This is a genomic window from Streptomyces sp. NPDC046197, from assembly GCF_040646295.1.
Classification (GTDB): domain Bacteria; phylum Actinomycetota; class Actinomycetes; order Streptomycetales; family Streptomycetaceae; genus Streptomyces.
The window spans coordinates 112,577-167,744 of sequence record NZ_JBEYZY010000006.1 but is presented as its reverse complement, the minus strand read 5'-3'; the positions used below and the strand labels follow the sequence as shown (position 1 = coordinate 167,744).

Sequence of the window (55,168 nt, the reverse complement as noted above, 5' to 3'; positions counted from 1 at the left end):
GCCGCGGACCGTGGAGACGAGGTGGACCAGGCCGGGGTGCTTCTCCACCGCGCACAGGTCGGGGACGGTGATGCTGCCGGTGGTGCAGACGCGTCCCAGGTCGTTGCGGACCAGGTCAACGATCATCACGTTCTCGGCGTAGTCCTTCTCCAGCAGCTCCGCCTCGGTGCGGGCCGTACCCTTGATCGGCCCGGACTCGGCCGTCCGTCCGTCACGGCGCAGGAAGAGTTCGGGGGACGCGGTGGCGATCTCCACGCCGTGCTCCGGCAGGCGGATCGTTCCTGCGTACGGTGCCGGATTGCCGCGCGCGAGCACGGAGGTCAGCGCGTCCACGTCCGCGTCGTCCGCGATCGGCGCGGAGAGCACCCGGCAGAGGTTCACCTGGTAGACCTCGCCGGTCGCGATGTGCTCGCGGATGCGCCGCACACCCGCCGTGTACGCAGCGCGGTCGAGGGACGACGTCCAGTCACCGGCGGACGGTGCCCGCCACCGGCCCGGCGCGGGAGCGGGCACCGGCTCCTTTCGTACGTCCCGGAAGCGGGCGCAGGTCAGGCGGCCCTCGTAGTCCGCGGCGACGGCCCAGAAGCCGGTGGAGTCGAGGGCCCCGGGGTCGCTCGTGACGTCGAGAAGGCCGGTGGCGACACGGTCGCCGAAGCGGGCGAGGGGAGGGTGGTGCAGCACGCAGTCGAGTCTATGGCGGGTGTCCTCGGGGTGGCCCGGGCGTGTCCTTCCGGGTGCCTGACCAGGTCGCCGACCGGACGCAGCGCAGCACGCTGCACAAACGCGTTTTTGTACTGGCCCCGGAATCCGCTAGAGTTCAACACGTCGCCGGGACGCGGAAGCGGAACCGAAACGACAAGCGGACGTAGCTCAGTTGGTAGAGCGCAACCTTGCCAAGGTTGAGGTCGCGAGTTCGAGCCTCGTCGTCCGCTCGAAGGATTCAGGGGACTCCCGGTCCCCGACACTCCTGGTGGAGTGGCCGAGAGGCGAGGCAACGGCCTGCAAAGCCGTCTACACGGGTTCAAATCCCGTCTCCACCTCCAAGGACGATTAGCTCAGCGGGAGAGCGCTTCCCTGACACGGAAGAGGTCACTGGTTCAATCCCAGTATCGTCCACTGGGCCTTCGGGTCCTCACGGATCTCCGGATCCTCCGCGCGATTAGCTCAGCGGGAGAGCGCTTCCCTGACACGGAAGAGGTCACTGGTTCAATCCCAGTATCGCGCACGCAGTGCCCGCGATCTTCGGATCCCGGTCCCGAGGACGATTAGCTCAGCGGGAGAGCGCTTCCCTGACACGGAAGAGGTCACTGGTTCAATCCCAGTATCGTCCACACAGCACAAGCCCCCGGCCGTCCCGCACGGCCGGGGGCTTCGTCGTTCCCGTAAGGCGCCGAGGGGGTCCCGGGCGCCCCGGCGGGTCCCGGGGCGTCCGCGGTCGTGCCCTCAGGACGAGAACAGCATGTGGCCGAAGCTCTTGTGCTTGTGGTGGCCGTAGTGGCCGTGGCCCCCGTGGTGGCCGCCGTGCGGCGCGCCCCACGCGGGGGCGGGCGGCGCCGGGTAGGCCTGCGGGGCGGGCGGGGGCGGCGGGGCCGGCTGCGTCCACTGGGCCTCCAGGCGGGTCAGCGCCTCCAGCTCGCCGTAGTCGAGGAAGATACCGCGGCAGCCGCTGCACTGCTCGATCTGGACGCCGTTGCGGTTGTAGGTGTGCATCGGCGCATGGCACTTCGGACACTGCATGGTCGGCTCAACTCCTCGCCGGTGGGTCCTGCTTCGGGTTCCGCCAGGACAGACTCTTTCCTGCCGTGGTCGGTTGCACCCTACTTCGCCGGCCCGTGGGTCAACTGCGGCGGGAGAAGGCTCATTCGGTCACAGGCGTCGACCAGGGCCTGCTCGACCTCGTCCAGCGGCCGGCCCGCGACGTTCGCCTTGGCGACCGCGAGCGCGGCCGTCTGCACGGTGAGGGCACGGGCCGGGACGTCCAGCGCGGGCCACGGGTCGCCCTGCGCGGGAACGGCCGGGCCCCCGGCCACGCGGTAGGCGGTCAGGAACCGGGTCCACTCCTCGGGCGGCAGCAGTCCGCAGGCGAACCAGGCCGCGGGGCGGGCGAGGTCCCAGGCCGGGACGCCGGTGCCGAGGTCGTCGACGTCGATCAGCAGCCACGGGCCTTCGGGAGCCGGATGACGAACGAGCTGGCCCAGATGGAGGTCCCCGTGGCACAGGGTGGCGGATCCGGGCATGGGTCCCTCGGCTCGGGCCCAGACGGGCAGGGTGGCCCAGGCGCGCAGGACCGGATGCGCGGCGCGGTGGCCGGGGGCCTGGGCGCGCAGGCGGGTGACGGCACGGGCGGCCTTGGCGGGACCGCGCATGGGAGGCAGGGCCGCGGGTCCGGCGGGGACGGGCGCGCGGTGAAGGCGGGCCACGAGGGTGGCCACGGCTTCCCAGGGGGCGGCGTCCGGGGTGTCGGGGTCGACGGGGGCGCCGTACGGCCAGAAGGTGACCAGGCGGCCGTGGAGCGCGACGGGCGCCGGGCGCAACGGGGGCAGCAGCACACCGGGCAGGTGAACGGCCGCCCTCAGGCGCACGGTCAGCGCGGCGGGGTCGGTGTCCGGGGCGTGTGCCTTGGCGACGGTGCCGGCGTGACGGACGACGGTGGCGTCGGCGCGGTCGGCGAGGGTGACGCTTGCTCCGCAGGGGCAGCCGTCGGCGTACCGGTGAGCCACGGTTCTGGCCTGACCGGCCAGAACGGGCAGCAGGTCGTCGGTCGTGGTCACGGGGCTCCCTGGGTACGGCGCTCAGGGGAGCGTACGCGGGAGGGCGGACGGGGGTTGAGGCGGTGCGGGTGCTCGGCCGCGGGGCAAAAGCAATGCCGGCGCAGCTCCCCAGCTGCGCCGGCATTTGTGCCGTCCGCCGCACCCCCGTCCCCACGGGGTTTCATGGGTGGATGTCCCCGCCCGGACCGCTCTTCCGGGCCTGGGGCGCCGCTCAGCGCCCCAGCATCACACCCACGGACGACGCCTGTGTGGCCACCGTGTCCCACCCGTCGAAGACGAGCAGGAGCAGGGCCGCCAGGGGGAGGGCCATCAGCGTCGCCACCAGGGGGTGGCGGCGGCCCTGACGGCGGGAGTGCAACGCGGCGTACGCCTTGCGTCCCTCGGCACGGAACAGTGTCCGCGGTGCCGTGTGGGCCATGGTCCCTCTCCTGACCGTGCTCAGTTGTCGTTGGCAGCGGCGGGTGTCTGACCTCGGGGGACGAGTGCTGCACCCGCCGCTTGACCTCAAATCTAGGCGCCGCGGGGGTGCCGGGCGTCATGCCCTCGTACCGATTGCCGGGCCTCCCCCAGGATGAGCCGTGAGCTGCGAACTACTCCCCAGGGTGGAGACGAAGTCCTAGGTCTCGGGGTCTTCCCGGAGGGGACGCCCGGTGTGCCCCGGCTTCTCCGAACCGTCCCCCCGGGGAACCGGCTGCTCCACCAGGGCCAGGACCCGGTTCGCCATGAAGCGGGCCGTTCGTACGACAGTGCCGTTTCGCGTGACTTCGCTCACTTCGACGACGCCACGACGTACCGCCGTCTCCACTCGGCGGCCCGCCCTGCCGGCCACCACCTCGTACGTACGTGTGGTGTCCCCTGCGTCCACGACTATCTCCACGCGGTCACCCTTCACGCGTCCAATCCCCCTTCTGCGACGGGTGGTTGAGATCACGAGCAGCCCAAGGCCGGGCTGTGCACAAGCTCCCTGACCTTCTTTCAAGTCTCCCATCCGGCACTGACAATCGATCGGGTCGAGAGGGCGCGGCCTCTGCGCGCGAACGGCCCCGGAAACGTAAGCTGTGGCTCGTCACAGGGACCGGGCAGCGGGGATGAACATGGCGATGATGCGCCTGAGGCGCGAGGACCCGCGCGTCGTCGGCTCGTTCAGGCTTCACCGACGGCTCGGCGCGGGCGGGATGGGTGTGGTCTACCTGGGCTCCGACCGGAAGGGCCAACGCGTCGCGCTGAAGGTCATCAGGCCCGATCTGGCGGAGGATCAGGAGTTCCGCTCGCGGTTCGCGCGCGAGGTCTCGGCGGCCCGGCGGATCCGGGGCGGCTGCACGGCACGGCTGGTCGCGGCGGACCTGGAGGCGGACCGGCCGTGGTTCGCCACGCAGTACGTGCCCGGACCCTCCCTGCACGACAAGGTGGCCGAGGAGGGTGCGCTCGGTGCGGCGGACGTCGCGGCGATCGGTGCCGCGCTGTCCGAGGGGCTGGTCGCGGTGCACGAGGCCGGGGTGGTGCACCGGGACCTGAAACCGTCCAACATCCTGCTGTCCCCCAAGGGCCCCCGGATCATCGACTTCGGCATCGCCTGGGCGACCGGCGCCTCGACGCTCACGCATGTCGGCACCGCGGTCGGCTCGCCCGGCTTCCTCGCCCCGGAGCAGGTGCGCGGCGCCGTCGTCACCCCGGCCACCGACGTGTTCTCGCTGGGCGCGACCCTGGCCTACGCGTCGACCGGCGACTCTCCCTTCGGGCACGGCAGCTCCGAGGTGATGCTGTACCGCGTGGTGCACGAGGAGCCGCACCTGCACGGCGTACCGGACGCGCTCGCTCCGCTGGTCCGGGCCTGTCTGGCGAAGGACCCCGAGGAGCGGCCCAGCACGCTCCAGTTGTCGCTGCGGCTCAAGGAGATCGCCGCGCGGGAGGCGCAGGGTCTGGGTGACGTGCGTCCGCCCGCGCCACGCGGGGCCGAGGCGGACCGGCCGACCGGACGGCTCGTCGACACCTATCCGGGCGAGCAGCAGCGGGACCGGCGGCGTCCGCAGGGCTCGCCGGGCACGCCCGCCCCGCGCAACGCGACTCCGTCCGGGCGGGGCGACATGCCCCCACGCATGGGGGGCGCGGCCCGTGGCGGCGCGTCGCGCGGCGGTGGAGGACCGTCCCGGACGGGTGGTGGGCGGCCGACGCCGACCTCGCGCAACGGTGCCCGGCCGGGCAGCGGCGGCCGCCCCGCCCCGCGCAGCGGTGCCGGACGGCCGGGGCAGCGCACCACCGCGACCGGGCGGCGGCCCGCCAACCCGCGGCTGCTGCGGCAGCGGCTGTTCGTGTTCGTCGTGGTGACCCTGCTGGTCGCGCTCGGCATCGCGGCGGCACAGGGCTGCCAGGGGCCGACGCGCGGACTCGGCGGCGACGGGGGCCGCACCGGGGCGCGGCAGGAGCACGTACGGGTGGGGCCCCCGGCGGCGTTGTCGTCGGTTGCCGACTCACTCACGCTCTGACGAGCTCGCGCGGGGGCACCCGTCGCCTCGATGCCCTCCCCCGCCGTGCTGCTGGAAACGACACCCCCTAGCGCTGGGGCCGGCCGGTGGCCACCGCGTAGAAGGCGACGGCGGCCGCGGCGCCCACGTTGAGGGAGTCGACGCCGTGGGCCATGGGGATGCGGACCCACTCGTCGGCGGCCACCAGGGCCTGGGTGGACAGGCCGTCGCCCTCCGCGCCGAGCATCAGGGCGACCCGGTCCATCCGGTGCGGTGCGGCCTCGTCGAGGCTCCTGGCCTTCTCGTCGGGGGTGAGGGCGAGCAGCGTGAAGCCGGCCTCCCGGACCGACTCCAGTCCCCTGGGCCAGGTGTCCAGGCGGGCGTACGGCACGGAGAAGACCGCGCCCATCGACACCTTCACGCTGCGCCGGTAGAGCGGGTCGGCGCAGTCCGGGGAGAGGAGGACCGCGTCCATGCCGAGGGCCGCCGCCGACCGGAAGATCGCGCCGATGTTCGTGTGGTCGTTCACCGATTCCATGACCACGACCCGGCGTGCGGTCTGCAGGAGTTCTGCCGCCGTGGGCAGCGGCTTGCGCTGCATGGAGGCGAGCGCGCCGCGGTGTACGTGGTAGCCGGTGACCTGTTCGGCGAGTTCCGGGCTGACCGCGTAGACGGGCGCGGGGAGTTCGTCGATGACGTCCCGCATGACGTCGACCCACTTGGCGGACAGCAGCATCGAACGCATCTCGTACCCGGCGTCCTTGGCCCGGCGGATGACCTTCTCGCCCTCGGCGATGAACAGGCCCTCGGCCGGTTCGCGCTTGCGGCGCAACTCGACGTCGGTCAGGCCCGTGTAGTCGCGCAGGCGCGGGTCGTCGGGGTCCTCAACGGTGATGAGATCGGCCACAGGGTGATACTGCCTTGTCCGGGGTACGGTGCCAACGGCTGGGAACGGGTCAGGTTACCGGGGGTTACTCGGAGCTCCGCGGGCCCACGGTGACGACCTCGCCGATGACGATGACGGCCGGCGGCCTCACGTCCTCGGCGCGCACCGTTTCGGCGACCGTCGCGAGGGTGGCGTCGACGCGGCGCTGGGCGGCCGTCGTGCCCTCCTGGACCAGGGCGACCGGTGTGTCCGCGGACTTGCCGTGCGCGACGAGGGTTTCGGCGATCTTTCCGATCTTGTCGACGCCCATGAGGATCACCAGCGTGCCGGTGAGCTTGGCCAGCGACGGCCAGTCCACCAGCGAACGCTCGTCGTCGGGGGCGACATGACCGCTGACCACGGTGAACTCGTGCGCTACCCCGCGGTGGGTGACCGGGATGCCGGCCGCGCCGGGCACCGAGATGGAGCTGGAGATGCCGGGGACGACCGTGCACGGGATGCCGGCCTCGGCGAGTGCCTGGACCTCCTCCATGCCGCGGCCGAAGACGAAGGGGTCGCCGCCCTTGAGACGGACGACCGACCTGCCCTGCTTGGCGTGCTCGATCAGGGCGTTGTTGATGGCCTCCTGGGCCATGTAACGGCCATAGGGGATCTTCGCCGCGTCGATCACCTCGACGTGGGGCGGGAGTTCGGCGAGCAGGTCGCGCGGGCCGAGACGGTCGGCGATGACGACGTCGGCCTCGGCGAGCAGGCGGCGGCCGCGGACCGTGATCAGGTCGGGGTCGCCGGGGCCGCCGCCGACGAGGGCGACGCCGGCGCTGCGGGTGCGGTGGTGCGGGGCGACGAGCGTGCCGTCGCGCAGACCCTCGACGACCGCGTCGCGGATGGCCGCGGTGTGGCGGGGGTCGCGGCCCTTGGCGTTGGTGGTGAGGACGGCGACCGTGACGCCCTCGCTGTGGCCGGTGGCCGGGGTCCAGGCGGTCGCCGCGTCGGCGTCGTCGGACCGCACGCACCAGACCCGGTGACGCTCGGCCTCGGCGGAGGCCGCGGTGTTCGTTCCGGGGTCGTCGGTGGCGATCAGGGCGTACCAGGCGTCCGCCAGGTCGCCGTCCTCGTACCGGCGCCGCCGCCAGGTGATCTCGCCCGCGTCCGCCATGGCCTCGACCGAGGGCGTCGCCTCGGGCGACACGAGGACGACGTCGGCGCCCGCCGCGATGAGTGCCGGAAGACGGCGCTGGGCGACCTGACCGCCGCCGAGGACGACCACGCGGCGGCCACTGAGGCGGAGGCCTACGGGGTAGGCGGGGTGTTCGGCCATGTGGGGTGCGGCTCCTCGTCCAGGCGGTACGAATGGGCGCTACGGCACCGGAGCAGCCCTGACGTGGGGATTTTAGACGTGGGTTCAGCGTACGGCGGGGTCGGGGGGCACGCAGGAGCGTGTTCCCGCCGACCCCGGCCGCCCTACTTCTCGGTGACGCCCGCCGAATCGAACGTCGCCACCTCGTGCATCGCGCGCGCCGTGCTCTGCACCAGCGGCAGGGCGAGCAGTGCGCCCGTGCCCTCGCCGAGGCGCAGGTCGAGGTCGACCAGGGGACGCAGACCGAGCTTGTTGAGCGCGGCCACATGGCCGGGTTCCGCGCTGCGGTGGCCCGCAATGCAGGCCGCGAGGACCTCTGGCGCGATCGCACGGGCGACCAGCGCGGCGGCACCGGCGCTGACGCCGTCCAGGATCACCGGTGTGCGCAGGGAGGCGCCGCCGAGGAGGAGGCCGACCATCGCCGCGTGCTCGAAGCCGCCGATCGCGGCGAGCACGCCGATGGGATCGGCCGGATCCGGCTGGTGCAGTTCGATGGCGCGCCGGACCACATCCGTCTTGCGGGCCAGTGTCTCGTCGTTGATGCCGGTGCCGCGACCGGTGACCTCGGCCGGGTCCGCGCCGGTGAACACCGAGATCAGGGCCGCGGACGCCGTGGTGTTCGCGATGCCCATCTCGCCGGTCAGCAATGCCTTGTTGCCGGCGGCCACCAGGTCACGCGCCGTCTCGATGCCCACCTCGATGGCCTGCTTGGCCTCCTCGCGGGTCATCGCGGGGCCGGTGGTCATGTCGGACGTGCCCGCGCGGATCTTGCGCGGCAGCAGGCCAGGAGTCGCGGGCAGGTCGGCGGCCACGCCCACGTCCACCACGCACACTTCGGCGCCCACCTGGCCGGCGAAGGCGTTGCAGACCGCTCCCCCGCCGAGGAAGTTGGCCACCATCTGCGCGGTGACCTCCTGCGGCCAGGGGGTGACGCCCTGGGCGTGCACTCCGTGGTCACCTGCGAAGATCGCGACGGCTGCGGGCTCCGGGATCGGCGGCGGGCACTGCCGGGACAGGCCGGACAGCTGTGCGGAGATGATCTCCAGCATGCCGAGCGCGCCCGCGGGCTTGGTCATGCGCTTCTGCCGCTCCCAGGCCTCGCCGAGCGCCTTGGCGTCCAGGGGGCGGATGCCCGCGACGGTTTCGGCGAGCAGGTCGTGCGGGTCCTCACCGGGCAGGGCACGGCGGCCGTACGTCTCCTCGTGCACGACCCACGACAGCGGGCGGCGCTTGGACCAGCCGGCCTGCATCAGCTCGGGTTCGGCCGGGAATTCGTCGACGTAACCGACGCACAGGTAGGCGACGACCTCCAGGTGCTCGGGCAGGCCGAGGGCGCGGACCATCTCGCGCTCGTCGAAGAAGCTGACCCAGCCGACACCGAGTCCCTCGGCGCGGGCGGCGAGCCAGAGGTTCTCCACGGCGAGCGCGGAGGAGTACGGCGCCATCTGCGGCTGCGTGTGGCGGCCCAGCGTGTGACGGCCGCCGCGGGTCGGGTCCGCGGTGACCACGATGTTCACCGGGGTGTCGAGGATGGCCTCGATCTTCAGTTCCTTGAACTGCTTGGCCCGGCCCTTGGGCAGCGACTTGGCGTACGCCTCCCGCTGGCGCATGGCGAGTTCGTGCATCGCGCGCCGGGTGTCGGCGGAGCGGATGACGACGAAGTCCCAGGGCTGCGAGTGGCCGACCGAGGGCGCGGTGTGGGCCGCCTCCAGGACACGGAGCAGCACCTCGTGGGGGATCGGGTCGCTGCGGAAGCCGTTGCGGATGTCGCGCCGCTCGCGCATCACCTTGAGCACGGCATCGCGTTCGGCCTCGGCGTACCCGGGTGCGGCCGGACCGGTGGACTGAGGTGCTTCTTCCACTGCGGCCGTGCTCTCTTCCTGGTCGGCGACCTGGGTGTCCAGATCGTCCGCGTGCTGTGCGACTACGGTTTCGGGCTCCTCGCCGGCCACGGCGGGAGCGGTGTCGGCCCCGCGGGGGGCGGGCACCGTGGCGACGGGCTCCCCCGGGACCGCGGTGGGCCGGGGCGACTCCTCGGTGTGCTGCTGCTGCCCGGGCAGGACCAGGGGCTGCGGCGGCGTGGGGGCCAGGTGCGGGGTGGTCGGTACGAACCCCTCGACCGGCACGAACCGGCCCAGCGGCTGGCCGGGCTCGGCCTCCAGCGGGACTCCGCCGCCGGTGCGGGGCGCGCCGTGACCCTGCTCGCCTGGTGCCTCGCCGGCCGGGGTGGCCGCTTCGTGCCCCTCGCCGCCCTGGGGTGCCGCTCCGGGCCCGTCGGTTCCGGCCGCGGTGCCCTGCTGCTCGACGGCGCTCGGCTCGGTGAACGGGCCCTCGTCTCCGGCCTGTTCGCCGCTCTGCCGGCCCGCGGGCGCGGAGTCGGGGTGCGCGGGGGCCGTGGGCGGCGCGGTCTGCGGCTGGTCGGCCCCGTCGGCGGACGCCGGGCCCGTGGGCAGGGCGCTCTGCGGCTGGTCGGCCGGCTGCGCGGGCGCGGCCTGAGCCGGGTCCGAGGCCGCTGCGTCGGGGGCGGCGGACGCGTGGGCTGCCTCGGCGGCGGACGGCTGCGTGGGCCGGACCTGCGGGTCGCCGAGCGCAGTCGTCTGAGCCGCCGACGCGGTGTTCGGATCGTGGACCGCGGGGTCCGCGATGTGGGCGGTGGGGGCGGCGGCCGGTGCCGCCTGGGCGCCTCGCGGGTCGGCTTCCGCGACCTGCGGCTGGGCGGGATCCACCGGTGCGTCGGCGACCGGCTGCCGGCCCGCGCCGGGAGCCTGCTCCTGCTCTCCCGCCTGCCCGAGCTGCGGCCCCTGGACGGTGGACGCGGTGTCCGCCGGCCGCCCGTCGGCCTGGGGGTGGCCCGCGACGGAGGCCGTGGCCGGCGCCGTCCCGGACGCGGCCGGAGCGGACCCGGCCTCCGGTGCCTCCGAGGCCGGGGCAGCGGCCTGCGGCCCGTCGGGCGCGGGCGCGGGCCCGTTCGGCTGGGCTGCGGCCTGCGCGGTCGGCGGAAGCTGGGCTTCGGGTGCCTGGACGGCCGCAGGATGCTGGTCCGCCTGCGGAGTGTGGCCACCCGGTACGGCGTGCGCCGGGTCCACGGTTTGACCGGCCTCGGCAGCGTGCGCGGCGTCCGCGACCTGACCGGCTTCGGAGCCCGTGACCCGACCGGCCTCGGGCGCGGGGGCCGTTGCCGCGGCAGGTCCGGTCTCCGGTGCGTTCACACCCGCGGCGCCCGGCTCGTACGCGCCGTCGGGTCCGGCCTCCGGGACATGCTCCGCCCCGGGACTCTGCGCGACCTCGGCGGTCGTCCCGGGAGCGGGCGCCACCTCGACGGAGTCAACGACGCAGGCGGTCGCGGCCCCGTCCTCGGGGGCGTACCCGTCCTCGGGCGTCTGCCCGACCGGCACGGCCGGGCCGCCTCCCGGCTCCTGTCCCTGCCGGTCCCCCGGCTCCTGTCCCTGGTGGCCCTCCTGGGCCGGGCCGGACGCCTGTCCGTCGGCCGGGGTGCCGGCATCCACCGGCCCGCCGTCCGCCGGGGCGGGTGCGCCCTCCGGCCCCCCGGCGGGCGCGAACGTGGCCTCCGGAGCCGGCACGGCGGCCTCGCCACCGTCGGCCCCGTGCTGGGGCTGCGCCCCCTGCTGCCCGTGCGGCGCCTGTCCGGCGTCCGGGGCGTGCACGGCGTCCGGCGCCTGTCCGGCGTCCGGCGCCCGTCCCGCGTCCGGACCGTACGTGGCAGCCGCGCCGCCCACCTGGGCCGCGAGCCGGGCCACGGCGGCCTGGGCCGCGTCACCGGCCTCCGCGACCGGAACAACCGTTTCCGCAGCCGGGTCCCCGGCGCCCACCGGCCCCGGGTGAGGCGCCGCCACGGCCTGCGCCCGGGCACCCCAGGGGGCCGCGCCCTGCGGGGCCATCTCGCGCGGCTGCGGGACGTCGAGGTACTCGGGACCGCTCGTAGGCGCACCCTGCTGCCGCACCGGTGCGCCCGTGGGGCCGCGGTCGGCCAGCGAGCGGACCGGGCTCCCGGAGCCGTCGGGGGTCGGCGGGCCGAGGTGCAGCGGCCGCCGCGGGGGCGTGGGCGCCACCGGCGGCGTGGCCACCGGATCGGGATGCAGGACGCCGCCGAGGTCGACGGAGCCGCTGTCACGACCGGACGTCTCGTGCGGGCCCGGCTCGTGAACGGCCTCGACGACCGGCTCCGGGGCGGGCGGGGGCAGTTCGTTGCCCCACGCGCCCTGGGAGCCCGGCAGCAGCAGGTCTTCGTCCTCGGCGGGGTTCTCGGAGAGGTAGGTGTACGCGCCGTGCGCGGGAACGCCCGGCTGCTCCACCATGCCTGCGCTCTCCGGCAGCCCCTCGCCCGGGACCTGGCCGGTGTCGGTCATGCGTACCCCTCGCCCATCGGTTTTCTCCTACGACCAGCTCACCCGGAACGGCGCACCGACCGCCCCGCTGTGAAGAACGAGCGTCCGTGCCCAGCGGCACGAACGACCCGCCCGGAAAAGGCGACAAAGCCATTCAGTGGCATTGTCGCCGTCGTTCCGCCGTCGCGACAGCGTGATCCGCAACGGTCCGCTGTGGACTGCGCCACGTTGCGCGTCCTCCGGTTCTGCCGTACCACACCCACCCCAAAACGGGCGGGTTTTCCGGACATTGACGAACGAAGTTCCGGGCCGCCCGGTGCGGTACAACGATCGGCCAGCCTACCGCGCGCGGTACGACAACCTGATCACGGGGCGCGGTCGGGCAGTGCCCGCCGGTCGCCCGACCACGGCCGGTCGAGGAGGCACAGCCAGGTGCTCAGCGCCCGGGGGCACCGCCGTCGCGGCGCAGCAGTTCTCCGGTGAGCAGGAACACCACGCTGCGCTCCTTCTCCGTCCAGGCGCGGGTGTCCAGTTCGACGGACTGCAGCAGGGCGCACTCGACCCGGTAGCCGTGCTCCGCGAGGTCGCGGCCGACGAGTTCGGCCTCGTCGCGGGTCGCCGCGTGGGCGACGATGCGCTGCGGGCGCCGGTCGGCGACCGCCAGGACCACGGCCGCTCCGCCACCGCCGACGCGCACGACGTCCGGCTCGGGCAGGCTTTCCAGGATGTGCGGGGCACCGCCTTGCACCACCTGCAGCTGGACGCCGAAGCGCCGGGCGGCCGACGCGGTGCGGGTGCAGGCCTCCGCGTCCCGGTCCACGGCGATGACGGCGGCGCCGCCGAGTGCGGCCTCGGTCGCGAAGGCGCCGCTGCCGCAGCCGATGTCCCACACGAGGTCACCGATCCGCGGGCCGAGGCGGGCGAGTTGGGCGGCCCGGAGCAGATCCGTTTCGCCCTCGCCGAGACGGCCGCCGTAGGCCTCTGCGGGCTGGGTCCAGCCGCGCGGTCCGGCGGCGGGGTCGCGTCCGGCGATCCAGCCGCCGCCCTCGGCGGCGACGGCCGGGCCGCCGATGACGATGACGACGTTCGGGTCCCGCCAGGTGTGGTCGGCGGCCTTGTCGGAGGTGACGACGATGACCTGTTCCCGCTCGGTGCCCAGCTCCTCGCAGATGACGAAGGTGCGGTGGACGCCGTCGAGCAGCAGTCCCAGCTCCGCGGGCCCGGCACCCGGCGCGGTGAGTACGGCGACCTTGGTGTGGGCCCGGCACACGTTCACCGCGCGTCGCAGGGTGCGCGGATGTGCGACGACCACCTGGGCGTCGTCCCAGGGCATCCCGGCACGGGCGAACGCGGCGGCCACGGAGGAGACGGCCGGGACGACCTCGACCTCGAGACCGAACTCGGGTGCGCGCAGGGTCCGTACCACGCCGAAGAACCCGGGGTCGCCGTCCGCGAGCACCACGGCGGTGCCGCGGTGGGCGGCGATGCGGCGGGCGGCGAGGGCGACACTGCCGAGGCGGATGCGCTCTGCGCCGGCGGGCACCTCGGGCAGCGCCAGGTGGTGGGCGGCGCCCGCGACGAGGGTGGCGGCGCCCAGGGCGGAACGCGCCGCGTCGGTCAGTGGCGAACCGTCCCAGCCGATCACCGTGACCCGGTCGGCCATCGTCGTCAGTCTCCAGGGGGTTTGTGCAGGTCGTCAGGGGCCGGCCCGAGGGCGAGGCTCCGTGAGGGTATCTGGTCGAACCGTACGGCGCGGGGCGGGCGATGTCGCGTCGGTACACGTCCACGCGGTTCCCGGCGTCAGTTCCAGTCGGCGAACGACGTGAAACCACCGGTGTCGGCCAGTTGCTCGCCGACGCCCTCGAGATCCTCGGGCAGCAGGCTCCAGACGATGAGGTCGGTGCGGACATCGGTCCACTCGCCGTTCTCACCTCTGGTGCGGGCTATCCAGGCGCCGCGCAGGACGCCCTCGCTGATGCAGCCGATCTTCTGGGCGACCTGCTGGGAGGCGGTGTTGTCGGCGGCGGTGCGCAGCTCCAGACGCTCGAAGCTCTGGTCGTGGAAGATCCACTGGGCGGTGGCGAGAGCCGCCTCGGAGGCATAGCCCTCGCCGCGTGCCCAGGGGGCGATGACGTAGGCGATCTCGGTGGAGCGCACCCGCCAGTTGGTGTTCTGCAGGTGGACCGTGCCGACCAGGCGCTGGGTGAGGAACTCGTCGACGGCGAAGACGATGCCGCGGCCCTCCGCGCGTTCGGCGGGGGCCAGTTCGGTGATCCAGGCCCGGGCGTCGGCCTCGGTGTAGGGCTGGGGCACGGAGGTCCAGGTGGTGACGAGCTCGTCGTTCATCATCTCGGCGAAGGCCTCGATGTCCGAGTCCTCGAAGGGGCGCAGTACCAACCGCTCCGTGCTGATGGAGACGTTGGGAAAGGTGCCAGTCATGCGCCGCTCCGTAACCTTCGGAAAACTTTCAGTGCCTGCTGAGCTGCCCAGCATGCAGCATGAAAGCACTGAACCGCACAACGGGGTCCACACCCGGTGAGGGAGCGGACCCCGTGCGTGGCGATACGCGTTGAACGTGCCGTCAGAAGGACGGGACGACCGAGCCGGCGTACTTGTCCTCGATGAACTTCCTGACCTCCGGGGAGGTGAGGAGCCTGGCGAGCTTCTGCACGCGGGGGTCCTTCTCGTTGCCCTTCTTGACCGCGAGGAAGTTGCCGTACGGGTTGTTCTTCGCGGACTCCAGGACGAGGGCCTGCTTGGCGGGCTTCAGGCCCGCGGAGATGGCGTAGTTCCCGTTGATGACCGCGGCGTCCACGTCGTCCAGGGAGCGCGGGGTCTGGGCCGCCTCGACCTCCTTGAACTTGAGGTTCTTCGGGTTCCTGGCGATGTCCTGCGGGGTCGCCTCGTTGCCGGCGCCGTCCTTCAGGGTGATGAGCCCCTTGGCGGCGAGCAGCTTCAGGGCCCGTGCCTCGTTGACGGAGTCGTTGGGGACGGCGACGGTCGCACCGCTCTTGAGGGCGTCGGCGCTCTTCACCTTGTGGGAGTAGAGGCCGAGCGGCTCCAGGTGCACCGTGACGACGGGCACGATGTGGGTGCCGCGCTTGTTGTTGAAGTCGTCCAGGTACGGCTGGTTCTGGAAGTAGTTGGCGCCGACGGAGCCGTCCTCGGTGGCCGTGTTCGGCGTGATGTAGTCGGTGAACTCCCTGACCTGGAGGTCCAGACCCGCCTTCTTCGCCAGGTGCTCCTTGACGAAGTCGAGGATTTCGGCGTGCGGGGTGGGGCTCGCGGCCACGACCAGCGGTCCGCTGAAGTCGGACGCGGCGGAGGAGCTCTTGCCGGAGCCGCAGGCGCCGAGCCCGAGGGTGAGGGCTCCGGCGGCCAGGACGGCGGTGGTGATCTTGGCGGTGTTACGCACGAAAAGTGCCTTTCCTTATGGGTGGTGCGACCCCGTCTTGGATGTACGGGGAGTTCTGGGGAGGTGCGGGGTCAGGCGGCCCTGCTGACCTCTGCGGCCGCGGGCTGCTTCGCCTTGAGCAGCCGCAGCTTCGGCGCCGGGCCGGAGCGGCCGCCGCGCCGGTGAAGGGAGCGGGCCGCGTAGTCGCCGGCGAACTGGATCATCGAGATGACCACGGCGAGGATCGCGACGGTGATCCACATCAGCTGGGTCTCGAAGCGCTGGTAGCCGTAGCGGATGGCGATGTCGCCGAGGCCGCCGGCGCCGACCGTGCCGGCCATGGCGGAGTAGCCGATGAGGGCGACGACCGTCGTGGTGGTGCTGGAGATCAGCGAGGGCAGGGACTCGGGTACGAGGACCTTGCGGACGATGGTCCAGGTGCTGCCGCCCATCGCCTGCACGGCCTCGACGAGTCCGCCGTCCACTTCGCGGACAGCCGTCTCGACCAGGCGCGCGAAGAACGGGATCGCGCCGATGGCGAGCGGCACGACGGCGGCCTCGCGGCCGATGGTCGTCCCGGTGACCCAGCGGGTGAAGCCCATCAGGGCGACCATGAGGATGATGAACGGCATTGAGCGGGCGATGTTCACGACCTGGCCGATGACCTTGTTGGCGGCGACGTTCTGGAGCAGTCCGCCCCTGTCGGTGAGGACCAGGAGGATGCCGAGCGGAAGCCCGCCGACGACGGCGATCAGCGTGGACCAGCCGACCATGTAGAGCGTGTCCCCACACGCCTGGGACAGCAGAGGCCGCATCGCCGCGAAGTCCGTCCAGGTCACTTGGCACCTTCCTTCACCAGCATGGGCTCCTGGGCCGCGTGGTCGACGACGTCGATCTGCAGCCCCTGTTCACGCAGGAAGCCGATCGGCACGACGTTGTCCTCGTAACGGCCGGGCAGTTCGATGCGCATGCGGCCGATCTGCAGGCCGCCGACGGTGTCGATGGCGGCGCCGAGGATCGATATGTCGATGTTGTAGGTGCGCGAGAGCTGCGAGACGACCGGCTGGGTCGCGGCCTCTCCGTGGAAGGTGACGTCGAGGACGGTGCGGTCGGCGCCGGAGGCCTCGCCGCCCACCGGGAAGAGCGCGGCCGCGAGCTCGGAGCCGGGGGTCGCGAGCAGTTCACTGACGGTGCCCGACTCCACGATCCGGCCCCTTTCCATGAGCGCGGCGGAGTCGCAGACGGACTTCACCACGTCCATCTCGTGCGTGATCAGCAGGACGGTCAGGCCCAGCTGCCGGTTCAGGTCGCGCAGCAGCTGCAGGATGGAGCGGGTGGTCTCGGGGTCGAGGGCGCTGGTGGCCTCGTCGGACAGAAGCACCTTGGGGTCGCCGGCGAGGGCGCGGGCGATGCCGACGCGCTGCTTCTGGCCGCCGGAGAGCTGGGCGGGATAGGCCCCGGCCTGGTCGGCGAGGCCGACGAGGTCGAGGAGTTCGAGCGCCCTGCGGGAACGTTCCTTCCCCGACTTTCCGAGGATCTCCAGCGGCAGCTCGACGTTGTCCTGCACCGTCCGCGAGGACAGCAGGTTGAAGTGCTGGAAGACCATGCCGATCCGGCTGCGCGCCCGCCGCAGCTCCCGGCCGGCCCGCGGGCCGCGCCCGGCGAGGGCCGTGAGGTCCTGTCCGGCGACCGTCACGGTCCCGGAGGTGGGCCGTTCCAGCAGGTTGACGCAGCGGATGAGCGAGGACTTGCCGGCACCGGACTGGCCGATGACGCCGTACACCTCGCCCTCGGGTACGTGGAGATCGACGCCGTCGAGGGCGGTGACCTCGCGGCCGCGCGAGCGGTAGACCTTGGTCAGGCCCGATGTGGTGATCACGTGGGTTTCCGTCACTGTCTAGGGGCGGGCAGGGGTGTGCCCGATGGGTCTCCCCTGATCGACCGAAGTCGAGGGCTCGGGGGAGGGCGCTTTCGTCAGGGGCGCGGCACGGTTCTCGCGGTGGCGATGGGACCGGGGAGAACAGGTGCGCGGAGCGGCTCGGTCACCTACGGCGGACGACGCCGTACGGACATGCCACGGTTCTCGCTTCGGGGCGCGAGGCAGGTGGTGCGGGGGCCCTCTAGAAGGCACACATTCGACACATACAACGAGCACCGGGCGTCATGGTCGCCTCGGTCGCAGAGATGCGGTTGCTCGTCGTGGTCATGCGATCAGTAAACCAGACCCGCGCTGCCGACCCGGCATTCCTGTCCGCATGCTGGACAGTCGTGGACACTCCTCGGTCGCGGCCGGGGTCGCGGAACGGGACTCCGTGACCAGTGGGGACACGGACGACGGAGGCCCGCCGGGCCTTGGGGCGCCGGACGGCCGGTGCGCCGCGCTGTGGTCGACGCCACGGCGGGTGCGCCGCAGGCGAGGACGGCCGTACTGCCCGCGGGCACGCCTTCGGGGGCGCGGGCGGCGGGGCATCCGGGCCGTAATAAGGTCGCAGCATGCTTGATGCCCTGACGCTGGTGACCGGCGTCGCCGCGTTGCTCCTCGCCGCCTGGTGCGGATGGGCGGCACACCGTGACCAGCCGACGAAGGACTGGCACTTCATCGGGATGGCCGTGGTGACGCTGCTGGCCGTGGTCCAGCTGGTGATCGGGATCGTGGCGCTGGCGCGGGGCGAGAAGCCGGAGCAGGGCACGACGATCTTCCTGGCGTATCTGCTGGGTGCCTTCGCGTGCATCCCGGCGGCCGGCTTCATGTCGCTGGCCGAGCGGACCCGCTGGGGTTCGGTGACGGTGGCGGCCGGCGGTGTCGTACTCGCCGTCCTCGAAGTGCGGCTCTACGACATCTGGGGAAGGTGAGATGACCAGCACGCACGAGAAGCCGGCCAGGACGCGGCTCATCAGCGGGCCGGGGATCCTGCTCGTCTGGCTGTACGGCGTGATGGTCGTCGGCGCGGTGTCGCGCTCCGTCTTCCAGATCGCGACCGAGTTCGACCGGGCACCGCTCGCCTACTCCCTGTCGGCGGTGGCGGGCGTGGTGTACGGCTTCATCACGTACTCACTGGTGCGCGGCGGCGAGAGGGCCCGCAGGGCGGCGCTGGTGTGCTGCGCCGCCGAGCTCGCGGGTGTGCTGGTCGTCGGCACCTGGACGCTCGTCGAGCCGTCCGCCTTCCCGGACGCGACCGTGTGGTCGGACTACGGCGTGGGCTACCTCTTCATTCCGGTGCTGCTGCCCGTGTCGGCCCTGTACTGGCTGCGCAAGGCCCGCAGGCAGCAGCCGGAAGCGGCCTGACCCTACGCCGTCGTCGCGTACGTGCCGGCCGGCTTCTCCAGCACGATCATCGGTACGCCGTCCGCGCCCTCGGACGTGCCCACCGTCTCGTAGCCGACGCGCCGGTACAGGCGCAGGTTGCCCTCGCTGCGATGGCCGGTGCGGAGGCGGAACTTGGTGGCACCGCGCTCCCCGGCCAGCGCGGACTCGGCGGCGCGCAGCAGCCGGGCTCCGATGCCATGGCCCTGCAGGCGCGGGTGGACGCAGAGCTTCCCGATGGAGGCGGCGCCGTCCTGCGTCACGGACCCGCGCACCGAGCCGACCACCTCCTCGCCGAGCCGCGCCACGAAGACGCAGTCCTCGACGACCTCCTGGCGGACCGAGTCGAGACTCTGGACGAGCGGGTCGATCCGGTAGTTGCCGTACAGCGCCGCCTCGCTCTGGAAGCACAGGTACTGCAGCCTGAAGATCTGCTCCGCGTCCTGCTCGGCCGCCGCAGAGATGGTCACGCTCATGCCCATGTGCGCACGCCTCCCGCTCACCTGATCGCCTGTCGTCCCTCACACCTATCCCCGCACTTCGCGGGCCGCAACCTCCGACGCGAGCAATCGCCGCAGACATCCCAGGCATCTGGAGCGTTCCGGCCCAAGACTGCCCTGTGAGATACCCAACTCACCTGCGATCTCCCGGTATGTGAGGTCTCTCGGCGACAACAGCGCCTCCATCAGCCGGGGGCAGCGACCCGGCAGACGCCGCACGGCGTCGCGCAGGGCGCGTCGCCCGGCGGCGGCCAGGGCGAGCTGTTCGGGGCCGCGCTCACGGTCGTCGGCGGGATCGAGGCCGCAGGGCCGCTCGTTCCGGACCGTACGGCGGGTGCGCCGCGCCTCCGAGCGGACGGCCCTGCGCAGCCAGCCCTGCGGGTCGTGCGGCGGGCCGCAGGCCTCCAGGCGCTCCAGCAGCCGGAGCCAGACCGCCTGTTCCAGGTCGCCCGGCTCGGTTCCCGTGGCATGGGCCTCCGCCGAGGCCTCGGCGACGAGCAGCGGACGCAGGGCGGTGAGCATGTCGTGCGTCATATGCGACACGACGCGGCCGCCCCGGCGCGGGTTGCCGGGACGGCCGACGGTTCACCCCGAACGGGGGGAGGAAGTTCAGCTGTTGACGAAGTCCGCGCGGGCGAGCAGTGCGGTGTCCGCGTTGTCGGTGAAGACGCCGTCGATGCCGGTCGCGAAGTACGTCCTGAAGGCGCCGAAGGCGTCGCCGTAGGCGTCCGCGCCGGTTCCCCTGCGGTACTCGGCGGGCAGGAAGGGGTTCTCGTTCCGCATGGTGTACGGGTGCAGGACCAGGCCGACCTTGTGCGCGTCGGCGACGAGCGTGGTCGGCTCGGCCAGGCTGCCGTCGGCCTTCTTCGGGATGACCAGGTCGAGGGTCGGCCCGATGCCCTGCGCGTAGCCGGCGATCTCCCGCAGGCCCTTGGGCGTGATCAGGTCGGCGACCGTGCGCGGGTCGCCCGCCTCGACGAAGTCGTAGGGGCGGCTGTCCGCGCTGGACAGGAGCACGACGAGCGGGTTGTCGACCAGCTTGTTCAGCAGCTGGATGCTGCTCGGCTCGAAGGACTGCAGGATCACCGGCGAGTTCCGCTTGTCCTTGCCGTACTTGCGCAGCAGCTTGGCCACCCGCTCCTCCAGGCCGAGGCCCAGCTTGCGGAAGTACGTGGGGTGCTTGGTCTCGGGGTAGATCCACACCTGCCGGCCGCGCCTGCGGGTCTCCTCGTCCTGCCACTTCAGGACCTCTTCGAAGGTGGGGATGTCCCAGCGGCCGTTGTAGAGGGTGTTGTGCGGGCGGTTGGCCGGAATGCGCTCGACCGCGCGCAGCGTCTTGAGTTCGGCGAGGGTGAAGTCCTCGGTGAACCAGCCGGTCGTGGGCACACCGTCCAGGGTCTTGGTGGTCTTGCGGTCGGCGAACTCGGGATGGTGGGCGACGTCCGTGGTGCCGCCTATCTCCGGCTCGTGCCGGCAGACCAGGTGACCGTCCTTGGTGGGCACGAGGTCACCGGCCTCCACGACGTGGGCGCCCAGGTCCAGGGCCAGGTTGTAGGAGCCGAAGGTGTGCTCGGGCCGGTAGCCGCTGGCACCACGGTGGCCGATGACGGTCGGCACCGGCAGGCTCTTCAGACCGCTGTGCCCGGCCGCCGCCCCGCCCTGCGCGGCTCCGGCCGCACCGGGCAGCCCGATGACCGCTCCGCCCGCTCCGAGCACCGCGGCCCCGAGCAGTGCCCGCCGTCCGGTCCCGCGTGCCTGCTCGTCCGGCTCCTGCGTCATGACCCTCTCCTGCCGTCGTGTCGTCCGTGCGCGCCGATCGTAGGTGCGGGCCGGTGACGACCGGGAGACCTCGGCAGGAACACCGGGGTGACGCTGGATGTCGTGAGTGACGGCCGGCCGTCGTGACAGAGGGTCTGACGGTTCGTCGGCATGGCCGCCCCCGGTGCGGGAAGGCGATGTGTCAGCAGCCGGTCCGGCGTCCGGGGCGAGCGTCCCGCCGGTCCGTCCGGGACGCGACGCGACGTCCGTCACATCGTTCCGTCCCGGTTACCGGGCCACTACGGGGCGCCGCCGCAGGTAAACGTATGTCAACAGTGAGTAAGACGTGGTGAGCCCGATGTGCAATCGGCCCCGGGCCGCGAGTATCGTCCTCACCTGCACAGACTCATACCGCTTCCCTCGACACTCTCTCACCGGAGGGCCCGTTGTCCCGCTTCGTGTTCATCAAGGCAGTGCTCGCTCCGATCATGCGCCTGATGTTCCGCCCACGGGTGGAGGGTGCGGAGCACATCCCGGGCGACGGTCCGGTCATCCTGGCCGGCAACCACCTGACGTTCATCGACTCGGTGATCCTGCCGGTCGTCTGCGACCGTCAGGTCTTCTTCATCGGCAAGGACGAGTACGTCACCGGCAAGGGCCTCAAGGGCCGGCTGATGGCGTGGTTCTTCACCGGGGTCGGCATGATCCCGGTCGACCGCGACGGCGGCAAGGGTGGCGTGGCGGCGCTGATGACCGGCCGCCGGATCCTCGAGGAGGGCAAGGTCTTCGGCATCTACCCCGAGGGCACGCGCTCTCCCGACGGGCGCCTGTACCGGGGGCGCACCGGCATCGCGCGGCTGACGCTGATGACCGGGGCGCCGGTGGTTCCCTTCGCCATGATCGGCACGGACAAGATCCAGCCCGGTGGGGCGGGGATGCCGCGGCCCAGCAGGGTGACGGTCCGTTTCGGTGAGCCGCTGGAGTTCTCCCGGTACGAGGGGATGGACCGGGACCGGTATGTGCTGCGGGCCGTGACCGACTCGGTGATGGCCGAGGTCATGCGGCTTTCCGGGCAGGAGTACGTCGACATGTACGCGACGAAGGCGAAGGCGGCGTAGCATCTCGGCGGGCGGCCGTATGGGGGGTCAGAGTTTCTGTCCCCTCAGCAGGAACCACGCCGCCACCGCCGTCGCCAGCAGTACGGCCGCCCCGGCTCCCGAGGCGAGTTGCAGGCCGTGGACGAAGGAGTCGCGGGCCGCGCTCACCAGGGCCTGCGAGGTGTGCGGGGGCAGGCTCGCCGCCGCCTCGACCGCGCCGCCCAGTGACTCGTGGGCCCGGAGCGGGGTGCCCGCCGGGCCGGTGAAGCCGCGGTAGACGCCGGTCACGATCGAGCCGAGCAGGGCGATGCCCAGAGCCGCACCGAGTTCGTACGCCGTCTCGGAGACCGCGGAGGCGGCGCCCGCCTGGTCCTTGGGCACGCTGGAGAGGATCACGTCGGCCGTGACGGTGAAGGAGAAGCCGGCGCCGACACCGACCACCAGCAGGGCGCTGCCCAGTTGCGGATAGCCCGTCGACCGGCCGAGCAGCGTCAGCACGGCCAGGGCCAGGCCGACGGCGGCGAGGCCGCCGGAGACCACCGCTCGTACCGAGAAGCGCCTGGCGGCGCGTCCGGCGACCAGTCCGGCGGCCACCGCGCCCACGGCGGCGGGCAGTTCGGCCAGCCCGGCCTCGAACGGGCGCCTGCCCTGCACGAGTTGCAGGTACTGGGAGAGGAAGAACACCAGGCCGGACATGCCGAGCACGGTCAGCAGGTCGGCGAGGACGGCACCGCTGAAGCCGCGGCTGCGAAACAGCCGCATGTCCAGCAGCGGGGTCGGCAGGGTGAGCTGGCGGCGCACGAACCAGTACAGGGCACTCGCGCCCAGCAGGCCGGTGGCCAGGGTCACCCGGGTGAGGCCGTGCGTGGCGGCCTCCTTCACCGCGTACACGAGGCCGATCATGCCGAGCAGCGACAGTACGACGCTGGTCAGGTCCCACGGGCCCGGGTTCGGGTTGCGGGACTCGGGCAGGGTCCTGATGCCGACGAGCACGAGGACCACCATCACCGGCACGTTGATCAGGAAGACCGAACCCCACCAGAAGTGCTGGAGGAGGAACCCGCCGGTGATCGGGCCTATGGCCGTGCCGGCGGAGGCGGTGGCACCCCAGATGCCGACGGCGAGGCTGCGTTCGCGCGGGTCGTGGAAGAGGTTGCGGATCAGGGCGAGTGTGGCGGGCATCAGGGTCGCGCCCGCGACACCGAGCAGCGCCCGGGCCAGGATCATCATCTCCGGTGTCGTGGCGTAGGCGTTGAGGACGGAGAGCGCACCGAACGCCGTGGCGCCGCCGAGCAGGATGCGCTTGCGGCCGATGCGGTCGCCGAGGCTGCCCATGGAGACGAGCAGTCCGGCGATGACGAACGAGTAGACGTCGCCCATCCACAGCAGCTGCGTCCCGGTGGGGTTGAGGTCCTCGCTGATGTAGGGGGTCGCGAGGCCGAGGACGGTCGCGTCGACGGCCACGAGGAGGACGGCCAGGATCAGCACCCCGAGCGCGGCCCAGCGGTCCGGGCGCTTCTCCACCTCCGCCACGCGCGGCGGCCGCAGGGTGCTGGTCATGATTCCTCTCTTCGCAGTGCGCCGCCGAGCAGCAGCTCGACGATCATGTGGGTGAAGTCCTTGGGGGCCACCCGTCCCTCGGCCACGGCCCAGGCCGCGGAGGCCAGCAGTCCGTACAGCGCCTCCGTGAGCCAGGCCGGGGCGAGGTCGATGCGGAACTCCCCGCTCGCCTGGCCGCGCCGGAACAGGGCCGCGATCCGTTCGTCGATGCGGGCCCAGCCCGCGTTCTGCTCCTCGCCCTCGAACAGCTGGTTCTCGGTGTAGAGGAACGCGAGCAGCCCGGCCGCCGGCTCGATCTCGCGCACCAGACGCCGTACCGCGTCGCTCGCCGGTCCCTCGGCGAGGCGGGCCGCGTCGAGTGCGGCCTCGCACTCCGCGATGCCGAGCGACTCCAGCGCCCGCACGAGCGCGTCACGCCCGGCGAAGTGGCGGTGCAGGGTGGCACGGCTGATGCCGGCCGCTTTGGCGACCTCGTCCATGGTCGCGGTGGACTTCCGGGTGAGCAGGGTGGCTGCGCTGCGCAGCACGTGGTCACGGTCGACAGCCATGAGACAAGAATATCCCATGTGAGACATTGATGTCTCACGCAAGGCACAGACGTCTCATAACTCGCTGCTCAAGGGCGCTGCCCGCAGGGGGCGAGAGGGACTCAGTGCCAGGGCAGCTGCGCGCGCTGCTCCCAGTAGGCGCGCGGGTCCTCCACCAACGCGCCCAGGCGGGACAGCTGGTCCTCGTCGAGGTCGACGGCAGCGGCGTGCAGGTTGGAGGCGAGCTGGCCCACGGTGGCCGCGCCGGACAGGACGACGCCCACCCACGGCTGCCGCAGGATCAGGGCGAGGGCGACCGCGTCACAGCCGAGCCCGGTCTCCTCGGCCACGGCCCGCAGGGCCTCGGGGGCATGCGGCTCGGCGAGCCGCCCGTTGGCCATGCCCTCCTTCACGATCACCGTGAGTCCGGCGTCGTGCGCCTCGGCGAGGGCCGGACCGGCCGAGGTCTCCAGGGCGTTGTACGTCGACTGGACGGTACGGAAGAGGGGCTCGCCGTCGACCGTCACGGCGAGGGCGGTGCGGACGGCGTCGGCCTGGGCCGGGCCGCTGGTGGAGAACCCGATGGTGAGGCCCTGCGCGGCGGCCTCGGCCAGCTTCGCGTGCAGTTCCTTGTCGGTGAGGGCCGGGCTGTCCGGGGTCACCGAGTGGATCTGGTACAGGTCCAGCCGGTCGCCGAGGAGTTCGGCGGTCTCGGCCCGCTGCCGCTCGTAGGCGGCGAGGCTGTGGTCCTTGACCTCGTGCTGTGCGGCGTCGGTGGTCCAGTCGGCCGTGTAGGTGTAGCCCCACTTGCTGCCGACGACGACATCGACGATGTCCGGGCGGGCGCGCAGCCAGTCGGCGAGGAACTCCTCGGAGCGGCCGTAGGAGCGGGCGGCGTCGAAGTACCGGACGCCCTGGGCGTAGGCGGCGTCCAGGAGTTCGTGGGTGCGTTCGCGCAGGGCGTCGACGCCGCGGTGGGCCGGCAGGTCCTGCTCGCGGCCGAGGTTGATGTAGCCCGGGCGCCCCACGGCGGCGAGCCCCAGGCCGATGTGAGAGGTGGGAGTCGTGGCCGAGGCCAGTCGGGCGAAGGGCATTACGGGCTCCGTTCGGTCGGCTCCATACGGCTCCGCACCAACCTAACCCGCGATGCCCCTCGTGCAGGCGACCCGTTACTTCTTCTGCCTGGCGGTGGCCCACGCGTGCTGCGCCGCCAGGTCCGCCTTCACCTCGGCGAGCTGCACGGCCACCGCGCCGGGTGCCGTGCCGCCGCGGCCGTTACGGGAGGCGAGGGCGCCGGGCACGTTGAGGACCGTGCGGACCTCGGGGGTCAGATGGGCGCTGATCTCGGCGAACTGCTCGTCGGTCAGCTCGTCCAGCTCCTTGCCCCCGGCCTCGGCGACCTTCACGCACTCGCCGGCGACCTCGTGCGCCACCCGGAACGGCACGCCCTGCTTGACCAGCCACTCGGCGATGTCCGTGGCGAGTGAGAAGCCGGCCGGGGCCAGCTCCTCCATGCGGGCGCGGTTGACGGTGAGGGTCGCGAGCATGCCGGTGAAGGCGGGGAGCAGCACCTCCAGCTGGTCGCAGGAGTCGAAGACCGGCTCCTTGTCCTCCTGCAGATCGCGGTTGTACGCGAGCGGAAGGGCCTTCAGGGTCGCCAGGAGGCCGGTCAGGTTGCCGATCAGCCGGCCGGACTTGCCGCGGGCGAGCTCCGCGATGTCCGGGTTCTTCTTCTGCGGCATGATCGACGAGCCCGTGGAGAACGCGTCGTGCAGGGTGACGAAGGAGAACTCCTTCGTGTTCCAGATGATGATCTCCTCCGCGATGCGGGAGAGGTTGACCCCGATCATCGCGGTGACGAAGGCGAACTCGGCGACGAAGTCGCGGGAGGCCGTCCCGTCGATGGAGTTGCCGGCACTGCCCCGTTCGAAGCCGAGGTCCTCGGCGACCGCCTCGGGGTCCAGGCCCAGGCTGCTGCCCGCCAGCGCGCCGGAGCCGTACGGCGACACCGCCGTCCGCTCGTCCCACTGGCGCAGCCGCTCGGCGTCCCGCGAAAGGGCCTGTACGTGCGCGAGGACGTGGTGGGCGAAGAGGACCGGCTGGGCGTGCTGGAGGTGGGTGCGGCCGGGCATCGCCACGTCGGGGTGGGCCTCCGCCAGTCCGATCAGCGCGTCCTGCAGGTCGGCGATCAGGCCGCCGATGATCCGCGCGTGGTCGCGCAGGTACATGCGGAACAGGGTCGCCACCTGGTCGTTGCGGGACCGGCCCGCGCGCAGCTTGCCGCCGAGGTCCGGCCCGAGGCGCTCCAGGAGGCCGCGCTCCAGGGCGGTGTGCACGTCCTCGTCGGCGATGGTGCCGGTGAAGTCGCCGGACGCCACGTCGGCCTCCAGCCGGTCGAGCCCGGCCAGCATCCGGGTCAGCTCGTCCTGCGTGAGGAGGCCCGCCTTGTGCAGCACGCGCGCGTGGGCACGCGAGCCGGCGATGTCGTAGGGCGCGAGCCTCCAGTCGAAGTGCACGGACGCGGACAGCTTCGCCAGGGCCTCGGCGGGACCGTCGGCGAAACGGCCGCCCCAGAGCCGTACGTCACCGCTGTTGCTGCTCACTTGCGTTGCTCCTCAAAGATGGCGATGTGCGACCGCCTCCCCACTTGAAGGGAGTGGGGAGGCGGCGGTCAGGCTGGTGCGCGTGAGGTGACCGGCGTGGGTGACGCGAGGTCCACGCCAGGCTATCCCTGCAGATCCCGCCGAGCGGCGATCTTCGACGACAGGCTGTAGATGTCGATGAAGCCCTTGGCCGCGGACTGGTCGAAGGTGTCGCCGGTGTCGTAGGTCGCCAGGTTGAAGTCGTACAGCGACTGCTCCGAGCGCCGGCCGGTGACGACCGCGCGCCCGCCGTGCAGGGTCATGCGGACGTCGCCGCTCACGTGCTGGTTGGCCTCGTTGATGAAGCCGTCCAGGGCGCGCTTGAGCGGGGAGAACCACTGGCCGTCGTAGACCAGTTCGCCCCAGCGCTGCTCGACCTGCCGCTTGTAGCGTGCCAGTTCGCGCTCGACGGTGACGTTCTCCAGCTCCTGGTGGGCGGTGATCAGGGCGATCGCGCCGGGGGCCTCGTACACCTCGCGGGACTTGATGCCGACCAGGCGGTCCTCGACCATGTCGATCCGGCCGATGCCCTGGGCGCCGGCGCGCTCGTTGAGCTGCTGGATCGCCTGCAGGACGGTGACGGGCTTGCCGTCGACGGCGACCGGGACGCCCTCCTTGAAGGTGACGATCACCTCGTCGGGGTCGCGCGGGGTGGCCGGGTTCTGCGTGTACTCGTAGATGTCCTCGATCGGGGCGTTCCAGATGTCCTCCAGGAAGCCCGTCTCGACGGCACGCCCGAAGACGTTCTGGTCGATGGAGTACGGGGACTTCTTGGTGGTGGCGATCGGGAGGTTCTTCTCCTCGCAGAACGCGATGGCCTTGTCCCGGGTCATCGCGTAGTCACGCACCGGGGCGATGCACTTGAGGTCGGGCGCGAGGGCGACGATGCCGGCCTCGAAGCGGACCTGGTCGTTGCCCTTGCCGGTGCAGCCGTGGGCGACGGTGCCGGCGCCGTGCTTCTTGGCGGCCGCGACCAGGTGCTTGACGATGGTCGGCCGGGACAGGGCGGAGACCAGCGGGTAGCGGTCCATGTAGAGGGCGTTGGCCTTGATCGCCGGGAGGCAGTACTCGTCGGCGAACTCGTCCTTGGCGTCGGCGACCTCGGCCTCGACGGCACCGCAGGCGAGCGCGCGCTTGCGGATGACGTCCAGGTCCTCGCCGCCCTGGCCGACGTCGACCGCAACGGCGATGACCTCGGCGCCCGTCTCCTCGGCGATCCAGCCGATGGCGACGGAGGTGTCCAGACCGCCCGAGTAGGCGAGTACGACGCGCTCGGTCACGGGTTTCTCCTCACAGTGCATTCGCTGATATGCATGAGTATGCAGAACAATGCATGATTCGTCAATCTCCCCCGGGTGAGATCCGGCGGCCGGACGGGGCGGGGGCCGACGGAAGGCGGCCGGGAGGTGCCCCGACCGGGGAGACCGAGCCGGCAATTCCTTAGACAGCCGAACGAAATCTCCGGACAATCGCTGGACATGGGAAAGAGCTACGAGCGCATAGACGGCCGGCTGCGCACGTTCATCGAGGAGCAGCCCCTCTTCTTCACCGCGACCGCGCCCCTGTCGGGCGACGGCACGGTCAACCTCTCCCCCAAGGGCCTGAGGGGTTCCTTCGCGGTCATCGACGAGCACACCGTGGCCTACCTGGACTTCGCCGGTTCGAACGCGGAGACCATCGCGCATCTGCGGGAGAACGGCCGGATCACTCTGATGTGGTGCGCCTTCCAGGGACCGCCCAACATCGTCCGCGTACACGGCCGCGGGGAGCCGGTCTTCCGCGACGACCGGCGCTTCGGGGAACTCCTCGCCCACTTCCCGGACATCGACCCGACCCGGCACGGACTGCGCGCGATCATCGTCGTCCGCGCCGAACTCGTGCGGGACACCTGCGGATACGCGGTGCCCTTCATGGCGTACGAGACGGACCGCGATCTGCACGGCAGGCGCTTCGCGCGCGAGGACGACGCCTCACTGAACGACTACTTCACCAAGAAGGAGCACATCGCGACCAGCCTGGACGGACTACCCGGGCTGCCGCTGCCGCTGCCGCCGTCTACGGTCTGAGCCATGCGCCCCGGTGTCGTAGCCACCCTCGTGTCCGTCTCCTTCCTCGCCCTCGGTGCCGCACCCTGCGGAGAGCCGCCACTGCCGGCGCGGATGCGGGACACCGGCGGCGGCACCCAGCTGATCACCGCTCGGGCGCCACGCGCCGACGCGACCTCGGGAACGGTCACCTGGTGGGACCTGCGGGACGGACAGTGGGTGGAGGCCGGCTCGGCCCCGGCCCGGTTCGGCGCCCGGGGACTGGTCGAGGGGGCGGCGCGCACCCAGGGGACGAACACGACACCGACCGGCCTGTACGACCTGCCGTTCGCCTTCGGCACCCAGGCCGCCCCGGCCGGGACGCGCGTCCTGTACCGCCCGGTGCACGAGGACTCCTGGTGGTGCCAGGACAACGGCTCCCTGTCCTACAACCGCTGGACCGAGCCGCGGCCCGCCGACTGCCGGGCCACCGAGTCGGAGCACCTGATCGCCTACGGGCGCCAGTACGCCCACGCGGTCGTCATCGGCTTCAACTACCGGCGTCCGGTGCCCGGGCGCGGCGCCGGGATCTTCCTGCACGTCAACGGGCCCGGCGCCACGGCCGGCTGCGTGTCGGTGCCGCAGGACGCGATGCGGCGGATCCTCACCTGGGCCGATCCCTCGCGCCGGCCGCACATCGCGATCGGGACGGCGAGCGGGTCGACGGCGCTCACCCGTTACTGAGGCCGCCCCGGGGCGACCGGCCACGAGGGGAGCGGTCCAGAGGCAGCCGGACGGTGAACGTGGTGGACCCCGGCCGGCTCTCCAGCTCCACGGTGCCCCCGTGCGCCTCCGTCACCGCGGCCACGATCGACAGGCCCAGGCCCGCCCCGCCGCCGGAGGTCTCCGGGCGGCGGCGGTCGGCCCGGGTGAAGCGCTCGAAGACGCCCGGCTGGACGTCCTCGGGGACGCCGGGGCCGTCGTCGTGCACCTTGAGGAGAACGCCCGTCGGCCCGTCGGCCTCCAGGGACACCCTCACCTTCGTGCCGACGGGCGTGTGCCAACGCGCATTGGCCAGCAGGTTGGCCAGCACCTGCTGGAGCCGGTGGACGTCGCCGCTCACCGTGACCGGCTCCTCCGGCAGCTCCAGTGTCCAGCGGTGCTCGGGGCCCGCGGCCCGGGCGTCGGTCACCGCGTCCAGGACCAGGCGCGTGAGGTCGACCGGTCGGCGTTCCAGGGGGCGGCCCGCGTCCAGGCGGGCCAGGAGCAGCATCTCGTCGACCATCTCCCCCATACGGGCCGACTCCGCGGCGATGCGTTCGAGGGCGCGGGTGACCTCGGGCGGCACCGGCCCCGGATGCAGCAGGGCGAGTTCCGCGTGACCGCGTACCGAGGCGACCGGGGTGCGCAGTTCGTGGCTGGCGTCCGCGGCGAAACTGCGCAGCCGCTCCTCGCTCGCGTGCCGTTTGGTGAGCGCGTCCTCGACGTGGTGGAGCATGCGGTTGAAGGCGGCGGCGACCCGGCCCACCTCGCCGCGCGGATCGGAGTGCGGTGCCCGCGGCGGCAGCGTCACCTCGCCGCTGGCCAGCGGCAGCTCGCTGACCCGGGTGGCGGTCGCCGCGACCCGGCTCAGCGGCCGCAGCGACCAGCGCACCCAGAGGGCCCCGGCGACCCCGGCCGCGGCCAGTGCCAGCCCGAAGACGCCTCCGGCGACCAGTTCCAGCCGGTGGACCGCGGCCCGTACCGGCTCGATCGGCAGCCCGGTGACCAGGACGTCACCGTCCCGGCCGGGCCAGGCCATCAGGCGGTAGCTGCCCAGGGCGGACAGGCGCACGCTGTGGCCCGCGCGGTCCGCGGGGAGGGCGGCCAGCGTCCTGCGGTCGGCGGCGGTCAGGGGCGCGTCGTAGCCCGGATGCCTGTGCGAGGGGACCACCGCGACGTTGGTCACCTCGCCGTTCAGCAGCCGGGCGCCGAAGGTCGCGGCGGCCTGGCGGCGGGTGTCACCGTGTTCGTCGCCGTCGTGGTCCGAGGGTTTGGTGGTGTCCGGACGGCCGTGCTCCAGGCTCTGCGGGAAGCTCGGCCCTGTCTGCTGCAGCTGCTGGTCGAGCCGGCCGGTGAGGAACCCCTTCAGCTCGACGACCGCGGCCACCCCGACGGCGGCGCAGCTGACGGCCAGCAGCACCACCAGGCCGAAGGTGAGCCGGGCCCGTAGTGTGCGCGGGCGGGGCAGGTGCCGAATCGGCCGTGCCGCCCCGCGCAGCACCGCGCCCGTCCGGTCGCCGAGCCGCGACGACGCCCGGCTCACCGGACCGCCGGCTTCAGGACGTACCCCGCCCCACGCACCGTGTGGATCATGGGCTCGCGGCCCGCGTCCACCTTCTTGCGCAGATAGGAGATGTACAGCTCCACGACATGGGCCTGGCCGCCGAAGTCGTAGGACCAGACCCGGTCGAGGATCTGCGCCTTGCTCAGCACGCGCCGCGGGTTGTGCATGAGGAAGCGCAGCAGCTCGAACTCGGTCGGGGACAGATCGATCAGCTCCCCGCCCCGGGTCACCTCGCGGGCGTCCTCGTCCAGGGCGAGGTCACCCACCGTGAGCCGGGGCCCCTCGTCCAGCCGGCGGGCCATGCCCGCGCGGCGCAGCAGTCCGCGCAGCCGGGCGACGACCTCCTCCAGGCTGAACGGCTTGGTGACGTAGTCGTCGCCGCCCGCGGTGATCCCGGTGATACGGTCCTCCACCGCGTCCCGCGCGGTGAGGAAGAGCACACAGACGTCCGGCTGCACGGCATGCAGCTCGCGCAGCACGGCGAAGCCGTCGGTGTCCGGGAGCATCACGTCGAGGACGACCGCGTCGGGCTGCAGGTCGCGTGCCTCGGCGACGGCCGAGGCGCCGTCGCCCGCCGTGCGCACCTCCCAGCCCTGGTAGCGCAGGGCGCCGGAGAGGACCTCGGCGAGGTCGGGGTCGTCGTCGACGACGAGGACCCGGACGGCGGTGCCGTCGGGCCGGGTCAGCGCGGGCAGGCCGGGGCGGGCCGGGACGCGGGACGGGTCGCGGGGTGTGTTCATGGCCCTTCCAGCATCCCCTGTCGCGCAGGCTCTCCGGCACGCCCGCCCCTCTGAGTTTCCTGTGAGCGCGTTCTGTGAGCACCTGGCGGACCCCGCTCTGAGTTCGCTGTGAGGTTGTCCCGAGAGCCCGGGAAGCCCGGGGTTTCAGAGCGTCCTCAGAGGTTCGCCCCGCACAGTTGCGTCCCGGACAGGCGAAAGGACGCGATCGGATGACGACGGCCCACGAGCGGCGGGCGGCACCGCCCGTGCCCCTGACCGCCGGGCGCTCCCCGGCGGGAGCCGTGCTCGCGCTGCTGTGGGCGGGGGCCGCCGCGGTGGTCGCCCTGTGGTGGTACGACACGGCGTCCGTGGTCGGTGCGGCGGGCCGGCTGACCGGTGCCGGGCGGATCGCCGGACTGCTGTGCGGCTACTCCTGCGCGGTGCTGGTGGGCCTGATGAGCCGGGTTCCGCTGCTCGAGCGCCGGATCGGCTCGGACCGCATCGCGCGCTGGCACGCGATGGCCGGCCGGTACACGGTCTGTCTGCTGGTGGCGCACGTGGTGCTGATCCTGGCCGGGTACGCCGCCCAGGACCGCGCCTCGCTCGTGCACGAGGCGGTCACCGTGGTGCTGGACTACCCGGAGATGCTGAAGGCCACCGCGGGCACGGTGATCCTCTTCGCGGTCGGCATCACCTCGGCGCGGGCCGTGCGCCGCCGTACCAGCCACGAGTTCTGGTACTACGTGCACCTGCTGACGTACGCGGCCGTCTTCCTCGCCTTCGGTCACCAGTTGGCGCTGGGCAACGAGTTCAACGGGCACACGGTGGCCACGGCCGCCTGGTACGCGCTGTACCTGGGTGTCGCGGCCCTGGTGCTGTGGTTCCGGATCCTGGCCCCGGTGCGGCTGAACCTGCGGCACCGGATGCGGGTCGACGCGGTGTACCGGGAAGCGCCCGGCGTGTACTCCGTGGTCGTGCGCGGCCGCCGCCTGGACGAGCTCGGGGCGCGGCCGGGGCAGTTCTTCCGCTGGCGGTTCCTCGCCGAGGGCATGGGCTGGACCTCCACGCCGTACTCCCTGTCGGCGCCACCCCGCCCCGATCTGCTGCGTATCACCGTGAAGGCCCTGGGCGACCACAGCGCGGCCGTGCCGCTGCTCAGGCCGGGCACCCGGGTGTGGGCGGAGGGCCCCTACGGGGCGATGACCGCCGACCGGCGCACGTCCCACAAGTCGCTGCTGATCGCGGCCGGCGTCGGCATCACTCCGCTGCGGGCGCTGTTCGAGACGCTGCCCGGCGACGTCACGCTGCTGTACCGGGCGCGCACGGTCGAGGACCTCGCCCTGGGCGGGGAGTTGGAGGCCGTCGCCCGGTGGCGCGGGGCGCGCGTGCTGTACGCGCTCAACGGCCCCCGCGGGGAGCGGCCCCGCTTCACCGTCGAGTCCCTGCGGCAGACCGTCTGCGACCTGTCCGGGCACGACGTGTACATCTGTGGTCCGCACGGCTTCGCCCAGGACCTGTACCAGGTGCTGCACGCCGCCGGAGTGCCGGACCGCCGCATCCACCACGAGTCGTTCGAGCTGTGAGGCCGTCGTGCACGCACTGAGGAAGAACCGTCCCCTGCGCCGCGTCGTGCTGGCGAGCGCCGCCACCGTGTCCGGGCTGGTCATGCTGCTGTCGCTCAAGCCGCACACCCCGCCGGAGATCGCCGCGGCCCCCGCCCCGGCAGCGTCCAGCGGTGCCGGGGCCACGGCCGGCTCCAGCGGATCGAGCGGGTCGTCGTCCGGCGGCACGGCCACCGGCACGAGGACGGTGACCGGCCGGACCGTCCGGACCCGCTGGGGCCCGGTGCAGGTGCGGATCACGCTGAAGAACGGGCGCATCACGGAGGTCACGGCCGTCGCCTACCCGTCGGCGAACCCGCGGGACCAGGAGATCAACAGCTATGCGATCCCCGAGCTGAGGCGGGAGGCGCTCGCCGCGCAGAGCGCCGACATCGACTCCGTGTCCGGAGCCACGTACACCAGCGATGGTTACCGGCAGTCGCTGCAGTCCGCACTGGACTCGGCCGGACGCTGAACGCAGGGCCGCCGTGGCACGTACTTCACAGCCAAGGGACACCGTCACCCCCCTTGCCCCCGTCCACGGAGGAACCGTGACCACCACGCTCGCAGGAGGCCGCGCCGCCCGGCGCCAGACGATGCGCCGCATCCGCCCGCGTCGCTCCCCCGCCGTCCCGCTGCTGCTCGCCGTCGGGGCGGGCGCGGCGGGCGTCGTCTGGCTGTGGTGGATGAACACGCCGTCCATCGCCGACACCAACGGAAAGATCCTCAACGCCGGCCGGATCACCGGCCTGCTCGCCGGCTACCTGATGGCGTTGGTCGTGCTGCAGATGGCACGCGTGCCCGCGCTGGAGCGGCGGGTCGGTTCCGACCGCGTCGCCCGCTGGCACGCCATGAGCGGCCGCTACACGCTCTCCCTGGTCGTGGCGCACGTCTTCCTCACCATGTGGGGCTACGCGCTGCAGGCGGGCAAGTCGCTCGGCGACATCGTCCAGCAGACCATCGACTCCATCAACCAGCTCCCGGACATGGGCAAGGCCGCCATCGGCACCGGTCTGCTGGTGCTCATCGGGCTGACCTCGATCGGCGGCATCCGCCGTCGGCTGCCCTACGACGCCTGGTACCACGTGCACCTGTTCACGTATGCCGCGGTGTTCCTGACGTTCTGGCACCAGATCAGCACCGGCAACGACTTCGCCGTCGAGCCCGTCGCCAAGACCTTCTGGTACGGGCTGTACGGCGCCGTGACCGCGCTGGTCCTCTGGTACCGGATCCTCACCCCGATCCGGCTGAACCTGAAGCACCGCATGCGGGTCGAGGCGGTGATCGAGGAGACCCCGGGGATCGTCTCCGTGCTGATCGGCGGGAACAAGCTGCACCGGATGGGCGCGGAGGCCGGGCAGTTCTTCCGCTGGCGGTTCCTGGCGCCCGGCATGCGCTTCAGCTCGCACCCGTACTCGCTGTCCGCGGCGCCCCGCCCCGACATGCTCCGGATCACGGTGAAGGCGATCGGCGACCACAGCGCCCGGCTGCGCGAGCTGGAGCCCGGCACCCGGGTGTGGGCCGAGGGCCCGTACGGCGCGATGACCGCCCAGCGCCGCAGCCGGGGCAAGGTGCTGCTGGTCGCGGGCGGGGTCGGCATCACCCCGATGCGGGCGCTGTTCGAGACGCTGCCGGGTGCGGCCGGTGACATCACCCTGCTCTACCGGGCCAACACCACCCAGGACCTGGCTCTGTGGGACGAGCTGGCCAAGATCGCCGACGAGCGCGGCGCCCGGCTGATGTACGCGGTCAACAGCCCGGACGGGGAACGCCCCGACATCTCGGCCGAGACCCTGCAGCGGAAGATCGCCGACATCGACCGCCACGACGTCTTCATGTGCGGCCCGCCCGGTTTCGCCCAGTCGGTGTACGAGGCGCTGCGGGGCGCGGGAGTCCCGGCCCGCCGCATCCATCACGAGTCTTTCGAGATGTGACATCAGGAGCTCAGGAACGATGAGGAAGAGCCATCCCATTCGGCGTGTCGTGCTCGCCACCGCGGCCACCGTGTCCGGCGTCGTACTGCTGCTGTCGCTCAAGCCGGCGTCCGACCCGGCCTCCGCGCAGGCGGCGGGCGGTCCGGCGGCGCAGCAGAGCGCGGCGGGGCAGGAGTCGCCGCAGGGCGGCGCCCGGGCCGCCGGGTCCGGCACGGTCACCGGGAACGTGGCCCAGACACAGTACGGCCCCGTCCAGGTGCGCCTCACGGTGAGCAACGGAAAGATCATGAAGGCGGAGGCCGTGCAGGCGCCCAAGGGCGGCCTGAGCGACCAGAAGACCGCCCTCGCCGTTCCCAAGCTCAACCAGGAGGCGGTGGCGGCCGGCAGCGCGCAGATCGACGCGGTCTCCGGGGCCACGTACACCAGCGGCGGCTACAAGCAGTCCCTGCAGTCGGCGCTGGACAAGGCGAAGGCGGGCGGGCCGGCGGCAGGGTCGTCGTCCGGGTCCGGAGCCGGCCCCGGGTCCTCCTCCTCGGGCTCCTCCGGTGCCACCCAGGCCCGAACCGTGACCGGCAAGGTCGCCCAGACCCAGTACGGACCGGTCCAGGTCCGCATCACGGTCAGCAACGGAAAGATCACCAAGGCGGATGCGGTCCAGGCGCCCAAGGGCGGCCTGAGCGACCAGAAGACCGCCCTCGCCGTTCCCAAGCTCAACCAGGAGGCGGTGGCGGCCGGCAGCGCGCAGATCGACGCGGTCTCGGGAGCCACGTACACCAGCGGCGGCTACAAGCAGTCCCTGCAGTCGGCGCTGGACCAGGCCGGTGGCTGAGGCCGTGGCCGAGGAAACTCCCGCCGCGGTACGTCATGCGGAGGAGGTCATGGGGACCGTCTTCTCCTTCGACGTCCGCGGCGGGGAACCCGGTGCGGTGCGGGAGGCGCTGCGCGAGGCGGTCGCGGGGCTGCACCGGGCCGACGAGGTGTTCAGCACCTACCGCGAGGACAGCCAGATCTCCCGTCTGCTGCGCGGTGAACTCACCGTGGAGCAGTGCGATCCCGAGGTCGCCGAGGTGCTCGGGCTGGGAGCGGAGGCCGAGCGGGTCAGCGACGGCTGGTTCAGCCTGCGCTACCAGGGCCGGCTCGATCCGACCGGGATCGTCAAGGGCTGGTCGGCCGAGCGGGCGGCCCGGCGGATCGCGTCGGCCGGAGTGAGCGGGGTCAGCGTCAACGGCGGCGGAGACGTGCAGCTGCTGGGTGCCCCCGAGCCGCACCGTCCGTGGCGGGTGGGCGTGTCCGACCCCTTGCGCCCGGGCGGACTCGCCGCGGTGATCTCCGCGGCCGGCACGGAGGAACTGGCGGTCGCCACCTCGGGCACGGCCGAGCGCGGCGCGCACATCGTCGACCCGCGCACGGGTCGCGCCGCGGTGACCGACCTGGTGGCCGTCACGGTCGTCGCCCCCGGGCTGACGTGGGCGGACTGCTGGGCGACGGCGGCCTTCGCGATGGGGTCACGGGGGGGTCTGGCCTGGCTGGAGTCCCTGCCGGACGTGGAGGCACTGCTGATCACGGCGGGCGACGAGGTGCGGTGCACAGGAGGGCTCGCCGCTCGACTGGGGTGACCGCGCTCCGGTCACCACCCCACTCAGTGACCGTTCTGGGCCAACCGCAGCAGATGGTCGGCCAGCGCCTGCCCGCCGGTCGGGTTCCGGCTGATCAGCAGCAGTGTGTCGTCGCCCGCGATGGTCCCGAGGATGTCGTGCAGCTCGGCCTGGTCGATGGCCGAGGCCAGGAACTGGGCGGCACCCGGCGGGGTGCGCAGGACCACGAGGTTGGCGGACGCCTCCGCGGAGATCAGCAGCTCCTGGGACAGGCGCCGCATCCGCTCCTCCTTCGCCGACTCCCCCAGCGGAGCGCGTGGCGTACGGAAGCCGCCCTCGCTCGGCACCGCGTAGATGAGGTCGCCGTCGAGGTTGCGGATCTTCACCGCGTTCAGCTCGTCCAGGTCCCGGGAGAGCGTCGCCTGGGTGACGCTCAGCCCGTCGTCGGCGAGCAGCTTGGCCAACTGGCTCTGCGAGCGCACCGGCTGCCGGTTCAGGATGTCCACGATCCGGCGGTGCCGTGCGGTGCGAGTCTGCGGCACGGCGGGCCCGGAGGCCCCCGCCTGCTCGTGTTCCTGCGCCTGACTCATCGTCGTCTCACTCCGGATCATCCGTCCCCGTTGGCCACGTCCAGGATGCCGGGCAGCGCACCGAGGAAGGCGTCCACCGCGTCGTCGCCGAGATTCAGCGGCGGCATAAGCCGCACGACGTCGGGGGCGGGCGCGTTCACGAGGAAGCCGGCGTCCTGAGCCGCCTGCTGCACCTGGGGTGCGAGCGGCTCGGTGAGCACGATACCCAGCAGAAGCCCCGCACCCCGGACATGGGCGATCAACGGGTGGTTCAGGCCCTCGATTCCGTCCCGCAACCTCGCGCCCTGCCGCTTGACGTTCTCCAGCGTTCCCTCGTCGGCGAGGGTGTCCAGGACGGCCAGGCCGGCGGCGCAGGCCACCGGGTTCCCGCCGAAGGTCGTACCGTGGTCGCCCGGCCGGAGCAGTCCCGCGGCGCGGCCGAAGGCGACGGTGGCGCCCAGCGGGAGCCCGCCGCCGAGCCCCTTGGCGAGGGTGACGACGTCGGGCAGGACGCCCTCGTGGGCCTGGTACTCGAACCAGTGGCCGGTACGGCCGATTCCGGTCTGCACCTCGTCGAGGACGAGCAGCGAGCCGGTCGCCGCCGTGATCGCGCGGGCCGCCTTGAGATAGCCGGCCGGGGGCACCACGACGCCGTTCTCGCCCTGGATGGGCTCGATGACCACGAGGGCGGTCTCCTCCGTGACCGCGGCGGCCAGCGCCTGCGCGTCGCCGTAGGGGACGTGCGTGACGTCGCCGGGCAGCGGCAGGAAGGGCTCCTGCTTGCCGGGCTGGCCGGTGAGCGCCAGGGCGCCCATCGTGCGGCCGTGGAAGCCGCCGTGGGTCGCCACCATGTGCCTGCGGCCGGTCAGGCGGCCGATCTTGAAGGCGCCCTCTACGGCCTCGGCGCCGGAGTTGCAGAAGAAGACCCTGCCGTCCCGGCCGAAGAGCCGGAGCAGCCGCTCGGCGAGCGCGACGGGCGGTTCGGCGATGAACAGGTTGGAGACGTGACCGAGGGAGGCGATCTGCCGGCTCACGGCCTCGACGACCGCGGGGTGGGCGTGACCGAGCGCGTTGACCGCGATGCCCCCGACGAAGTCGGCGTACTCCTTGCCGTCGGCGTCCCACAGCCGGGCGCCCTCGCCGCGCACCAGCGGCAGCCGCGGGGTGCCGTAGTTGTTCATGAGCGCGCTCTGCCACCGCTGGGTGAGATCCTGGTTGGCCGTGCCGGCGTTCATGCCGTGTCCCCCTTGTTCCCCTGATCGCAGTCGTCGGGCACGACCATCGTGCCGATGCCCTCGTCGGTGAAGATCTCCAGCAGGATGGCGTGCTGGACCCGGCCGTCGATGACGCGGGCGGTGGTGACGCCGTTGCGCACGGCGTGCAGGCAGCCCTCCATCTTCGGCACCATGCCGGAGGACAAATCCGGCAGCAGTTTCTCCAGTTGGGAGGCGGTCAGGCGGCTGATCACCTCGTCGGAGTGGGGCCAGTCCTCGTAGAGGCCCTCGACGTCCGTGAGGACCATGAGGGTTTCGGCACCCAGTGCCGCAGCGAGTGCCGCAGCCGCCGTATCAGCATTGACGTTGTAGACATGTCCGTCGTCCTGGGAGCGGGCGATCGACGAGACGACCGGGATGCGGCCGTCGGCGAGGAGTGCCTCGATCGCGCCCGTGTCGATCGCGGTGATCTCGCCCACCCGCCCGATGTCGACCAGCTCGCCGTCGATCTCGGGCGTGTGCTTGGTGGCGGTGATGGTGTGCGCGTCCTCGCCGGTCAGACCGACGGCGAGCGGACCGTGCTGGTTGAGCAGCCCGACCAGCTCACGCTGCACCTGCCCGGCGAGCACCATGCGTACGACGTCCATGGCGTCCTCGGTGGTGACCCTCAGGCCCGCCTTGAACTCGCTGACGATGCCGTGCCTGTCCAGCGCGGCGCTGATCTGCGGGCCGCCGCCGTGCACGACGACCGGCTTGAGGCCGGCGTGCCGCAGGAAGACCACGTCCTGGGCGAAGGCGGCCTTCAGATCCGCGTTCACCATGGCGTTGCCGCCGAACTTGATGACGACCGTCTTGCCGTGGTGCCGGGTCAGCCAGGGCAGCGCCTCGATGAGGATCTGCGCCTTGGGCAGCGCGGTGTGCTTCCGGGTGGGGCCGCTCTTGTGGGAGTCGCTCATGACGAGTAGGCGCTGTTCTCGTGGACGTAGTCGGCGGTGAGGTCGTTGGTCCAGATGGTGGCGGTCTCGGAGCCGGCGGCGAGGTCGGCGACGATGTGGACCTCGCGATAGCGCATGTCGACGTGCTCGCGGTCCTCCCCGACGGAGCCGTGCTTGCAGACCCAGACGCCGTTGATGGCGACGTTGAGCTGGTCGGGCTCGAAGGCGGCCCGCGTGGTGCCGATCGCGGACAGCACCCGGCCCCAGTTGGGGTCCTCGCCGTGGAGGGCGCACTTGAGGAGGTTGTTGCGGGCGATCGAGCGGCCCACCTCCACTGCGTCCTCCTCGGTCGCGGCGTTGATCACCTCGACCCTGATGTCCTTGCTGGCGCCCTCGGCGTCGCCGATGAGCTGCCGGCCGAGGTCGGCGCACACGGTCCGCACCGCCTCGGCGAACTCCTCGTACCCAGGGGTGACGCCGGACGCCCCGGAGGCGAGCAGGAGCACGGTGTCGTTGGTGGACATGCAGCCGTCGGAGTCCACCCGGTCGAAGGTGACCCGGGTGGCCGCGCGCAGCGCGCGGTCCAGTACGTCGCTGTCCAGGTCGGCGTCGGTGGTGAGGACGACGAGCATGGTGGCGAGTCCGGGAGCGAGCATGCCCGCGCCCTTGGCCATGCCGCCGACGGTCCAGCCGCTGCCGCCGGCGACGGCGGTCTTGTGGACGGTGTCGGTGGTCTTGATCGCCAGGGCGGCCCTCTCGCCGCCGTGCTCGCTCAGGGCCGCGGCCGCGGCCGCCACTCCCGGCAGCAGCTTGTCCATGGGGAGCAGCACACCGATCAGCCCGGTGGAGCACACCGCGACCTCGGCGGCGTTGTGACCGAGGACGTCGGCGGCCTTCTCCGCGGTGGCATGGGTGTCCTGGAAGCCCTTGGGTCCCGTGCAGGCGTTGGCGCCACCGGAGTTGAGGACGACGGCGGAGACCTGGCCGCCCTTGAGGACCTGCTCGGACCACAGCACCGGCGCGGCCTTCACACGGTTGGAGGTGAAGACGCCCGCGGCGGCTCGGCGCGGCCCGTTGTTGACCACCAGGGCCAGGTCCGGGTTGCCGTTCTCCTTGATCCCGGCGGCGATACCGGCCGCCGTGAACCCTTGTGGTGCCGTGACGGTCACGGTGCGACTCCGATCGTGGAAAGTCCGGTGGTCTCGTCCAGTCCGAGGGCGATGTTCATGCTCTGCACGGCCCCGCCCGCGGTGCCCTTGGTCAGGTTGTCGATGGCGCTGATCGCGATGATGCGCTGTACGGCGTCGTCGTATGCGACCTGCACCTGAACAGCGTTGGAACCGTGGACGGACGCGGTGGCGGGCCACTGCCCCTCGGGCAGGAGATGGACGAAGGGCTCGTCGGCGAAGGCCTTGCCGTAGGCGGCGCGGAGGGATTCCCCGGTGACACCGGGCTTCGCCTTGGCGCTGCAGGTGGCGAGGATGCCCCGGGGCATGGGTGCGAGGGTGGGGGTGAAGGAGACGGAGACCCGCTCACCGGCCGCCGCGCTGAGGTTCTGGATCATCTCGGGGGTGTGGCGGTGGAGCCCGCCGACGCCGTAGGGGGACATCGACCCCATGACCTCGCTGCCGAGCAGATGCGGCTTGGGCGTCTTGCCGGCGCCGGAGGTGCCGGAGGCGGCGACGACGACGGCCTCGTTCTCCGCGAGTCCCGCGGCGTACGCCGGGAACAGCGCGAGTGAGACCGCGGTCGGGTAGCAACCGGGCACCGCGATGCGCTTGGACCCCTCCAGCGCGGCGCGGCCACCCGGCAGTTCGGGGAGGCCGTAGGGCCAGGTGCCGGCGTGCGGGGAGGCGTAGAACTTCTCCCAGTCGGCCGGGTTCGTGAGCCGGAAGTCGGCACCCATGTCGATCACGAGCACGTCCGCTCCGAGCTGCTCGGCCACGGCGGCGGACTGGCCGTGCGGCAGGGCGAGGAAGACCACGTCGTGCCCGGCGAGGGCCTCGGGCGTGGTTGCCTGCAGCACCCGGTCGGCGAGCGGCAACAGGTGTGGTTGCAGCGCGCCGAGCCGCTGCCCGGCGTTCGAGTTGCCGGTCAGCGTGCCGATCTCGACCTCGGGGTGCGCCAGCAGCAGACGCAGGGCTTCCCCGCCCGCGTACCCGCTCGCTCCGGCGACCGCCACACGTACAGCCATGAACCCTCCTCATCGATGGCATGACTATACGTTTCGCTGCACGTTTATGCAATACTGGTGGATCAGTATGCGGACATCGCCGACCGGGTGCGATCAACCCGGCCGGCGTTCACTCCCCGCCCACTCCGGTCAGTGTGCGCAGCTCGGCCTCCTCGTCGCGGCGGGCATCCGGCCCGGTGCGGTGCCGGACACTGCCGAACCAGCCCAGCACGAAGCCGAGGGGGATCGTGACGAGCCCGGGCATCCGCAGCGGAAACCAGGCGAAGTCCCGATGCGGGAAAAGCGAGTCGGGTGTGCCCGAGACGAGCGGGGAGAACAGGGTCAGGGCCGTGACGACGGCGACACCGCCGTACAGGCACCACAGCATCCCGCGCACGGTGTAGCGGTTCCAGAACAGGGTCTGGACGAGCACCGGCAGCACCACGGAGGCCGCGAGGGTCAGTGCCAGGTAGATGAGCGACAACAGGTTCCAGTCCCTCGACCACACCGCGAGAAGGATCGCAAGTGCTCCGACCACGGCTGTCGCGCCGCGGGCGAGCACCACTTCATGCTTCGGTGACACGCGTCCGCGCAGCAGCGCTTGGGTGAGGACGTCGTGAGCGACCGAAGACGCCGCGGCCAGGAGCAGACCCGTGACGGCGGCCAGCGCGGTGGCGAAGACCGCGCACCCCATGGCGGCGACCAGCACGCCCGAGCCGTCGCCGAGCGCCCGGGAGAGCAGCAGCACGCTGGTCGTCCCGTTCGGGTCCGAGGCGCCGATCGTCGCCGAGCCGACGACGGCGGCGGCGCCGAGTCCCAGCACCACGGCCGCTGCGCAGAAGACGCCGGTCAGGCTCACGGCCCAGCGCATGGACACGCGGGCCGCCCTGGCGCTGCGGGCTCCGTACAGCCGCATGGTGACGTGCGGCATGGTCGCGGCGCCGAGGACGATGGTGAGCTGGAAGCCGAGGAAGTCGAGTCGACCGGTGGACGAGTCGCCGAACTCGAGGCCGGGACGGAGATAACCGTCGCCCCTGCCGCTGCCGGCCACCGCCGCGTCGAGGAGCCTGCCGGGGTTCCACCCGAATCGGTTCAGGACGATGAAGGTCACCACCGTCACGGTGGCGAACAGCACCACGGTTTTCACCATCTGCACCGCGGCCGTGCCCCTCATCCCGCCGAGCGCCGCGTAGCAGACCATGAGCACGCCGATGATGACGGTGCACAGGGGCTTCGCCTCGTTGCCGGTGAACCCGAGCAGGAACGTCACCATCGCGCCGGCACCGGAGAGCTGCACCGTCAGATAGGGCAGGGTGACCGCGAGGGTGACGACGCCGACCGCGATCCGCACCCGGCGGCCGGTCAGCCGGCCGGCGATGGCGTCGCCCATGGTGTAGCGACCGGAGTTGCGCAGGGGTTCGGCGAGGAGGATCGCCGTCAGCAGCAGTGACATCACGGTGGCGCATGCCACCAGCATGCCGTCGTAGCCGGCCAGCGCGATGACGCCGGTGGTGCTGAGCACCGTGGCCGCGGAAATGTAGTCGCCCGCGATGGCCAGCCCGTTCTGAAAGGACGTCAGTGCGCCGGTGCCGCTGTTGCCGGTGTAGAACTCGGCCGGATCGTCCTTCTCGGGGCCGGCCAGCACGCACAGCAGCAGGCACAGGGCGACGAAGACCATGAAGACCACGAGGGTGGTGCCCGGCGAGGCGGAGGACGGGTCGCTCATGCCGTCGCTCCCTTCGCCGCGGCGCGGCGCCGTTGCACGAGATAGGACCGGAGCCGGTCGGCGAGCGGATCGATGCGCTCTGTCGTATGCCGGGCGTGCCGGACGAGGACGGTGGCGACGAGACCCATCTCCCCGAGGCCGAGAGCCATCCCGAGGGTCAAGTGGCCCGTTGTCCGCGCTCCGATCAGGGAGGGGGCGAGGCAGGACAGCGCCGCGTACGACAGATGGCCGCCGAGTACGAGTCCGACGGTGCTGCGCCGCAGCGAGCGGTGCGCCCGGCGCAGCGCCGCCGCGTCGGCCCGTACGTATGCCAGGGGGTCGCCCGTGACGGTCACGGTGGGACCGGCCCGGTGGCTACGGGGAATCCAGGGCTCTTGAAAATCGTCCGATGCTGTCACGAACTGCCTTTCCGGATGCGCTGATCAGGGGGCGAGGCGAGGGCCTGCGCGAGGTTGGGCACGGAGCTGTTTTCCGTGTGCCGCGGCCAACCCGTTGCCGTGGGCGAACATCCTGACCGCCGGGCGCGGGCCCACCCATGGACCCGCGAACAACGCTGGGCCGGCATGACTGTTCCGTGTGACAAAGCCGGTTCGGGGCTGCCGGCGGTACCGCGGGCAGCGGGCCTCGACGGTCCGGCGCACCGCGTTGACAGCGGGGCCGCCGCACCGTATTGACGGTCCGGCGCACCGCATTGATGGTCCGGCGCACCGCATTGACAGCGGGGGCCGCCCGCAACGCACCGCGGGCGCCCGGGGATCCCGCGAGCACCGGGGGATCCCGCGAGCACCCGGAGGGCGGGCCTATCGCAGGCCGGGGACGATCCGGGCGGTCTGCAGCGCGGTGGCCAGGTCCGCGACGTCCTGGGGGTTGTGCAGTGAGCGTCCGGTGAGTGTCTCCAGTCGGCGGAGCCGGTAGCGCACGGTGTTGGGGTGGCAGTACATGGCCTGTGCGGTGTCCGCGGCCGAGCCCCCCGCGGTGAACCATGCGTCGAGCGTGCTGATGAGCAGCGAGCAGTCCTCGGCGGGCAGTTCGCGCAGGGGGCCGAGGATCGTCGAGACGACCCGCTCGGCCTCCGCGGGCGCCGCCGCGACGAGTACCGCGAGCGGCGCGGTGTCCTCGAACCGCGCGAGCCCGGCCTCACCGGCGGGCAGTGTCCCCCGGGCGAGGCGGGCGAACTGCAGGGCCTGCGGAGTTTCCCGCAGTGAGGTGAACGGCCGGCTGACGCCGATGCGCGAGACCGCTTGCCGGCCCAGTACCTGCAGAGCCCGTTCCCGCATCCGCACACTGCGCGAGGACACCACGCCGATCTGCTCGTGGGGCAGCAGCCGCCAGGCCGACCTGACCGCCTCCGCCTCGAGCCGCGATTCGATGTCGGCAAGGGCCTGGCGCCCGATCGCGGGAGTCTCCGCGGCCACCACGACGAAGTCGCCCTCCAGCGGCAGCCGCAGGATCTCGGCGGTCTCCCAGAGGGTCCGTTGCCCGTCGATGAAACCGGCGAACAGCGCCTCGACGAGGACGGAACGCTCGTGCTCGCGCTGCAGCATCAGTTGGGCGGAGGCCTCGCGGTAGCCGCTCACCATCGTGTCCGCGTACTCACCGCTCATCCGCCAGATGTCGGCGGCGAGGTCGACCAGTTGGGAGTCGCCGAGCCGGCTGCCGGCGCGGGCGAGGGCGACCAGTTCCTCCCAGAAGCAGCCGAAGCCGATTCTGTAGGCACTGAGTACTTCGGGGAGCGGGGCGCCCTGCAGGGCCCGTTCCCGGCCGGTCGCCCGTGGCGCCTGAAGGGCGGCGGCGAGGCCGCCGCCCGCGAACTGCTGCAGGACCCGCATGACGTTGTCGTGGACCGACTGCCGCAGCGCGTCACGCGACACCGAGCCCCCGGCCAGGTAGAAGCCGACTTCGGCCCGGATGCGGTCGACGATCGTGTCGGTGAGCCGATCCGCCCCGGCGAACAGGGAGTCGACGACTGCGGGATCGAGCTCTGCGTGCACGTCGGCACTCTAGTGCGGCCCCTTCCCGCCGCACAGAGCCCGGCAGGCATGCGTCCGGCCACCCGAGCGCTTCGTCGCACAGTTACTTCGTCGCACAGCGCTTCGTCGCCAGTTGCTTCGTCACGCACGTCGAGTCGTCGCCCGGGTCTCCGTGTCCCGAGCCTCCGTGTCCCGGGCCTCGGTGCCCCAGGCCTCGGTGTCCGGGCCTCGGTGTTCCGAGCGGAGCCGGTGAACCGCCACAGTCGTACGAACCCGCCGGCTACCGGGAGGCCTGGCGGCACGCCGTCGCCGCGACGTCGCCCGGCACGCCGGCCTGGGTCAGGCCGCTGACGCAGCCGCTCTCGTCGCCCACCAGGCCGTGGTAGCACGCCATCCGGACCGCGTCCGTGACCTCGGTGCCGGTGCTCTGGACGGAGTCCTGGCAGGCCGGCATGTCCGCGTGGGCGGCCGGCGCGGCGACGGCGGCACCGCCGAGGGCCAGGACCAGGCCGGCGAGAACACTGGGGATACGAGCCGAGGGACGCATGAGGATGCACCTGCTCTCTGTGTCGGGTCACGCGGTCCCGGATGCGCCGGACCGCACGTGGGGGCGGCGCCGAGCGGGAGTGCTCCGAGAGCCGGATTCCCCAGGAGGAGCACCACGGGGATCGGGCGGGCGGTGTCCTTGCACCGCCCTGCGGGTGGGGTGCGCTTCCTCCGCGCCACGCCGCCCGGCCGGAACCGCACCACGTCCGCACCGGCCGGGTACGTGCGGGTGTCAGTCGACGATCACGCGGTTGCCGTACCAGCCCGTCCGTTCGGTCGACCGCTCCCGCTGCCTGCGCACCACGTACCGGCCGGGTGCGATGCCCGTCCCACCGTGTTCGGGGTGGATGAGGTGGGCGACCGCCGACGCGTCGAGCAGGCCCAGGGCAAGTCCCGTGGTGTCCCTGACATAGCTGGTCCACCGGCATGTGCCGGGATCGGCGACCAGGGTGTGCGGGTTCCCGCCGGCGGCGCTGCGCAGCAGTTCGACGCCGGCGGCGGGCACCTCGTCCCACACCGCCGGGGTCAGCGTGCGCACGCTCCGGGTGACGAGGGCGTACGGGACGACGATCAGGTCGCCCTGGGCCTGGAGGCCGTCGACGACGGGGATGGCGACCTGACGTTCCAGGTGGTCCAGGACGTCGAGGCCGGTGCGGGCGGTGAGGTCGGCGAGGGTCGTGGTCATCTGCATCACCTTGAAGGTCGTGGAGGCGTGTGATCAGGGTCCTGGAGGCGGGTGATCAGGTACGGCGGACGAGTCGCGCGTAGTGCTCGCCGGACAGGCCGTACGTCCAGCCGGCCGCCGCGACGGGGTCGTCGAAGTGGGCGGGGACGCTCAGGCCGTAGCGGCGGTGGGTGCCGTCCGGCTCCACGGAGCCGTTCACGGCCAGCAGCAGGCGCGCGGGCCTCCCCCACAGTTCGCGCGGCACGTCGTACAGGTGCAGGACGGAGCCGGGGTTTCCGGGGTCGTCGGCGGTGGCCACGTGCCGCAACCCGGCCTGGGTGATGTACGACTGCCAGCCGATCCGCTCGATGGCGCTGCGGCGGACCTCGACATTGCGTTCGGCGTGGATGCGATCGGCGGTCGGGTTCGTGATCACCCAGCGCGGTACGTGGGTGCCGTGCAGGGCGTGGACCAGGGTGTCGTCGGCGAACCGGACGGCCGGGCCGTCGTCACGGTGGAGCCTGCGTTCGCCGTGCAGGGCGTTCGGGAGGGGCTCCGTGTGGATCTCGACGGGGCGTTCCGCCATGACGCATCGGCCCCTGCCGGGCCACCACCAGCCGGTGCTGCGGGCGATTTCGGCCAGCACGCCGAGCAGCCGGGCGTCCCCGGACCGGTACCGGGCCAGGCCGGTGCGGGCGTACAGGTCGTAGTGGGCGATCCAATGGGCGTCGTGCTGTCCGTACCAGGTCTGTCCGCCGAGCCCGCCGTCGGCCGGCATCAGTTCGGCGCGCATCGGGGCGCGTAGACAGTCGTGCAGGGTGGTCCGCAGTGCCCCGTGGACGAGCACGTCGAGAACCCTGTGCAGGGCGACACCGGCGGCGAGGGCCTCGTCGGCGGGCACGGACAGGGGCGGTCGCAGGGCGGAGTGGGACTCGTCGCGGCCCAGGGCGCGATCGAGGCGGCCGCGCAGGGCGTGTACGAGGATCGCCAGTCGCGCGGCCGGGGGCCAGGCGAGCAGGCGCGCGGGCAGGTCGGTGCCCCGCAACTCCGTGCGCGGGAAGGTGCCTTGGTCGTCGAGGACGATCGGCAGTGCCGCCGCCGGCGAGGGCACCCACCGGAACGCGGGGGCCGGTTCGCCGATCATGCGGTAGAGCTCGGTGACGGCTGCTTCGGCCGTGGTCCGGTCGGCCGGGCCGGTGGCGAGGCCGTGCGCCCGCCATTCCTCGCTCAGGGTGCGTGCCAGGGCTACGTGATCTGCTCCCCCTCGGGGAGGCGTCACGGGGCTCACCGGAGGACTTCGAGGTCCGCCTTTCGCATCATCATGCCGAGGATCGTGCCAGCAACCTCCGCGGTGGACAAGCGAGTTATTCCATCCCCTTGCCCCGCTTCGCCGCGTACGCCCGGGCCGCCCGTACGCGGTTGCCGCACTTCGTCGTGCACCAGCGGCGGGCGCCGTGCGAGCGCAGGAACCAGCGGGCGCAGTTCTGGGCGGCGCACTCGGTGAGCTGGTCGGCCTCGGTGCCGGTGAGCAGGTCGGTGGCGTCCTCGGCGAGCAGGGAGAGCGCGGCGGCGGCCGGATTGCCGGTGTCGGGCTCGTCGGCGCGGTGGGGCCCGTCGGCCGGCCAGGCCAGGCGGGGGGTGGAGGGGGCCGCGGCGAGGGCGGAGTTGAGGGCGGCCAGGTGCTCGGGGGCCGGGACCTGCCCGTCGCCGTACGCCGTGAACAGGGCCCGCAGCGCCTCCCGCAGGCCCAGCAGCCGCCCGCACTGCCTGCCGTTCAGCGCGACCCGGTCCGGCAGCAGCCCGTGCCGGACGAGCCACAGGTGCGCGGCCTCGGCGTCGTCGAGCAGGTCGACTGGTCCGTGGCTGAGGGTGAAGCGCGTGTTGACGAGAGCCAGGCAGACGTAGCGCTCCTCGCCCGGGACCGGGAGCTGATGCAGGTAGACGGGGGCTTCGTGATCCACGCTCTCATGTTAATGCTTGCGATTCTCCGTGAGGACGCTTAGCGTGCCTCACGGAAAACCGATAACAAAACCGTGAGAGCCGTGAGAGCCGTGAGAGGTGAGAGGCCATGGGCTTCGACGTGGACGTGCTGCGCGAGGACTTCCCGATCCTGCGACGCACGATGGACAGCGGGGCCCGTCTGGTCTACCTCGACTCCGGGGCCACCACCCACAAGCCGCTCCAGGTCCTGGATGCCGAAAGGGACTTCTACCTGACTCGCAACGCGGCCGTGCACCGCGGGGCGCACCAGCTCGCGGGCGAGGCGACGCAGGCGTACGAGCAGGCCCGGCACACGATCGCCGCCTTCGTCGGCGCGGCGGACGACGAGATCGTCTTCACCAGGAACACCACCGAGGGCATCAATCTGGTCGCCTACTGCCTGGGCCTGGCCGGCCGCGTCGGCCCCGGCGACCGGATCGTGGTGACGGAGATGGAGCACCACGCCAACCTGGTGCCCTGGCAGCAGCTCGCCGAGCGCACCGGCGCGACACTGGACTGGTTCGGGCTGACCGACGAGGGCCGCCTCGACCTGGCCCGGCTCGACGAGCTGATCGACGAGCGCACCAGGGTCGTCGCCGTCACCCATCAGTCCAATGTCCTCGGCACGGTCAACCCGGTGCGCGAACTGTCCGACCGTGCCCATGCGTTCGGCGCGCTGGTGGTGGTCGACGGCGCCCAGTCGGTCCCGCACCGCCCGGTGGACGTACGCGATCTGGGCGCCGACTTCCTCGCCTTCTCCGGGCACAAGATGCTCGGCCCGAGCGGTGTCGGTGTGCTGTGGGGCCGGCGCGAGCTGCTCGCGGGCCTGCCGCCGTTCCTCACCGGCGGCTCGATGATCGAAATCGTCGAGATGGACCGCGCCACCTTCCTGCCGCCGCCCCAGCGCTTCGAGGCGGGGGTGCCGATGACGGCCCAGGCGGTGGGTCTGGCGGCGGCCGTGGACTATCTGCGGATGCTGGGGATGGACGAGGTCGCGGCGCACGAGGACCGGCTCACCGCCCGCGCCCTGGAGCTGCTCGGCGAGGTCCCCGGCGTCCGTGTCGTCGGACCGCGCGACCTGACCGGCCGCGGCTCGGCCGTCTCCTTCACCGTCGACGGCATCCATCCGCACGACGTCGGCCAGGTGCTGGACGAGCGCGGCGTCGCCGTCCGCGTCGGCCATCACTGCGCCCGCCCAATCGTGCGCCGGTACGGCATCCCCGCGACGACCCGCGCGACCTTCTACGTCTACAACACCCCGGACGAGGTGGACGCCCTCGTCGACGGAGTCCGGGCAGCCCAGAAGTACTTCGGGGCCTGACCGCGGGCGACGCTTGACCGGGAGCGCACTCCAGGTCCTACGGTCGTGTCATGACCAGCGGACAGCCCCTCCGAGGTGCTGTTGGGCTGCGCGGGACGGGCATGTCGATCACCGGCGTGCGACGCTTCGCGCCGTTGCGGGCGCAAGGGGACGAGGCAGTCACCGGGCTATCGGCGACATGCCTGGGCACCGCACCGAACCGGCCGACCGGAGCCGTGCTTCGCACCGCGACGCGGCCGCGCCGGACGACGAGATCCATCTCCCGCACGCCCGAAGGGCGCGGGAAACCGCATCGAACGGCTGCCGCACCCGCGGCCGCCGAGGACGGACAAGGACACATGAGCGAGAACACCACCCTTGACCAGCGTTTCGCCCACGGTCTGGAGGTCCTGCGGATGGTCGACGGCGAGGCCGGGCAGCGGGTGGTCGACTCGCTCGCCGACATCAGCCCCGAGCTCGGCAACCAGATCGTCTCCTGGGCCTTCGGCGAGATCTACTCCCGTCCCGGCCTGGCTCCGCGCGACCGCCAGCTGGTGACGCTGGGCATGCTCACCGCCCTGGGCGGCTGCGAGGCCCAGCTGGACGTGCATGTGAACGCGGCCCTGAACGTCGGCCTCACGCCCGAGCAGATCGTCGAGGCGCTGCTGCACTCCGCCGTCTACTGCGGCATACCGAAGGCGCTGAACGCCACCTTCGTGGCGAAGAAGGTCTTCACCGAGCGTGGGCTGCTGCCCCTCGGACCGCAGCCCACGCCGGCCTCCGCCACCTCTGCCTGATCCTGGGGGAAGGTGACGGCGGGCGGACGGCATGAGCGAGGAGCGGAACCGGCATGGGTGAGTTCTGGCCGGTGGCGGACGTGCTGGCCCATCTCGCCGGGAGGTGGCGGGTCGAGCGGACGGTACGGGATCTCGCGAGCGGCGACGAGGGGCGTTTCACCGGCACCGCCGTCTTCAACACGCTCGCCGGCGATACCGAGGGCGGCAGCCCCGCCGGAAGCGACTTCGAGGGCGGCGACCCCGCCGGAAGCGACTTCGAGGGCGGCGACCGCGGCGGAGAGGGTCTGCTGCACCACGAGTCGGGCCGCTTCGTCTGGCGGGGCGCGTCTCGGCCCGCCGAGCGGACGCTGCGCTTCCTGCCCGGGAGCGTGCCGGGCACCGCGGAGGTGCGGTTCGCGGACGGGCGGCCGTTCCACGACCTGGATCTGCGCTCCGGGCGGTATGTCGCCGGCCATCCGTGCGCGGCGGACCTCTACCAGGGGGAGTTCACAGTGCGGGACGCCGACCACTGGCGCGTGGTGTGGCGCGTGCGCGGTCCGGCGAAGGATCTCGTACTGACGACGGACTACGTGCGCGAGGCGTGAGCCGGCGCCCCGTCCAGGCGCAGGTTCCAGCGGCCCGCAAGGCCCGTGACGGTGGTCGTCGACAGCGGGCGGACGTCGATGTTCCAGTACGTCGGCGGTGGGGCCTTCAGGGCGTACACCAGGGCGGCACGGATCACGGAGGGCTCGGCCACGGCGACTATGCGGCCCCCGTCTCCCACGGGGCGGGTGTCCAGCCAGCCGCCGACGCGCGAGATGAAGGCCAGCAGGGACTCACCTCCGTGCGGTGTGGCACGCGGGTTGGCGAGCCAGGCGTCCACCGCCTCCGGTTCGCGTGCCATCGCCTCGCCGAGCGTGAACCCGCGCCAGCGGCCCATGTCGCAGTCGCGCAGAGCGAGCTGGGACAGCGGGGCGTAGCCGAGGGCATCCCCCGTGGCGCGGCTGCGCGGGGTCGGCGAGCAGTAGCGCAGGTCGGCGGCCGCCAGCGGCAGAAGGTCGTGGGCGACGCGCTGCATCTCGTCCCAGCCCGCCTGGTCCAGCGGCCGGTCGTCCTGAAAGCGCTCCGCGAGCAGCGGTGAGCTGCGCGCGGTGGCGACGAACGTGACCCGAAGTGACATGCGGCGATGGTCGGCCGCCGAAGTGCGCAGGTCAAGGGGTGTCACCCGGGAGTTACCCAGGGTTTGCGCAAACTTACTCGAAGCTCAGCCGACAGGGGACACTTCACTCGAAAGTCGGCCGGCACCGGACACATCACTCGAAAACGAGCGCCATCCACTGCTCCGGCCGCTGCAGCGGCCGGAAGCCGAGCTTCTCGTACACCCCGTGCGCATCGTGGGTGGCGAGCGCGATCCGCCGCAGTCCGTGGGGCCGCAGGTGCTCCCGTACGGCACCGACGAGCGCGGTGCCGATTCCCTTGCCGCGGACCACCGGGGCCACGTAGACGTCGCACAGCCAGGCGAAGGTCGCCCGGTCGGTCACGACCCGCGCGTAGGCCACCTGTTCACCGGAGGCGATGTCGAACACCCCGAAGTTGAGCGATCCGGCGATCGCCCGCTCCTGCTTCTCGCGAGGCCGCCCGATCGCCCAGTACGCGTCCGTGGAGAGCCAGTGGTGGACGAGGTCGGTGTCGATGCGGTCCGTGTCGGTGGAGATCTCGTAGCCGTCGGCGGGGCGCGGGATGTCGGTCATGGCGGGAGACTCGCAGGTCGGCGTGGGCATGTCGAACCGATGCCCGCCGGGAGCGGCGACGACGGCGTGATGCGCCGCTACAGCGCTTCTTCGCAGGCCGTCCGCAGGCGCGCCACCCCCTCGGTGATCTCGGCCCTGCCGCCGACCGCGGCGAAGCTCAGGCGCAGATGGGCCGCCGGGGGCTCGGCGCTGAAGTAGGGGCGGCCGGGGGTGATCGCCACTCCGGCGCGCAGGGCCGCGGCGGTCAGGGCGGACTCGTCCGCACCGTCGGGCAGGCGCAGCCACAGGTGGTAGCCGCCGGACGGGATGTGCGGCAGCGCGAGCTCGGGCAGATGGAGACCGAGCGCGGTCGTCATCGCCTCGCGGCGCGTCCTCAACTCGGCCGAGACCGCCCGGAGATGGCGCGGCCAGGCCGGCGAGCCGACGAGTTCGAGGGCCGCCTCCTGCAGTGGCCGTGGCACGAAGAAGGTGTCCACGACCTGGATGGCCCGCAACCGCTCCAGCACGGGCCCGCGCGCGGCCAGCGCGCTGACCCGGAAGCTGGGCGAGGTGGCCTTGGTCAGGGAGCCCACGTGGACGACGACGCCGTCCTCGTCGTCGGCGGCCAGCGGGGCCGGCAGCGGCCCCGCGTCCTCGTGCACGAGCCGCCGTACGAAGTCGTCCTCGACGACGAAGGCACCGGCCTCGCGGGCGATCCGCAGCACCTCGGCGCGCCGCTCGGGGGCGAGCACGGCGCCGGTCGGGTTCTGGAAGAGCGGCTGGCAGACGAAGACCCGGGCACCGCTCGCCCGGAACGCGTCGGCGAGCAGCGCGGGTTTCACGCCCTCGGCATCCACCGGGACGGGCACGGGCCGCAGTCCGGAGGAGCGCGCGATGGCCAGCATGCCGGGGTAGGTGGGCGACTCGACGAGCACGGGGGCGCCGGGCGGGGCGAGGGCCCGCAGGGCGGTGGCGAGCGCGGACTGGCCGCCGGCGGAGACCAGGACCTCGGCGGCCGTGACGGTCCCGCCGGGTCCGCCGATGCTCCGTGCGAACCACTCGCGCAGTTCGGGCAGCCCCTCCAGCGGAGGGCGACCCCAGGCGCCCGGGCGGCGGCCCGCGCGGGACAAAGCCGCGGCCATGGCCCGCTCCGGCTGGAGCGACGGATGCAGATAGCCGCCGCTGAACTCGATCACCCCGGGCGGCGGGGCGGCGAGCGAGACCGTGACACCGGAGGCGTCCACCGTTCGTGGTACGAGGTCGGCGGCGCCGTCCGCGCTCAGCGCGACCTCCTGCCAGGAGGTGTCCCCGACCGAAGCGGCCGGTGTCCGCGGCCGGGCGCGGAACGCACCGGCCCCGGGGCGAGTGACCACCAGCCCCTCGGCGGCCAGCTGCGCCAGGGCGCGCGACACGGTCACCGGACTTACCCGGAACCTCTCGACGAGGGCCCGGCTCGACGGCAGCTTCTCACCGGCAGAGTAGCGGCGGAGCTCCCCTCGCAGCTGGTTCGCCAGTTCGTCGACACTGCTACGCTCCTGCATGAGAGATCAGGATAGCGCTACTGCCAGGACCGGGATAGCGGTCGACATCGACGCCCCACCGGCCCCGTCGATCCCCATGGCAGCCACCACGGCCGGCCGCCCCGCCGCCCGGACCCCGGCCGCCGCCACCGGCACGCAATCGCGGCTGCGCGCCGGCACCCTCCAGGCGGCCCTCGGTGTCGTCGCCTTCTCGCTGACCTTCCCGGCCACCGCCTGGGGGCTGGAGGGCTTCGGGCCATGGACGCTGGTCGCCGTCCGCAGCGTGCTCGCCGCCGTCCTCGCCGGCGGCTGTCTGCTGGCGCTGCGCGTCCCGCCGCCCGCACGCCGCCACTGGCCCGGGCTCGCGGTGGTGGCCGCCGGGGTGGTGCTGGGCTTCCCGCTGCTCACCACGCTGGCCCTGAAGACCTCCACCACCGCACACGCCGCGGTCGTCGTCGGCCTGCTCCCGCTGACCACCGCCGTCTGCTCCGCGCTGCGGGTCGGCACCCGGCCCTCGCGGACCTTCTGGCTGGCGGCTCTGGCCGGCGCGGCCGCCGTGGTCGCCTTCACCGCGCAGCAGAGCGGCGGTGCGCTGACCGCCGCCGACGGTTACCTCTTCGGTGCGCTGCTGGTGTGCGCCGCCGGATACACCGAGGGCGGCCGGCTGGCCCGGGTCATGCCCGGCTGGCAGGTGATCGGCTGGGCCCTGGTGCTCTGCCTGCCGATGACCGCGCCCGCCGCCGCGCCCGCACTGACGTACGAGCCCGTCCACCTGAGCGTCCATGGCCTGACCGGACTGCTGTGGGTCGCGGCCGGCTCGCAGTTCCTCGGCCTGGTCGTCTGGTACCGGGGCATGGCGGCCGTCGGCATTCCCAAGGCGAGCCAGTTGCAGTTGGCCCAGCCCCTGCTCACACTGGTGTGGTCGGTGCTGCTGCTCGGCGAGCACCTGACGGCGGCGGCCCCGCTGACCGCCGCCGCCGTACTCGTCTGCATCGCCGTCACCCAACGGTCGCGCGGCTGATCGGTGGGGACACACCGATCCCAGTCCGCGCCCGCAGCCGTAGAATCAGGCCACGGGCCGCTGCTTCCGCACACGATGAGGAGGCGCTGCAGATGCACGCAACCGTCGGCGACCAGCTTGTCCAGCACGGCAGGGTGGTCGGCCAACACGACCAGGTTTCGGAAGTCGTCGAAGTGCTGGGCGCGGAGGGCAATCCGCCGTACCGCGTTCGCCTGGAGAACGGGCACGAGGCCGTGATGTG

General features: G+C 72.4%; 54 protein-coding genes and 5 tRNA genes (2 of these 59 cut by a window edge). 21 read left to right on the top strand and 38 right to left on the bottom strand.

What is annotated here, in order from left to right; translation table 11 throughout:
• A protein-coding gene (locus tag AB0A61_RS11120; RefSeq protein WP_361289589.1) for a chorismate-binding protein crosses the window boundary here: on the bottom strand, positions 1-681 show its 5' portion. 360 nt of this gene lie to the left of the window's left edge; the window shows 681 of its 1,041 coding nt (coding positions 1-681); its start codon is at positions 679-681; its stop codon lies beyond the left edge, outside the window.
• Positions 682-859: 178 nt separating this feature from the next.
• On the opposite strand from AB0A61_RS11120, the gene AB0A61_RS11115 reads away from it, so the two are divergent.
• The 5 genes from AB0A61_RS11115 to AB0A61_RS11095 all read left to right on the top strand — a co-directional run bounded on the left by AB0A61_RS11115 (position 860) and on the right by AB0A61_RS11095 (position 1,331).
• Positions 860-932, top strand: a tRNA-Gly gene (locus tag AB0A61_RS11115).
• A gap of 37 nt (positions 933-969) precedes the next feature.
• Positions 970-1,043 (top strand) — tRNA-Cys (locus tag AB0A61_RS11110).
• 1 nt (position 1,044) lies between these two features.
• Positions 1,045-1,116: transfer RNA gene (locus AB0A61_RS11105), tRNA-Val, on the top strand.
• A gap of 37 nt (positions 1,117-1,153) precedes the next feature.
• Positions 1,154-1,225 (top strand) — tRNA-Val (locus AB0A61_RS11100).
• Between the two features lie 34 nt (positions 1,226-1,259).
• A tRNA-Val gene (locus AB0A61_RS11095) sits at positions 1,260-1,331 on the top strand.
• 112 nt (positions 1,332-1,443) lie between these two features.
• Here the strand turns inward: AB0A61_RS11095 and AB0A61_RS11090 are convergent.
• The 4 genes from AB0A61_RS11090 to AB0A61_RS11075 form a co-directional block, all read right to left on the bottom strand.
• Entirely contained in the window at positions 1,444-1,737 is a 294-nt protein-coding gene (locus tag AB0A61_RS11090; protein WP_361289587.1) for a zf-TFIIB domain-containing protein, read from the bottom strand.
• A gap of 80 nt (positions 1,738-1,817) precedes the next feature.
• Positions 1,818-2,753 carry an aminoglycoside phosphotransferase family protein gene (locus tag AB0A61_RS11085; protein ID WP_361290026.1) on the bottom strand — a complete coding sequence of 312 codons (936 nt, stop codon included), beginning with the start codon at positions 2,751-2,753 and terminating at the stop codon, positions 1,818-1,820.
• A 229-nt stretch (positions 2,754-2,982) separates the two neighbouring features.
• The gene (locus AB0A61_RS11080; protein WP_361289584.1) at positions 2,983-3,189 is read right to left on the bottom strand and encodes a hypothetical protein; all 207 of its coding nucleotides are present in this window, start codon (positions 3,187-3,189) and stop codon (positions 2,983-2,985) included.
• 198 nt (positions 3,190-3,387) lie between these two features.
• The gene (locus AB0A61_RS11075) at positions 3,388-3,663 is read right to left on the bottom strand and encodes a hypothetical protein (protein WP_361289581.1); all 276 of its coding nucleotides are present in this window, start codon (positions 3,661-3,663) and stop codon (positions 3,388-3,390) included.
• A 196-nt stretch (positions 3,664-3,859) separates the two neighbouring features.
• On the opposite strand from AB0A61_RS11075, the gene AB0A61_RS11070 reads away from it, so the two are divergent.
• Complete coding sequence (locus tag AB0A61_RS11070; protein ID WP_361289579.1) at positions 3,860-5,254, top strand: serine/threonine-protein kinase; 1,395 nt, start codon at positions 3,860-3,862, stop codon at positions 5,252-5,254.
• 67 nt (positions 5,255-5,321) lie between these two features.
• Here the strand turns inward: AB0A61_RS11070 and AB0A61_RS11065 are convergent, their stop codons facing one another.
• The 8 genes from AB0A61_RS11065 to AB0A61_RS11030 form a co-directional block, all read right to left on the bottom strand.
• Entirely contained in the window at positions 5,322-6,140 is an 819-nt protein-coding gene (locus AB0A61_RS11065) for an RNA methyltransferase (RefSeq protein ID WP_361289576.1), read from the bottom strand.
• A gap of 64 nt (positions 6,141-6,204) precedes the next feature.
• Positions 6,205-7,437, bottom strand: coding sequence for a uroporphyrinogen-III C-methyltransferase (cobA, locus tag AB0A61_RS11060; protein ID WP_361289573.1), 1,233 nt, complete (start codon positions 7,435-7,437; stop codon positions 6,205-6,207).
• Between the two features lie 143 nt (positions 7,438-7,580).
• Positions 7,581-11,843, bottom strand: a complete 4,263-nt coding sequence (cobT, locus tag AB0A61_RS11055; protein ID WP_361289570.1) for a nicotinate-nucleotide--dimethylbenzimidazole phosphoribosyltransferase — start codon at positions 11,841-11,843, stop codon at positions 7,581-7,583.
• A 415-nt stretch (positions 11,844-12,258) separates the two neighbouring features.
• Positions 12,259-13,485 (bottom strand): precorrin-6y C5,15-methyltransferase (decarboxylating) subunit CbiE, encoded by a 1,227-nt coding sequence (gene cbiE, locus AB0A61_RS11050; RefSeq protein ID WP_361289567.1) that lies wholly within the window; start codon positions 13,483-13,485, stop codon positions 12,259-12,261.
• Between the two features lie 137 nt (positions 13,486-13,622).
• Positions 13,623-14,261: a GNAT family N-acetyltransferase gene (locus AB0A61_RS11045; protein ID WP_361289565.1), complete on the bottom strand. Its 639-nt coding sequence runs from the start codon at positions 14,259-14,261 to the stop codon at positions 13,623-13,625.
• A 142-nt stretch (positions 14,262-14,403) separates the two neighbouring features.
• Positions 14,404-15,237: a MetQ/NlpA family ABC transporter substrate-binding protein gene (locus AB0A61_RS11040; protein WP_361289562.1), complete on the bottom strand. Its 834-nt coding sequence runs from the start codon at positions 15,235-15,237 to the stop codon at positions 14,404-14,406.
• Positions 15,238-15,308: 71 nt separating this feature from the next.
• Entirely contained in the window at positions 15,309-16,055 is a 747-nt protein-coding gene (locus tag AB0A61_RS11035) for a methionine ABC transporter permease (RefSeq protein ID WP_361289559.1), read from the bottom strand.
• Complete coding sequence (locus AB0A61_RS11030) at positions 16,052-17,095, bottom strand: ATP-binding cassette domain-containing protein (protein WP_361289556.1); 1,044 nt, start codon at positions 17,093-17,095, stop codon at positions 16,052-16,054. The genes AB0A61_RS11035 and AB0A61_RS11030 overlap by 4 nt, the downstream gene beginning before the upstream one ends.
• A 614-nt stretch (positions 17,096-17,709) precedes the next feature.
• Here AB0A61_RS11030 and AB0A61_RS11025 point away from each other — a divergent pair.
• On the top strand, positions 17,710-18,069 hold the full coding sequence (locus AB0A61_RS11025; protein ID WP_361289553.1) for a hypothetical protein: 360 nt from the start codon (positions 17,710-17,712) through the stop codon (positions 18,067-18,069).
• Between the two features lies 1 nt (position 18,070).
• Entirely contained in the window at positions 18,071-18,502 is a 432-nt protein-coding gene (locus AB0A61_RS11020; protein ID WP_361289550.1) for a hypothetical protein, read from the top strand.
• A 2-nt stretch (positions 18,503-18,504) separates the two neighbouring features.
• Here AB0A61_RS11020 and AB0A61_RS11015 read toward each other — a convergent pair whose 3' ends face one another.
• The 3 genes from AB0A61_RS11015 to AB0A61_RS11005 form a co-directional block, all read right to left on the bottom strand.
• Complete coding sequence (locus AB0A61_RS11015; RefSeq protein WP_361289547.1) at positions 18,505-19,002, bottom strand: GNAT family N-acetyltransferase; 498 nt, start codon at positions 19,000-19,002, stop codon at positions 18,505-18,507.
• A gap of 45 nt (positions 19,003-19,047) precedes the next feature.
• The gene (locus AB0A61_RS11010; RefSeq protein ID WP_361289544.1) at positions 19,048-19,554 is read right to left on the bottom strand and encodes a sigma-70 family RNA polymerase sigma factor; all 507 of its coding nucleotides are present in this window, start codon (positions 19,552-19,554) and stop codon (positions 19,048-19,050) included.
• 75 nt (positions 19,555-19,629) lie between these two features.
• Positions 19,630-20,799 carry a glycerophosphodiester phosphodiesterase gene (locus tag AB0A61_RS11005; protein WP_361289541.1) on the bottom strand — a complete coding sequence of 390 codons (1,170 nt, stop codon included), beginning with the start codon at positions 20,797-20,799 and terminating at the stop codon, positions 19,630-19,632.
• 425 nt (positions 20,800-21,224) lie between these two features.
• Here AB0A61_RS11005 and AB0A61_RS11000 point away from each other — a divergent pair, with 425 nt between their 5' ends.
• Positions 21,225-21,896, top strand: coding sequence for a lysophospholipid acyltransferase family protein (locus AB0A61_RS11000; protein WP_361289538.1), 672 nt, complete (start codon positions 21,225-21,227; stop codon positions 21,894-21,896).
• A 27-nt stretch (positions 21,897-21,923) separates the two neighbouring features.
• Here the strand turns inward: AB0A61_RS11000 and AB0A61_RS10995 are convergent, their stop codons facing one another.
• The 5 genes from AB0A61_RS10995 to AB0A61_RS10975 all read right to left on the bottom strand — a co-directional run bounded on the left by AB0A61_RS10995 (position 21,924) and on the right by AB0A61_RS10975 (position 27,884).
• On the bottom strand, positions 21,924-23,435 hold the full coding sequence (locus tag AB0A61_RS10995; RefSeq protein ID WP_361289535.1) for an MFS transporter: 1,512 nt from the start codon (positions 23,433-23,435) through the stop codon (positions 21,924-21,926).
• Positions 23,432-23,983 (bottom strand): TetR/AcrR family transcriptional regulator, encoded by a 552-nt coding sequence (locus AB0A61_RS10990; RefSeq protein WP_361289532.1) that lies wholly within the window; start codon positions 23,981-23,983, stop codon positions 23,432-23,434. Before AB0A61_RS10990 ends, AB0A61_RS10995 begins: the two co-directional genes overlap by 4 nt.
• Before the next feature lie 101 nt (positions 23,984-24,084).
• Complete coding sequence (locus tag AB0A61_RS10985) at positions 24,085-25,056, bottom strand: aldo/keto reductase (protein WP_361289529.1); 972 nt, start codon at positions 25,054-25,056, stop codon at positions 24,085-24,087.
• 75 nt (positions 25,057-25,131) lie between these two features.
• Entirely contained in the window at positions 25,132-26,565 is a 1,434-nt protein-coding gene (argH, locus tag AB0A61_RS10980; RefSeq protein ID WP_361289526.1) for an argininosuccinate lyase, read from the bottom strand.
• Between the two features lie 122 nt (positions 26,566-26,687).
• Complete coding sequence (locus AB0A61_RS10975; RefSeq protein ID WP_361289523.1) at positions 26,688-27,884, bottom strand: argininosuccinate synthase; 1,197 nt, start codon at positions 27,882-27,884, stop codon at positions 26,688-26,690.
• 198 nt (positions 27,885-28,082) lie between these two features.
• On the opposite strand from AB0A61_RS10975, the gene AB0A61_RS10970 reads away from it, so the two are divergent.
• Together AB0A61_RS10970 and AB0A61_RS10965 are read left to right on the top strand one after the other, a co-directional pair.
• Positions 28,083-28,670, top strand: coding sequence for a pyridoxamine 5'-phosphate oxidase family protein (locus AB0A61_RS10970; RefSeq protein ID WP_361289520.1), 588 nt, complete (start codon positions 28,083-28,085; stop codon positions 28,668-28,670).
• A 3-nt stretch (positions 28,671-28,673) separates the two neighbouring features.
• Entirely contained in the window at positions 28,674-29,372 is a 699-nt protein-coding gene (locus tag AB0A61_RS10965) for a L,D-transpeptidase family protein (RefSeq protein WP_361289517.1), read from the top strand.
• Here AB0A61_RS10965 and AB0A61_RS10960 read toward each other — a convergent pair.
• Together AB0A61_RS10960 and AB0A61_RS10955 are read right to left on the bottom strand one after the other, a co-directional pair.
• On the bottom strand, positions 29,359-30,867 hold the full coding sequence (locus AB0A61_RS10960) for a HAMP domain-containing sensor histidine kinase (protein WP_361290023.1): 1,509 nt from the start codon (positions 30,865-30,867) through the stop codon (positions 29,359-29,361). The genes AB0A61_RS10965 and AB0A61_RS10960 overlap by 14 nt on opposite strands.
• 62 nt (positions 30,868-30,929) lie before the next feature.
• Complete coding sequence (locus AB0A61_RS10955) at positions 30,930-31,694, bottom strand: response regulator transcription factor (protein WP_361289514.1); 765 nt, start codon at positions 31,692-31,694, stop codon at positions 30,930-30,932.
• A gap of 209 nt (positions 31,695-31,903) precedes the next feature.
• Here AB0A61_RS10955 and AB0A61_RS10950 point away from each other — a divergent pair, with 209 nt between their 5' ends.
• The 5 genes from AB0A61_RS10950 to AB0A61_RS10930 all read left to right on the top strand — a co-directional run bounded on the left by AB0A61_RS10950 (position 31,904) and on the right by AB0A61_RS10930 (position 36,824).
• Positions 31,904-33,256, top strand: coding sequence for a ferredoxin reductase family protein (locus AB0A61_RS10950; RefSeq protein ID WP_361289511.1), 1,353 nt, complete (start codon positions 31,904-31,906; stop codon positions 33,254-33,256).
• Between the two features lie 7 nt (positions 33,257-33,263).
• On the top strand, positions 33,264-33,749 hold the full coding sequence (locus AB0A61_RS10945) for an FMN-binding protein (RefSeq protein ID WP_361289509.1): 486 nt from the start codon (positions 33,264-33,266) through the stop codon (positions 33,747-33,749).
• Positions 33,750-33,825: 76 nt separating this feature from the next.
• Complete coding sequence (locus AB0A61_RS10940; RefSeq protein ID WP_361289506.1) at positions 33,826-35,208, top strand: ferredoxin reductase family protein; 1,383 nt, start codon at positions 33,826-33,828, stop codon at positions 35,206-35,208.
• A 19-nt stretch (positions 35,209-35,227) separates the two neighbouring features.
• Positions 35,228-36,037 carry an FMN-binding protein gene (locus tag AB0A61_RS10935; RefSeq protein ID WP_361289503.1) on the top strand — a complete coding sequence of 270 codons (810 nt, stop codon included), beginning with the start codon at positions 35,228-35,230 and terminating at the stop codon, positions 36,035-36,037.
• A gap of 49 nt (positions 36,038-36,086) precedes the next feature.
• Positions 36,087-36,824, top strand: coding sequence for an FAD:protein FMN transferase (locus AB0A61_RS10930; RefSeq protein ID WP_361290021.1), 738 nt, complete (start codon positions 36,087-36,089; stop codon positions 36,822-36,824).
• A 23-nt stretch (positions 36,825-36,847) separates the two neighbouring features.
• On the opposite strand, the gene AB0A61_RS10925 is transcribed toward AB0A61_RS10930, so the two are convergent.
• The 12 genes from AB0A61_RS10925 to AB0A61_RS10870 form a co-directional block, all read right to left on the bottom strand.
• The gene (locus tag AB0A61_RS10925; protein WP_361289501.1) at positions 36,848-37,393 is read right to left on the bottom strand and encodes an arginine repressor; all 546 of its coding nucleotides are present in this window, start codon (positions 37,391-37,393) and stop codon (positions 36,848-36,850) included.
• 17 nt (positions 37,394-37,410) lie between these two features.
• On the bottom strand, positions 37,411-38,607 hold the full coding sequence (locus tag AB0A61_RS10920; RefSeq protein ID WP_361289498.1) for an acetylornithine transaminase: 1,197 nt from the start codon (positions 38,605-38,607) through the stop codon (positions 37,411-37,413).
• On the bottom strand, positions 38,604-39,542 hold the full coding sequence (argB, locus tag AB0A61_RS10915) for an acetylglutamate kinase (protein ID WP_361289495.1): 939 nt from the start codon (positions 39,540-39,542) through the stop codon (positions 38,604-38,606). The genes AB0A61_RS10920 and argB overlap by 4 nt, the downstream gene beginning before the upstream one ends.
• Positions 39,539-40,690: a bifunctional glutamate N-acetyltransferase/amino-acid acetyltransferase ArgJ gene (argJ, locus tag AB0A61_RS10910; RefSeq protein WP_361289492.1), complete on the bottom strand. Its 1,152-nt coding sequence runs from the start codon at positions 40,688-40,690 to the stop codon at positions 39,539-39,541. The genes argB and argJ overlap by 4 nt, the downstream gene beginning before the upstream one ends.
• Entirely contained in the window at positions 40,687-41,715 is a 1,029-nt protein-coding gene (gene argC / locus AB0A61_RS10905) for an N-acetyl-gamma-glutamyl-phosphate reductase (RefSeq protein ID WP_361289489.1), read from the bottom strand. The genes argJ and argC overlap by 4 nt, the downstream gene beginning before the upstream one ends.
• Positions 41,716-41,824: 109 nt before the next feature.
• Positions 41,825-43,420, bottom strand: coding sequence for a cation acetate symporter (locus AB0A61_RS10900; protein ID WP_361289486.1), 1,596 nt, complete (start codon positions 43,418-43,420; stop codon positions 41,825-41,827).
• Entirely contained in the window at positions 43,417-43,755 is a 339-nt protein-coding gene (locus tag AB0A61_RS10895; RefSeq protein ID WP_361289483.1) for a DUF485 domain-containing protein, read from the bottom strand. The genes AB0A61_RS10900 and AB0A61_RS10895 overlap by 4 nt, the downstream gene beginning before the upstream one ends.
• A gap of 465 nt (positions 43,756-44,220) precedes the next feature.
• Complete coding sequence (locus AB0A61_RS10890) at positions 44,221-45,411, bottom strand: helix-turn-helix domain-containing protein (RefSeq protein WP_361289480.1); 1,191 nt, start codon at positions 45,409-45,411, stop codon at positions 44,221-44,223.
• Positions 45,412-45,670: 259 nt separating this feature from the next.
• On the bottom strand, positions 45,671-45,937 hold the full coding sequence (locus AB0A61_RS10885; protein WP_361289477.1) for a hypothetical protein: 267 nt from the start codon (positions 45,935-45,937) through the stop codon (positions 45,671-45,673).
• A gap of 231 nt (positions 45,938-46,168) precedes the next feature.
• Positions 46,169-46,621 (bottom strand): hypothetical protein, encoded by a 453-nt coding sequence (locus tag AB0A61_RS10880; RefSeq protein WP_361289475.1) that lies wholly within the window; start codon positions 46,619-46,621, stop codon positions 46,169-46,171.
• A 55-nt stretch (positions 46,622-46,676) separates the two neighbouring features.
• The gene (locus tag AB0A61_RS10875) at positions 46,677-47,879 is read right to left on the bottom strand and encodes a DUF6745 domain-containing protein (RefSeq protein WP_361289472.1); all 1,203 of its coding nucleotides are present in this window, start codon (positions 47,877-47,879) and stop codon (positions 46,677-46,679) included.
• Between the two features lie 85 nt (positions 47,880-47,964).
• The gene (locus AB0A61_RS10870) at positions 47,965-48,561 is read right to left on the bottom strand and encodes an ABATE domain-containing protein (protein WP_361289469.1); all 597 of its coding nucleotides are present in this window, start codon (positions 48,559-48,561) and stop codon (positions 47,965-47,967) included.
• Between the two features lie 107 nt (positions 48,562-48,668).
• On the opposite strand from AB0A61_RS10870, the gene AB0A61_RS10865 reads away from it, so the two are divergent.
• From AB0A61_RS10865 to AB0A61_RS10855, 3 genes are all read left to right on the top strand, one after another.
• A complete protein-coding gene (locus AB0A61_RS10865) occupies positions 48,669-49,901 on the top strand; it encodes a cysteine desulfurase (protein ID WP_361289466.1) in 1,233 nt (410 codons plus the stop codon).
• Between the two features lie 338 nt (positions 49,902-50,239).
• On the top strand, positions 50,240-50,677 hold the full coding sequence (locus tag AB0A61_RS10860; protein ID WP_361289463.1) for a carboxymuconolactone decarboxylase family protein: 438 nt from the start codon (positions 50,240-50,242) through the stop codon (positions 50,675-50,677).
• 53 nt (positions 50,678-50,730) lie between these two features.
• On the top strand, positions 50,731-51,261 hold the full coding sequence (locus tag AB0A61_RS10855) for a DUF6314 family protein (RefSeq protein ID WP_361289460.1): 531 nt from the start codon (positions 50,731-50,733) through the stop codon (positions 51,259-51,261).
• On the opposite strand, the gene AB0A61_RS10850 is transcribed toward AB0A61_RS10855, so the two are convergent.
• From AB0A61_RS10850 to AB0A61_RS10840, 3 genes are all read right to left on the bottom strand, one after another.
• The gene (locus tag AB0A61_RS10850) at positions 51,243-51,836 is read right to left on the bottom strand and encodes a histidine phosphatase family protein (RefSeq protein WP_361289458.1); all 594 of its coding nucleotides are present in this window, start codon (positions 51,834-51,836) and stop codon (positions 51,243-51,245) included. The genes AB0A61_RS10855 and AB0A61_RS10850 overlap by 19 nt on opposite strands.
• A gap of 133 nt (positions 51,837-51,969) precedes the next feature.
• Complete coding sequence (locus AB0A61_RS10845; protein ID WP_361289455.1) at positions 51,970-52,407, bottom strand: GNAT family N-acetyltransferase; 438 nt, start codon at positions 52,405-52,407, stop codon at positions 51,970-51,972.
• A gap of 77 nt (positions 52,408-52,484) precedes the next feature.
• Complete coding sequence (locus AB0A61_RS10840; RefSeq protein WP_361289452.1) at positions 52,485-53,927, bottom strand: PLP-dependent aminotransferase family protein; 1,443 nt, start codon at positions 53,925-53,927, stop codon at positions 52,485-52,487.
• On the opposite strand from AB0A61_RS10840, the gene AB0A61_RS10835 reads away from it, so the two are divergent.
• Together AB0A61_RS10835 and AB0A61_RS10830 are read left to right on the top strand one after the other, a co-directional pair.
• Positions 53,926-54,927 (top strand): DMT family transporter, encoded by a 1,002-nt coding sequence (locus AB0A61_RS10835; protein WP_361289449.1) that lies wholly within the window; start codon positions 53,926-53,928, stop codon positions 54,925-54,927. The two genes, AB0A61_RS10840 and AB0A61_RS10835, sit on opposite strands and share 2 nt — an antisense overlap.
• Positions 54,928-55,019: 92 nt before the next feature.
• A protein-coding gene (locus tag AB0A61_RS10830; protein WP_361289446.1) for a DUF1918 domain-containing protein crosses the window boundary here: on the top strand, positions 55,020-55,168 show its 5' portion. 55 nt of this gene lie beyond the right edge of the window; the window shows 149 of its 204 coding nt (coding positions 1-149); its start codon is at positions 55,020-55,022; its stop codon lies beyond the right edge, outside the window.

What these genes read in the sequence shown, in the direction of transcription:
- AB0A61_RS11020 (WP_361289550.1), top strand. Translation starts at nt 18,071, where the DNA reads ATGACCAGCACGCACGAGAAGCCGGCCAGGACGCGGCTCATCAGCGGG.
- AB0A61_RS11010 (WP_361289544.1), bottom strand. Translation starts at nt 19,554, where the DNA reads ATGACGCACGACATGCTCACCGCCCTGCGTCCGCTGCTCGTCGCCGAG.
- AB0A61_RS10990 (WP_361289532.1), bottom strand. Translation starts at nt 23,983, where the DNA reads ATGGCTGTCGACCGTGACCACGTGCTGCGCAGCGCAGCCACCCTGCTC.
- AB0A61_RS10995 (WP_361289535.1), bottom strand. Translation starts at nt 23,435, where the DNA reads ATGACCAGCACCCTGCGGCCGCCGCGCGTGGCGGAGGTGGAGAAGCGC.
- AB0A61_RS10845 (WP_361289455.1), bottom strand. Translation starts at nt 52,407, where the DNA reads ATGACCGACATCCCGCGCCCCGCCGACGGCTACGAGATCTCCACCGAC.
- AB0A61_RS10885 (WP_361289477.1), bottom strand. Translation starts at nt 45,937, where the DNA reads ATGCGTCCCTCGGCTCGTATCCCCAGTGTTCTCGCCGGCCTGGTCCTG.
- AB0A61_RS11090 (WP_361289587.1), bottom strand. Translation starts at nt 1,737, where the DNA reads ATGCAGTGTCCGAAGTGCCATGCGCCGATGCACACCTACAACCGCAAC.
- argC (WP_361289489.1), bottom strand. Translation starts at nt 41,715, where the DNA reads ATGGCTGTACGTGTGGCGGTCGCCGGAGCGAGCGGGTACGCGGGCGGG.
- AB0A61_RS10920 (WP_361289498.1), bottom strand. Translation starts at nt 38,607, where the DNA reads ATGAACGCCGGCACGGCCAACCAGGATCTCACCCAGCGGTGGCAGAGC.
- AB0A61_RS11080 (WP_361289584.1), bottom strand. Translation starts at nt 3,189, where the DNA reads ATGGCCCACACGGCACCGCGGACACTGTTCCGTGCCGAGGGACGCAAG.
- AB0A61_RS10900 (WP_361289486.1), bottom strand. Translation starts at nt 43,420, where the DNA reads ATGAGCGACCCGTCCTCCGCCTCGCCGGGCACCACCCTCGTGGTCTTC.
- AB0A61_RS10950 (WP_361289511.1), top strand. Translation starts at nt 31,904, where the DNA reads ATGACGACGGCCCACGAGCGGCGGGCGGCACCGCCCGTGCCCCTGACC.
- AB0A61_RS10985 (WP_361289529.1), bottom strand. Translation starts at nt 25,056, where the DNA reads ATGCCCTTCGCCCGACTGGCCTCGGCCACGACTCCCACCTCTCACATC.
- AB0A61_RS10855 (WP_361289460.1), top strand. Translation starts at nt 50,731, where the DNA reads ATGGGTGAGTTCTGGCCGGTGGCGGACGTGCTGGCCCATCTCGCCGGG.
- AB0A61_RS10925 (WP_361289501.1), bottom strand. Translation starts at nt 37,393, where the DNA reads ATGAGTCAGGCGCAGGAACACGAGCAGGCGGGGGCCTCCGGGCCCGCC.
- argB (WP_361289495.1), bottom strand. Translation starts at nt 39,542, where the DNA reads ATGAGCGACTCCCACAAGAGCGGCCCCACCCGGAAGCACACCGCGCTG.
- cobA (WP_361289573.1), bottom strand. Translation starts at nt 7,437, where the DNA reads ATGGCCGAACACCCCGCCTACCCCGTAGGCCTCCGCCTCAGTGGCCGC.
- AB0A61_RS10860 (WP_361289463.1), top strand. Translation starts at nt 50,240, where the DNA reads ATGAGCGAGAACACCACCCTTGACCAGCGTTTCGCCCACGGTCTGGAG.
- AB0A61_RS10835 (WP_361289449.1), top strand. Translation starts at nt 53,926, where the DNA reads ATGAGAGATCAGGATAGCGCTACTGCCAGGACCGGGATAGCGGTCGAC.
- AB0A61_RS10840 (WP_361289452.1), bottom strand. Translation starts at nt 53,927, where the DNA reads ATGCAGGAGCGTAGCAGTGTCGACGAACTGGCGAACCAGCTGCGAGGG.
- AB0A61_RS11070 (WP_361289579.1), top strand. Translation starts at nt 3,860, where the DNA reads ATGAACATGGCGATGATGCGCCTGAGGCGCGAGGACCCGCGCGTCGTC.
- AB0A61_RS10865 (WP_361289466.1), top strand. Translation starts at nt 48,669, where the DNA reads ATGGGCTTCGACGTGGACGTGCTGCGCGAGGACTTCCCGATCCTGCGA.
- AB0A61_RS10965 (WP_361289517.1), top strand. Translation starts at nt 28,674, where the DNA reads ATGCGCCCCGGTGTCGTAGCCACCCTCGTGTCCGTCTCCTTCCTCGCC.
- AB0A61_RS11005 (WP_361289541.1), bottom strand. Translation starts at nt 20,799, where the DNA reads ATGACGCAGGAGCCGGACGAGCAGGCACGCGGGACCGGACGGCGGGCA.
- AB0A61_RS11045 (WP_361289565.1), bottom strand. Translation starts at nt 14,261, where the DNA reads ATGACTGGCACCTTTCCCAACGTCTCCATCAGCACGGAGCGGTTGGTA.
- AB0A61_RS10880 (WP_361289475.1), bottom strand. Translation starts at nt 46,621, where the DNA reads ATGACCACGACCCTCGCCGACCTCACCGCCCGCACCGGCCTCGACGTC.
- AB0A61_RS10970 (WP_361289520.1), top strand. Translation starts at nt 28,083, where the DNA reads ATGGGAAAGAGCTACGAGCGCATAGACGGCCGGCTGCGCACGTTCATC.
- AB0A61_RS10935 (WP_361289503.1), top strand. Translation starts at nt 35,228, where the DNA reads ATGAGGAAGAGCCATCCCATTCGGCGTGTCGTGCTCGCCACCGCGGCC.
- AB0A61_RS10955 (WP_361289514.1), bottom strand. Translation starts at nt 31,694, where the DNA reads ATGAACACACCCCGCGACCCGTCCCGCGTCCCGGCCCGCCCCGGCCTG.
- AB0A61_RS11015 (WP_361289547.1), bottom strand. Translation starts at nt 19,002, where the DNA reads ATGGGCATGAGCGTGACCATCTCTGCGGCGGCCGAGCAGGACGCGGAG.
- AB0A61_RS10850 (WP_361289458.1), bottom strand. Translation starts at nt 51,836, where the DNA reads ATGTCACTTCGGGTCACGTTCGTCGCCACCGCGCGCAGCTCACCGCTG.
- AB0A61_RS10930 (WP_361290021.1), top strand. Translation starts at nt 36,087, where the DNA reads ATGGGGACCGTCTTCTCCTTCGACGTCCGCGGCGGGGAACCCGGTGCG.
- cobT (WP_361289570.1), bottom strand. Translation starts at nt 11,843, where the DNA reads ATGACCGACACCGGCCAGGTCCCGGGCGAGGGGCTGCCGGAGAGCGCA.
- cbiE (WP_361289567.1), bottom strand. Translation starts at nt 13,485, where the DNA reads ATGGCCGACCGGGTCACGGTGATCGGCTGGGACGGTTCGCCACTGACC.
- AB0A61_RS11025 (WP_361289553.1), top strand. Translation starts at nt 17,710, where the DNA reads ATGCTTGATGCCCTGACGCTGGTGACCGGCGTCGCCGCGTTGCTCCTC.